General features: G+C 70.2%; 56 protein-coding genes and 1 tRNA gene (1 of these 57 only partly in view). 19 read left to right on the top strand and 38 right to left on the bottom strand.

Going from position 1 to position 54459, the window contains the following annotated elements; all coding sequences use genetic code 11:
• Window positions 1-681 carry the start of a dihydroxy-acid dehydratase gene (gene ilvD, locus D3P35_RS17950; RefSeq protein ID WP_118136333.1) on the bottom strand. Its footprint begins 1041 nt before the window's first position, so the window shows 681 of its 1722 coding nt (coding positions 1-681); the start codon lies at window positions 679-681; its stop codon lies off the left edge, out of view.
• A 32-nt stretch (window positions 682-713) separates the two neighbouring features.
• Window positions 714-1955, bottom strand: coding sequence for a kynureninase (gene kynU, locus D3P35_RS17945; protein WP_118136331.1), 1242 nt, complete (start codon window positions 1953-1955; stop codon window positions 714-716).
• A 141-nt stretch (window positions 1956-2096) separates the two neighbouring features.
• On the opposite strand from kynU, the gene D3P35_RS17940 reads away from it, so the two are divergent.
• Window positions 2097-2795 (top strand): aspartate/glutamate racemase family protein, encoded by a 699-nt coding sequence (locus D3P35_RS17940; protein ID WP_157982190.1) that lies wholly within the window; start codon window positions 2097-2099, stop codon window positions 2793-2795.
• Between the two features lie 88 nt (window positions 2796-2883).
• Here D3P35_RS17940 and kynA read toward each other — a convergent pair whose 3' ends face one another.
• The 8 genes from kynA to D3P35_RS17900 all read right to left on the bottom strand — a co-directional run bounded on the left by kynA (window position 2884) and on the right by D3P35_RS17900 (window position 11268).
• Complete coding sequence (gene kynA / locus D3P35_RS17935; protein WP_118136327.1) at window positions 2884-3720, bottom strand: tryptophan 2,3-dioxygenase; 837 nt, start codon at window positions 3718-3720, stop codon at window positions 2884-2886.
• A gap of 260 nt (window positions 3721-3980) precedes the next feature.
• A complete protein-coding gene (locus tag D3P35_RS17930; protein ID WP_118136325.1) occupies window positions 3981-4754 on the bottom strand; it encodes an aspartate/glutamate racemase family protein in 774 nt (257 codons plus the stop codon).
• Between the two features lie 7 nt (window positions 4755-4761).
• Entirely contained in the window at window positions 4762-6078 is a 1317-nt protein-coding gene (locus D3P35_RS17925; protein WP_118136433.1) for a TRAP transporter large permease, read from the bottom strand.
• Window positions 6079-6094: 16 nt separating this feature from the next.
• Window positions 6095-6592 (bottom strand): TRAP transporter small permease, encoded by a 498-nt coding sequence (locus D3P35_RS17920; protein ID WP_118136323.1) that lies wholly within the window; start codon window positions 6590-6592, stop codon window positions 6095-6097.
• 196 nt (window positions 6593-6788) lie between these two features.
• Window positions 6789-7784 carry a TRAP transporter substrate-binding protein DctP gene (gene dctP, locus D3P35_RS17915; RefSeq protein WP_118136321.1) on the bottom strand — a complete coding sequence of 332 codons (996 nt, stop codon included), beginning with the start codon at window positions 7782-7784 and terminating at the stop codon, window positions 6789-6791.
• 77 nt (window positions 7785-7861) lie between these two features.
• Window positions 7862-8842 carry a 3-hydroxybutyryl-CoA dehydrogenase gene (locus tag D3P35_RS17910; RefSeq protein ID WP_118136319.1) on the bottom strand — a complete coding sequence of 327 codons (981 nt, stop codon included), beginning with the start codon at window positions 8840-8842 and terminating at the stop codon, window positions 7862-7864.
• Entirely contained in the window at window positions 8839-9924 is a 1086-nt protein-coding gene (locus D3P35_RS17905; RefSeq protein WP_232830543.1) for an NAD/NADP-dependent octopine/nopaline dehydrogenase family protein, read from the bottom strand. The genes D3P35_RS17910 and D3P35_RS17905 overlap by 4 nt, the downstream gene beginning before the upstream one ends.
• A gap of 123 nt (window positions 9925-10047) precedes the next feature.
• Window positions 10048-11268 (bottom strand): MFS transporter, encoded by a 1221-nt coding sequence (locus D3P35_RS17900; protein WP_118136317.1) that lies wholly within the window; start codon window positions 11266-11268, stop codon window positions 10048-10050.
• 83 nt (window positions 11269-11351) lie between these two features.
• On the opposite strand from D3P35_RS17900, the gene D3P35_RS17895 reads away from it, so the two are divergent.
• The 3 genes from D3P35_RS17895 to D3P35_RS17885 are packed head-to-tail and all read left to right on the top strand — an operon-like array spanning window position 11352 to window position 13167.
• Complete coding sequence (locus D3P35_RS17895; RefSeq protein WP_118136314.1) at window positions 11352-11984, top strand: DNA-3-methyladenine glycosylase; 633 nt, start codon at window positions 11352-11354, stop codon at window positions 11982-11984.
• A complete protein-coding gene (locus tag D3P35_RS17890; RefSeq protein WP_118136312.1) occupies window positions 11981-12634 on the top strand; it encodes an alpha/beta hydrolase in 654 nt (217 codons plus the stop codon). The genes D3P35_RS17895 and D3P35_RS17890 overlap by 4 nt, the downstream gene beginning before the upstream one ends.
• Complete coding sequence (locus tag D3P35_RS17885; RefSeq protein ID WP_118136310.1) at window positions 12631-13167, top strand: MOSC domain-containing protein; 537 nt, start codon at window positions 12631-12633, stop codon at window positions 13165-13167. The genes D3P35_RS17890 and D3P35_RS17885 overlap by 4 nt, the downstream gene beginning before the upstream one ends.
• Before the next feature lie 168 nt (window positions 13168-13335).
• On the opposite strand, the gene D3P35_RS17880 is transcribed toward D3P35_RS17885, so the two are convergent.
• Entirely contained in the window at window positions 13336-13545 is a 210-nt protein-coding gene (locus D3P35_RS17880; RefSeq protein WP_118136308.1) for a DUF1127 domain-containing protein, read from the bottom strand.
• A 266-nt stretch (window positions 13546-13811) separates the two neighbouring features.
• Here D3P35_RS17880 and D3P35_RS17875 point away from each other — a divergent pair, with 266 nt between their 5' ends.
• Window positions 13812-15011, top strand: coding sequence for an MFS transporter (locus tag D3P35_RS17875; protein ID WP_157982189.1), 1200 nt, complete (start codon window positions 13812-13814; stop codon window positions 15009-15011).
• Window positions 15012-15014: 3 nt separating this feature from the next.
• Here the strand turns inward: D3P35_RS17875 and D3P35_RS17870 are convergent, their stop codons facing one another.
• The 5 genes from D3P35_RS17870 to D3P35_RS17850 all read right to left on the bottom strand — a co-directional run bounded on the left by D3P35_RS17870 (window position 15015) and on the right by D3P35_RS17850 (window position 21686).
• Window positions 15015-15467, bottom strand: coding sequence for a YaiI/YqxD family protein (locus D3P35_RS17870; RefSeq protein ID WP_118136304.1), 453 nt, complete (start codon window positions 15465-15467; stop codon window positions 15015-15017).
• A gap of 11 nt (window positions 15468-15478) precedes the next feature.
• Complete coding sequence (locus D3P35_RS17865; protein ID WP_118136302.1) at window positions 15479-16297, bottom strand: squalene/phytoene synthase family protein; 819 nt, start codon at window positions 16295-16297, stop codon at window positions 15479-15481.
• Between the two features lie 184 nt (window positions 16298-16481).
• Window positions 16482-18116, bottom strand: a complete 1635-nt coding sequence (gene cimA, locus D3P35_RS17860; protein WP_118136299.1) for a citramalate synthase — start codon at window positions 18114-18116, stop codon at window positions 16482-16484.
• Entirely contained in the window at window positions 18113-19486 is a 1374-nt protein-coding gene (gene cysS / locus D3P35_RS17855) for a cysteine--tRNA ligase (protein WP_118136297.1), read from the bottom strand. Before cysS ends, cimA begins: the two co-directional genes overlap by 4 nt.
• Window positions 19487-19655: 169 nt before the next feature.
• The gene (locus D3P35_RS17850; protein WP_198670685.1) at window positions 19656-21686 is read right to left on the bottom strand and encodes an NADH:flavin oxidoreductase; all 2031 of its coding nucleotides are present in this window, start codon (window positions 21684-21686) and stop codon (window positions 19656-19658) included.
• 173 nt (window positions 21687-21859) lie between these two features.
• On the opposite strand from D3P35_RS17850, the gene D3P35_RS17845 reads away from it, so the two are divergent.
• Together D3P35_RS17845 and D3P35_RS17840 are read left to right on the top strand one after the other, a co-directional pair.
• Window positions 21860-21933 (top strand) — tRNA-Gln (locus tag D3P35_RS17845).
• Between the two features lie 286 nt (window positions 21934-22219).
• Window positions 22220-23365 carry a hypothetical protein gene (locus D3P35_RS17840; protein ID WP_157982188.1) on the top strand — a complete coding sequence of 382 codons (1146 nt, stop codon included), beginning with the start codon at window positions 22220-22222 and terminating at the stop codon, window positions 23363-23365.
• Window positions 23366-23392: 27 nt separating this feature from the next.
• Here D3P35_RS17840 and D3P35_RS17835 read toward each other — a convergent pair whose 3' ends face one another.
• The 6 genes from D3P35_RS17835 to D3P35_RS17810 form a co-directional block, all read right to left on the bottom strand.
• Complete coding sequence (locus D3P35_RS17835; protein WP_118136293.1) at window positions 23393-24073, bottom strand: GntR family transcriptional regulator; 681 nt, start codon at window positions 24071-24073, stop codon at window positions 23393-23395.
• Between the two features lie 127 nt (window positions 24074-24200).
• Window positions 24201-24992 carry a transporter substrate-binding domain-containing protein gene (locus D3P35_RS17830; protein WP_118136291.1) on the bottom strand — a complete coding sequence of 264 codons (792 nt, stop codon included), beginning with the start codon at window positions 24990-24992 and terminating at the stop codon, window positions 24201-24203.
• A gap of 30 nt (window positions 24993-25022) precedes the next feature.
• Window positions 25023-25979, bottom strand: a complete 957-nt coding sequence (locus D3P35_RS17825; protein WP_118136289.1) for an agmatinase — start codon at window positions 25977-25979, stop codon at window positions 25023-25025.
• Window positions 25980-26002: 23 nt separating this feature from the next.
• On the bottom strand, window positions 26003-26659 hold the full coding sequence (locus D3P35_RS17820) for an amino acid ABC transporter permease (RefSeq protein WP_118136287.1): 657 nt from the start codon (window positions 26657-26659) through the stop codon (window positions 26003-26005).
• On the bottom strand, window positions 26656-27456 hold the full coding sequence (locus D3P35_RS17815) for an amino acid ABC transporter ATP-binding protein (protein WP_118136284.1): 801 nt from the start codon (window positions 27454-27456) through the stop codon (window positions 26656-26658). Before D3P35_RS17815 ends, D3P35_RS17820 begins: the two co-directional genes overlap by 4 nt.
• Window positions 27453-28064, bottom strand: a complete 612-nt coding sequence (locus D3P35_RS17810) for a DUF1989 domain-containing protein (protein WP_118136282.1) — start codon at window positions 28062-28064, stop codon at window positions 27453-27455. Before D3P35_RS17810 ends, D3P35_RS17815 begins: the two co-directional genes overlap by 4 nt.
• Before the next feature lie 307 nt (window positions 28065-28371).
• Here D3P35_RS17810 and D3P35_RS26230 point away from each other — a divergent pair, with 307 nt between their 5' ends.
• From D3P35_RS26230 to D3P35_RS17795, 3 genes are all read left to right on the top strand, one after another.
• Window positions 28372-28785, top strand: a complete 414-nt coding sequence (locus D3P35_RS26230; protein WP_157982187.1) for a phasin family protein — start codon at window positions 28372-28374, stop codon at window positions 28783-28785.
• 86 nt (window positions 28786-28871) lie between these two features.
• Entirely contained in the window at window positions 28872-30422 is a 1551-nt protein-coding gene (locus D3P35_RS17800; RefSeq protein ID WP_118136280.1) for an AAA family ATPase, read from the top strand.
• Window positions 30423-30536: 114 nt separating this feature from the next.
• Window positions 30537-30725: a hypothetical protein gene (locus D3P35_RS17795; protein ID WP_118136278.1), complete on the top strand. Its 189-nt coding sequence runs from the start codon at window positions 30537-30539 to the stop codon at window positions 30723-30725.
• A 27-nt stretch (window positions 30726-30752) separates the two neighbouring features.
• Here the strand turns inward: D3P35_RS17795 and D3P35_RS17790 are convergent, their stop codons facing one another.
• The 5 genes from D3P35_RS17790 to queA all read right to left on the bottom strand — a co-directional run bounded on the left by D3P35_RS17790 (window position 30753) and on the right by queA (window position 35742).
• The gene (locus D3P35_RS17790) at window positions 30753-31139 is read right to left on the bottom strand and encodes a VOC family protein (protein WP_118136276.1); all 387 of its coding nucleotides are present in this window, start codon (window positions 31137-31139) and stop codon (window positions 30753-30755) included.
• Between the two features lie 50 nt (window positions 31140-31189).
• Window positions 31190-32584 carry a dihydrolipoyl dehydrogenase gene (gene lpdA, locus D3P35_RS17785; protein WP_118136274.1) on the bottom strand — a complete coding sequence of 465 codons (1395 nt, stop codon included), beginning with the start codon at window positions 32582-32584 and terminating at the stop codon, window positions 31190-31192.
• A gap of 129 nt (window positions 32585-32713) precedes the next feature.
• Window positions 32714-33289, bottom strand: coding sequence for a DUF924 family protein (locus tag D3P35_RS17780; protein ID WP_118136272.1), 576 nt, complete (start codon window positions 33287-33289; stop codon window positions 32714-32716).
• Between the two features lie 77 nt (window positions 33290-33366).
• The gene (locus D3P35_RS17775; protein WP_118136270.1) at window positions 33367-34629 is read right to left on the bottom strand and encodes an MFS transporter; all 1263 of its coding nucleotides are present in this window, start codon (window positions 34627-34629) and stop codon (window positions 33367-33369) included.
• 60 nt (window positions 34630-34689) lie between these two features.
• Entirely contained in the window at window positions 34690-35742 is a 1053-nt protein-coding gene (queA, locus tag D3P35_RS17770) for a tRNA preQ1(34) S-adenosylmethionine ribosyltransferase-isomerase QueA (RefSeq protein WP_118136268.1), read from the bottom strand.
• Window positions 35743-35917: 175 nt separating this feature from the next.
• Between queA and D3P35_RS17765 the strand changes: the two genes are divergently transcribed.
• Window positions 35918-36415: a hypothetical protein gene (locus D3P35_RS17765; protein WP_232830542.1), complete on the top strand. Its 498-nt coding sequence runs from the start codon at window positions 35918-35920 to the stop codon at window positions 36413-36415.
• Window positions 36416-36482: 67 nt separating this feature from the next.
• Here D3P35_RS17765 and D3P35_RS17760 read toward each other — a convergent pair whose 3' ends face one another.
• The 3 genes from D3P35_RS17760 to D3P35_RS17750 form a co-directional block, all read right to left on the bottom strand.
• A complete protein-coding gene (locus D3P35_RS17760; RefSeq protein WP_232830541.1) occupies window positions 36483-36989 on the bottom strand; it encodes a peptidylprolyl isomerase in 507 nt (168 codons plus the stop codon).
• Between the two features lie 181 nt (window positions 36990-37170).
• Complete coding sequence (gene coaD / locus D3P35_RS17755) at window positions 37171-37668, bottom strand: pantetheine-phosphate adenylyltransferase (protein ID WP_118136266.1); 498 nt, start codon at window positions 37666-37668, stop codon at window positions 37171-37173.
• Between the two features lie 66 nt (window positions 37669-37734).
• Window positions 37735-38169, bottom strand: a complete 435-nt coding sequence (locus tag D3P35_RS17750; RefSeq protein ID WP_118136264.1) for a CBS domain-containing protein — start codon at window positions 38167-38169, stop codon at window positions 37735-37737.
• A gap of 348 nt (window positions 38170-38517) precedes the next feature.
• Here D3P35_RS17750 and D3P35_RS17745 point away from each other — a divergent pair, with 348 nt between their 5' ends.
• Complete coding sequence (locus tag D3P35_RS17745) at window positions 38518-38760, top strand: RcnB family protein (protein ID WP_232830540.1); 243 nt, start codon at window positions 38518-38520, stop codon at window positions 38758-38760.
• Between the two features lie 76 nt (window positions 38761-38836).
• Here the strand turns inward: D3P35_RS17745 and uvrA are convergent, their stop codons facing one another.
• Window positions 38837-41698, bottom strand: coding sequence for an excinuclease ABC subunit UvrA (gene uvrA, locus D3P35_RS17740; protein ID WP_118136421.1), 2862 nt, complete (start codon window positions 41696-41698; stop codon window positions 38837-38839).
• Between the two features lie 241 nt (window positions 41699-41939).
• On the opposite strand from uvrA, the gene ssb reads away from it, so the two are divergent.
• Window positions 41940-42440 (top strand): single-stranded DNA-binding protein, encoded by a 501-nt coding sequence (ssb, locus tag D3P35_RS17735; protein WP_118136260.1) that lies wholly within the window; start codon window positions 41940-41942, stop codon window positions 42438-42440.
• Window positions 42441-42447: 7 nt separating this feature from the next.
• On the opposite strand, the gene D3P35_RS17730 is transcribed toward ssb, so the two are convergent.
• Entirely contained in the window at window positions 42448-42996 is a 549-nt protein-coding gene (locus tag D3P35_RS17730) for a hypothetical protein (RefSeq protein ID WP_118136258.1), read from the bottom strand.
• Between the two features lie 233 nt (window positions 42997-43229).
• Here D3P35_RS17730 and gyrA point away from each other — a divergent pair, with 233 nt between their 5' ends.
• The 5 genes from gyrA (at window position 43230) to gluQRS (ending at window position 49550) form a co-directional block, all read left to right on the top strand.
• The gene (gene gyrA / locus D3P35_RS17725; protein ID WP_232830539.1) at window positions 43230-45959 is read left to right on the top strand and encodes a DNA gyrase subunit A; all 2730 of its coding nucleotides are present in this window, start codon (window positions 43230-43232) and stop codon (window positions 45957-45959) included.
• Window positions 45956-46348, top strand: a complete 393-nt coding sequence (locus D3P35_RS17720) for a VOC family protein (RefSeq protein ID WP_118136254.1) — start codon at window positions 45956-45958, stop codon at window positions 46346-46348. Before gyrA ends, D3P35_RS17720 begins: the two co-directional genes overlap by 4 nt.
• 272 nt (window positions 46349-46620) lie before the next feature.
• Window positions 46621-47970: a methylenetetrahydrofolate--tRNA-(uracil(54)-C(5))-methyltransferase (FADH(2)-oxidizing) TrmFO gene (gene trmFO, locus D3P35_RS17715; protein WP_118136251.1), complete on the top strand. Its 1350-nt coding sequence runs from the start codon at window positions 46621-46623 to the stop codon at window positions 47968-47970.
• A gap of 52 nt (window positions 47971-48022) precedes the next feature.
• Window positions 48023-48640 (top strand): class I SAM-dependent methyltransferase, encoded by a 618-nt coding sequence (locus D3P35_RS17710; protein WP_118136248.1) that lies wholly within the window; start codon window positions 48023-48025, stop codon window positions 48638-48640.
• Window positions 48621-49550: a tRNA glutamyl-Q(34) synthetase GluQRS gene (gene gluQRS / locus D3P35_RS17705; RefSeq protein WP_118136246.1), complete on the top strand. Its 930-nt coding sequence runs from the start codon at window positions 48621-48623 to the stop codon at window positions 49548-49550. The genes D3P35_RS17710 and gluQRS overlap by 20 nt, the downstream gene beginning before the upstream one ends.
• Here the strand turns inward: gluQRS and hisI are convergent.
• A complete protein-coding gene (hisI, locus tag D3P35_RS17700) occupies window positions 49528-49890 on the bottom strand; it encodes a phosphoribosyl-AMP cyclohydrolase (RefSeq protein WP_118136244.1) in 363 nt (120 codons plus the stop codon). The genes gluQRS and hisI overlap by 23 nt on opposite strands.
• An 82-nt stretch (window positions 49891-49972) precedes the next feature.
• Between hisI and D3P35_RS17695 the strand changes: the two genes are divergently transcribed.
• Window positions 49973-50443: an iron-sulfur cluster assembly scaffold protein gene (locus tag D3P35_RS17695; RefSeq protein ID WP_118136242.1), complete on the top strand. Its 471-nt coding sequence runs from the start codon at window positions 49973-49975 to the stop codon at window positions 50441-50443.
• 554 nt (window positions 50444-50997) lie between these two features.
• Here the strand turns inward: D3P35_RS17695 and D3P35_RS17690 are convergent.
• The 5 genes from D3P35_RS17690 to D3P35_RS17670 form a co-directional block, all read right to left on the bottom strand.
• A complete protein-coding gene (locus D3P35_RS17690; RefSeq protein WP_118136240.1) occupies window positions 50998-51654 on the bottom strand; it encodes a DUF1638 domain-containing protein in 657 nt (218 codons plus the stop codon).
• A gap of 1 nt (window position 51655) precedes the next feature.
• Window positions 51656-52357 (bottom strand): corrinoid protein, encoded by a 702-nt coding sequence (locus D3P35_RS17685; protein ID WP_118136238.1) that lies wholly within the window; start codon window positions 52355-52357, stop codon window positions 51656-51658.
• 117 nt (window positions 52358-52474) lie between these two features.
• Complete coding sequence (bmt, locus tag D3P35_RS17680; protein WP_118136236.1) at window positions 52475-53482, bottom strand: betaine--homocysteine S-methyltransferase; 1008 nt, start codon at window positions 53480-53482, stop codon at window positions 52475-52477.
• Window positions 53483-53574: 92 nt separating this feature from the next.
• A complete protein-coding gene (locus D3P35_RS17675) occupies window positions 53575-54003 on the bottom strand; it encodes a SufE family protein (RefSeq protein WP_118136234.1) in 429 nt (142 codons plus the stop codon).
• 32 nt (window positions 54004-54035) lie between these two features.
• Window positions 54036-54459 (bottom strand): precorrin-6A/cobalt-precorrin-6A reductase (locus D3P35_RS17670; protein WP_198670681.1); only part of this gene is annotated, 424 nt, incomplete at its 5' end.

Genomic DNA, 54459 nt, shown 5'->3' with positions numbered 1-54459 from the left:
CGCCGGCAGCATGGCCGAGCCCATGGGCGCGAGGCCCAGCACCTCGGAGACCATCGCCATCGTGTTCGCCGTGAACTGGCCCGGGCAGGAGCCGATGGTGGGCAGGGCCACGCGCTCGAGCTTCGCGAGGCTCTCCTCGGTCATCTCGCCGGTCATCACCTTGCCCGCGCCCTCGTAGGCGGTGAGGATGGAGACATCGCCCCCCTCCCACTCGCCCACCAGCGCAGCACCGCCGAAGACGAAGGCCGCCGGCGCGTTCATGCGCACGATGGCCATCATCATCGCCGGCAGGTTCTTGTCGCAGCCGCCGAAGGCCACCAGCCCGTCATAGGCGTGGCCGCGCATCACCAGTTCCACCGAATCGGCGATCAGCTCGCGCGACATCAGCGAGCATTTCATACCCTGGTGGTTCATCGAGATGCCGTCGGAGACCGAGATGGTGGTGAAGTTGCGCGGCGTGCCGCCGCCCTCGGAGATGCCCTGGCTCGCGTCGCGGGCCTGGATGTCGAGGTTGCCGTTGCAGGGCGTGATCTCGCCGAAAGTGGTCACCACGCCGATGATGGGCTTGGCCATCGCCTCGTCGTCGAGCCCCATGCCGCGCATGAAGGCGCGGTGCGGCGTGCGGTCGAGCCCCTCGACCGTGATGCGTGAGCGCAGCGGTGCGTTCTTCGTCTCTGTCATGTCCCTGTCCCCCTCCTGTCGCGCCGGCCCTTTCAGGTGACCTTGGCTTTCTTGCGGTAAATCTCGTTGTCCCACAGCCGCTTGTCCATGATCTCGCCGAGGATGTCGACAGCGCCGCGCACCTCTGCCTCGCCGATGTAGAGCGGGGTGAAGCCGAAGCGCATCACGTCGGGCGCGCGGAAATCGCCGATCACGCCGCGGGCGATGAGCGCCTGCATGGCAGCGTAGCCCTCGTGGAAGCGGAACGACACCTGGCTGCCGCGCCGCTCCGCCTCGCGCGGGGTCACCAGCTCCAGTTCCGGGCAGCGCGCCTCCACCAGTTCGATGAACAGCTCGCAGAGCGCGATGGATTTCGCCCGCACCTCGTGGATCGACACGCCCTCCCAGGCCTCCAGCGCCGCCTCGAGCGCCGAGAGCGCCAGGATCGGCGGCGTGCCGACGCGCATACGCCCCACGCCGGCCGAGGGCCGGTAGTCATGCTCGAAGGCGAAGGGGGCGGCATGGCCCATCCAGCCCGAGAGCGCCGGCGCCACGCTCTCCTGGAGGCGGGGCGCGATATAGACGAAGGCCGGCGCGCCGGGGCCGCCGTTGAGATACTTGTAGCCGCAGCCGATGGCGAAATCGGCGTTGCAGGCGTCGAGTTCCACCGGCAGCGCGCCGGCGGAATGCGCGAGGTCCCAGACGGTGAGCGCGCCGAGGCCCTGGGCCCGGGCGGTCATCGCCGCCATGTCGTAGAGCTCGCCGGTGCGGTAGTCGGTGTGGGTGAGCATGAGCACGGCGAGGTCCTGGCCCGCCGCGTCCACCGCCGCTTCCATCTCCGCGTGGGAGACGGTGCGCAGCTCATGCCCCTGCCCCAGCGCGCCGATGAGCCCCTGGGCGATGTAGAGATCGGTGGGGAAATTGCCGGAATCCGACAGGATCACCTTCCGCCCCGGCCGGGCCGCGAGCGCGGCGGAGAGCACCTTGAACAGGTTCACCGAGGTCGTGTCACCCACCATCACCGAGGCGGGGTCTGCCCCGATCAGCGGTGCGATACGGGCGGCCACGCGCTCCGGCAGGCCGATCCAGTCCGCATCGTTCCAGCCGCGGATGAGCATCCCGGCCCACTCGTCCTTCGCCGCGCGCTGCAGCGCGTCGGTGGCCGCGAGCGGCATGGGCCCCAGCGAGTTGCCGTCGAGGTAGATCACCCCCTCGGGCATGTGGAACAGCTTGCGGGTGCGGTCGAAGACCGTCTCCGCCTGCGGAGCCTGGGAATGTGAGAGGTCGCTCGCCATCGCGGTATCTCCTGCCTTGGTCCACGGAACTCTGCGACAGGCCGGTGTTTAGTTCAATCATGAATTTTCATGTTTGAACTAAATCGCGGGCCGGGAGAGTGTGAGTTGCCAAAACACGTGCAACTGCGGAAACTGCTGCCCATGACACAAGCACCGATGATCGGGATGATCGTCCCGCCCGCCGCCGACACCGTGCCTCCCGAGGGGCCGGCCATGTATCCCGGCCTGCGCTTCGCCGCCCGCGGGCTGGGGCTCGAAGCCCTCACGCCCGAGGGCTATGACGGGGTGATCGGGCGCATTGGCGGCCTCGCGGCCGGGCTTGCCGCCGAGGGCGCCGAGGTGCTGGCGGTGATGGGCACCTCCCTCACCTTCTACCGCGGCCGGGCCTTCAACGAGGCGCTGACGCGCGACGTGGCCGCCGCCTGCGGCCGCCCGGTGGTGACGATGAGCACCGGCATCGTGGAGGCGATCGCGGCCACCGGGGCGCGGCGCATCGCCCTTGCCACCGCCTATGGCGACACGGTGAACGAACGGCTGGTCGCCTTCCTCGCCGAGCACGGGGTCGAGACCGGGGCGCTCGCCGCCCTCGGCATCGAGGATGTGAAGAAGGTCTTCGACGTGACGCAGGACGATCTGCTGGAGCTCGGCCGCCGCGCCGTGCGCGAGGCGGCGGCGGCCGGGCCCGCGCCCGAGGCGCTGTTCATCTCCTGCGGTGGCCTGCGCACCCTGCCCGTCTGCGAAGCACTGCAGGAGGAGCTGGGCCTGCCCGTTGTCTCCTCGGCCACCGCAGGGGTCGACGCCGCCGTGCGCCGCCTGTCGCAGCCGGCCGTCACGGGGTGACACGGGCGGCCCCGGGCGGGCGGTCGCCGGGGGCCGTGGACCGTTTCATCTGCCGGGCCGCTCCGCCTCCGCGGCGTCGGCCCGGCGCTCAGAGCGCGGTGCGCACCTGCCAGAGCTCGGGGAAGAGCTCCACCTCGAGCATCCGGCGCAGGTAGGTCACCCCCGCCGTGCCGCCGGTGCCGCGCTTGAAGCCGATCACCCGCTCCACGGTGGTCACGTGGTTGAAGCGCCAGCGGCGGAAGTAGTCCTCGAAATCCACCAGCTTCTCGGCCAGCTCGTAGAGCTCCCAGTGTTTCGCCGGGTCGGCGTAGACCGTGCGCCAGGCGTCCACCACGCCGGGATGCGCGGCGTGCAGCTCCGTCACGTCGCGCTCCAGCACCTCCTCGGGCACCGGGATGCCGGAGCGCGCGAGCAGGCGCAGCGCCTCGTCGTAGAGGCTGGGCTCGTGCAGCTCCGCCTCGAGACGGGCGTGGTCCTCCGCGTGGTGCTCGTGCGGGCGCAGCATCGCCTTGTTGCGATTGCCGACCAGGTATTCGATCTCGCGGTACTGCGCCGACTGGAAGCCCGAGGACTGGCCCAGCGTGTCGCGGAAATTGGTGTATTCGCTGGGCGTCATGGTGCGCAGCACGTCCCAGGCCGAGTTGAGCTGCTCGAAGATGCGCGCCACCCGGGTGAGCATCTTGAAGGCCGGCTGCACGTCGCCCGCTCGCACCGCGGCCCGCGCCGCCCGGATCTCGTGGATCGCGAGCCGCATCCACAGCTCCGAGGTCTGGTGCTGGATGATGAACAGCAGCTCGTCATGCGCGGCCGAGAGCGGCGCCTGCGCGCCGAGGATACGGTCGAGCTGCAGGTAGTCGCCGTAGGACATCCTGTCCCGGAACGACATCTGGGCGCCCTCGGTCTCCGGGTTGTAGGCTTCGCTCATCGTTGCTCTCCCGTCTCGTGCAGGGCTCCAGAATGCGCCATTCCGGCCAAGTTTCAAGCCTGAAGCTTCAAGCCTGAACGAAATCCCGCCGCGGCGTCTCGCCGGCGCGGCACGCCTGCCCCTCGTGCCTGCCGCGCGACACGCCCGCCCCTCGTATCCGCCGCGCGGCACGCGCGGCCCGGCCCAAACCGCAGGAGACGCGCGCCCGGCCACGGGCGCGGGTCGACGCAGGGCGGGAGGGCTCCCGCCCCGGCGCGTGTTCAGAGCCCCTTCGGGTGGGTCATGAATTCCTCGATCACCTCGGCGGGCGGCTTCACGAAGTCGGAGGTTCGGCTCACCCCGAGCCCGGTGAGCGCCTTGAGCTTCACCTGCATCTCCGCCTGCTTGAGCACGATGGGGATGCCGTTGATCACCGGCGCCCCGTCCACCCTGTGGTCGTGGAGCTGGGAGAACAGCAGCATCGGGATGCCGCCGCCGGGGATCAGCAGGTCGACCCCGTCGCGCACCAGCGGCTTTGCCTGCGCCTCGAACAGGCCGGCCACCTCGCCCAGCCGCTCGTCCGAGCCGAAGGCGGCGAGGATCTGGCCGGGCTGGAAGTCCATCGCGTGCACGCCGGTCACCCGCTCGCGCAGCCCGTACTTGCCGATCTGGTGGTGGAACCAGGGGATGTAGCGGCGGTTGATGGTCACGATGCCGGAGCGCTGGCCGAGCTGGCAGGCCTGCAGCATCGAGGCCTCGCCCATGCCCAGCACCGGGATGTCGACCACCGAGCGCGCCTCGTAGAGGCCGGCATCCTGGAAATGGCCGATGATGAAGGCGTCGTAGCCCTCGCGCTCGGCGCGCACCGCGTTGCAGATCACCTCGCGCGCGCAGCGGAATTCCACGATCGGGTGGGCGTAGCTGTCATGCGGGGTGATGCCGTGGATCACCACCTCGGTGCCGGGGTCCTTCACCGCGTCGAGATGGGCCTGCAGCGCGTCCCAGTAGCCGCCGGCGTTCTCCGCGTCCACGTAGGACTGGTACCAGATCTTCATGTCGTCCTCATCCTCCGATCATGCCGGGCAGCCAGAGGGCGAGCCCGGGGAATATCGTCAGCAGCACGATCAGCAGCAGCGTGCAGCCGATGAACGGCAGCGCCGCCCGCGCCACCTGCGAGATGGTCGTGCCCGGCGGGCTCACCCCCAGCATCACGAAGAGCAGCATGCCGAAGGGCGGCGTGGCGAGGCTCAGCTCCAGCGCCAGCAGCATCACCACGCCGAACCAGATCGGGTCGAACCCCATGGTGCCGATCAGCGGCATGAAGATCGGCAGGGTGAGCATCATGATCGAGAGCTGGTCCATGAACATGCCCAGCAGGATCAGCACCAGCACCATGGCGAGCAGCATCACGTAGGGCGAGACGGTGAAGCCCGTGGCCCAGCCGATCAGCCCCGAGGAGGCGCCGGAGAAGGCGAGCAGCTGCGAGAAGGTGGTCGAGCCCAGGATGATCATGAACATCATCCCCGACACCACCACCGCCCCGCGCAGCGACAGCACCACCGCCCGCAGGCTCAGCCTCCCGTAGCAGGCCGCGAGCACCATCACCGAGAGCGCGCCGAAGGCGGCGCTCTCCGTGGGCGTCGCCCAGCCGAGCAGGATGAGCCCGATCACGCAGAAGATCACCAGCCCCATGGGCGCCACTTCCACCAGCAGGGCGCGGAACATCTCGCCCCGGGTGGATTTCTCCGGCACGTAGTTCGGCGTCGCCTCCGGGTCGAGCGCGATCTGGGTGCGGATGAGCGCCACGTACATCGCCGCCAGGATCACGCCGGGCACCAGGCCCGCGATCAGCAGCGCGCCCACGTCGATGCGCGCCAGCGAGCCGAGCAGCACCGCCAGCGTGGAGGGCGGGATGATCATCGCGAGCCCGCCGGTGGCCAGGATCGGCCCCATGATCATGTGGGGCTTGTAGCCGCGCTTGGTCATCTCGGGCGCGAGCGAGGTGCCCAGCATGGCGGTGTTGGCCATCGAGGAGCCCGAGAGCGTGGCAAACAGCGTGCCGCCCGCCACCGTGAGGTAGGAGAGCCGGCCGCGCACGTTGCCCAGGCACTTGTCGAGCGCGTCGAACACCCGGATCGCGAGGCCGGTGTGGAAGAACAGCTCGCCCATGATCACAAAGAGCGGGATCGGCACCAGCGCGAAGCTCGTCACCGAGGCGGTGGCGTTGGAGATGAACTGGTCGATGCCGATCATCCCCCCCATGAACAGGTAGCACCCCGCGATGTTCACCGCGAAGAAGGCCACCGCCACCGGCATGCCGATCGCCATCATCACCAGGATGGCGCCGATCATCAGCCCGAAGGCGTAATACCATTCCATCATAGCCCCGCCCCCCTCAATGCGCGCCGTCGCCGCCGGCTTCCGTCTCGCCGCGCAGCAACTTCACCAGGAATTCCAGCGCCATGAAGGCAAAGCCCGCGCAGAGCAGCGCGTAGGCCAGCCAGCCCGGAATGGCGATGGAGCGGATGTCGACCGAGCCGAAGGCCCATTCCTGCGCCGTGAGCGCGCCGGCCCGCCAGGCGAGCAGCGCCAGCACGGCCACGCAGGCCGCGATCACCAGCCGCCCGAGCACGCTGCGCAGCCCGCCCGGCAGCCGCGACACCAGCGCGTTGATCGCCACATGCGCGCCGATATGCGCGAGCCAGGGCGCGGCGGCCACGGTGACGAAGAGCATGATGTATTCCACCACCGCCGAGGTGAACTGGAAGGGCCGGAAGCCGGTGTTGCGCAGGGTCACGTCCACCACGATGGCGAGCGTGGCGAAGGCGAGGCTCGCCCCCGCCGCCACCGCCAGGGCGAGGATGACCCGGTCATAGATCTGCAGTGCTTTCATGGCCCGTTCCGTCGGAATGTCCCGGAAGATCGCGCGCGGCAGCAGCCCGCCGCGCGGCGGGGGGATGCGCGCATCCCCCCGGGAAGGCCGCGCCCGGCCGGCCCGCGGGGGTCATCCCCCGCCCGGGCCGGGCATGGCGCGGGTGCGCCCCGCGGCAGCGGCGCCGAGGCGCCCCGGCCGCCGCGCGGCGCCCGCCTCAGCGCGTGTAGTAGCTCTTGCGCAGCTCTTCGTAGTAGGGCGTGCCGGAGGCCTTCATCCGCGCCCAGGCGCTGTCATAGGCGGCGTCGAGGAACTTGGTGCGCGCCTCGCCCTCGAGCGTGATCACCTCCATGCCCTCCTCGCGCACCTGCGCGTCGGTGGCCTCGATCGTGCTCTCGACGGCGGCGGTGGAGGAGGCCTCGTACTCGGCCGCGGCCTCGTTGAGGATCTGCTTCGCCTCGTCAGAGAGGCCCTCCCACTTGGCCGGGTTCATCACCACGGCGAGGTCGGAGTTGAAGAAGCCCGGGTCGATGCGGGTGCGCAGGAACTTGTCCCAGGAGAGGTCCTTGATGCCCAGGATCGGCCAGCCGGAGCCGTCGAAGGTGCCGCGCTCGAGGCCGGTGTAGACATCGGGCACCGGCACGGAGACCGGGATGATGCCCATGCCCTCGAAGAATTCCTTGTAGATCGGCTGCGAGCGGATCTTGAACCCGTCGAGGTCGAGGCTGCCGTCGGCCGCCTGCTCGGGCGCGCGGAGCGTGTAGATGTGGAAGTTGAAGCCGGTGTCGGCATGGGCGAGCAGCTGCACGTTCAGCTTCTCGGAGAAGGCCTTCTGCATCACCGCGAAGCCGCCGTTCTCGCGCGCCTCGGAGGCGGTCACGGTCATGCCCACCCAGGCGTCGGCCTCGGGCATCTTGCCGAGGTAATAGGTGGCGGGCCCGTACTGCATGTCGACCACGCCGCGGCGCACGGCATCGACCTGCTGCATGGGCGGGAACATCTCCGGGCCGCCGATGAAGTCGATCTGCACCACGCCCTCGCCCTTCTCGTTCACCAGGTCGACGAACTTCTGGAAGCTCTGCGAGAAGTAGAGCGGCTTGGGAAAGGCGGAAATGGCGCGCAGGGTGACTTCCTGTGCGGCAGCGCCGAAGGCGAGGCCGGAGAGCACGCCGGCAATGGCGGCACTGCGCAGGAACCGGTTCAGTCTGGTCATCGTAACACTCCTTGCTGAACACCCGCGAACGGGCCTGTTGCTTGGGTCGCCCCGGTGTGCCCGGGGTTCTCTGGTCGTCAGTCGAGCACGGGGGGCCGGACCATGCCCGCCCCTTCGAGCATCTTCAGGAAATCTGCCATCCGGGCCTGCCGGTAGGCGTCGAGATCCCTGCCCTCGTAGTCGAGAAAGCCCGATCCGGTCTTCATGCCGATGCGGCCTTCCTCCATGTTGCGCTTCACGATAGCGGGTGCCTCGAAGCGCGGGTCCTCCATCGCCTGCGACATGTAGCGCGAGGCATAGTAGAGGATGTCGCCGCCGCCCCAGTCGATGAACTCGAGCAGGCCGAGCACCGCGAAGCGGAAGCCGAAGCCGTATTTCACCGCCCGGTCCACGTCCTCGGCCGAGGCCACGCCCTCCTCGACCAGCCGCGCCGCCTCGTTCATCGCCAGCGCCTGGATGCGCGGCACGATGTAGCCCGGCGAGGCCTTGCACACGACCGGCACCTTGCCGATCGCCTCGAGGAAGCCCTTCAGCGCCGCCAGCGCCTCGGCCGACGTGCGCTCGGACGGCGAGACCTCCACCAGCGGCACCAGGAAGGCGGGGTTGAGGAAATGCGCGTTGAGGAAGGCTTCCGGCCGCGCCGTGAGCGCGGCGAGCTCGGTGGAGAGCATGGTCGAGGTGGTCGAGGCCAGCACCGCGCCCGCGTCGGCATGGGCGTCGAAGAGCGCGAAGGCCTCCGCCTTCGGCTCCTTCACCTCCGGCACGCCCTCGAAGACGAAGGCAGCGCCTGCCAGCGCCTCGGCCGCCCGCTCCAGCGGCAGCACGGAGACGCGCGCGAGGATCACCGGCACCGCCTCGGCCCCGAAGGCACCGATCGCGACCATGCCCATGAGCGCGCCGCGGATATCCTCCAGCGCGCCCTCGGCGAAGGCGGCGAAGGCCGCCCCGTCACGCGACTTCGCGTCGAGCAGCGTCACCTCGTGGCCGGCATGGGCGACGCATTGCGCGATGCCCCGCCCCATGCGCCCCGCGCCGATGCAGGCGATCTTCGCCCTCATGCGATGCCGTCCCGCAGCTGCGCCTGCAGGTCCGCCACCGGGACGCCGGCGAGGCCGAGCGCCGTCATGGTGCGCGGGCCGGCGCGGAAATCATCGCCCGAGGCGGCGGAGGCGATGGCAAGCAGCCCCGCCGCCACCGGGCACGGCACGCCGGCCCATTCGCCCACCGAGACGAGGAAGGCGAGGCCGAGGCCCACATCCTCGCTCATGTAGCGATGGTCGTGCAGGTTGAGCTTCTCGTGCCAGTCGCCCGAGTCGACCAGCTTGTCATGCGCGAGGTTGCCGTACATCCAGTTCGACGTGTTGTAATGATCGTCGAGCGGGAAATGCGGGCCCTTGTAGCCGAGCGCCTCGCGGATCGCCATGCGCTCGCCGTCGAGCGCCGCGTGCACGGCGCGGATGGCGGGCTGGGTGCCCTCGTTGTGGATGTCCCAGCTGTCGAAATGCTCGATGGGCCCGGCGTTCATCAGGATGAGCGGCGGGTGGATGATCGGCCCCGCGTTCATCAGCGCGCCGGAGAGCGCGTCGTCGAGCGCGCCGATCTCGGCCGGGAAGGCGGCGGAGATGAGGCCGATCGCGTGCTCGGTGTTCTTCGCCGGCATCACGCCGGTGGGCAGGCTGGAGGCGCGGGTGGTGATGCGCACCGCCGCCTCGCCCTGCTTGCGGCACAGCCAGGGCAGCGTGCCGGTCTCGGCCACCGAGACATCGGCGGTGCAGCCCGCATCGCGCATGATCTTCATCATCAGCCAGGAGCCGAAGGTGCCGGGCGGCAGGTAGATCACCTGCCCGTCGGTGACCAGCGGCGCGAGGCGGCGGGCGAGGTCTTCCTGGGCAAAGGCCGGGGTGGGCGCCACGATGAGCTCGGCGCCCTTCAGGGCCGCGGCGAGATCGTCGGTGGTGTTCACCGGCACGGTGCGGGTGCCGGCATGGTCGATCAGGTCGATCCCGTCATTGTCACGCACCGCCTGGAAATCGGCGCCATTGCGGCGCCACCAGCGCACGTCATGGCCGGCTTCGGCGAAATCGGCTGCAGCGGCATAGGACCCGTTGCCACCCCCAAGGACCGCGATCTTCAGGCTCATTCGGAACTCCCCGTTGTCCGGTTCCCCGCCTCGTCTTTCGGCGGGCTCGGGATGAAGCCTGCCTCCGGCCCGAAGAAACTTCAAGCCTGAATAAATTCTTTTGCATGTTTTTTCGCACGCGCCTCACGCGGTGCGCAATCTCAGGGCAAACCAGACGAGCGCGCCGCCTGCGAGGGTCAGGAACGGGATCATCGCGTAGCTCACCGCGTGCCAGCCGGCCACGGCCGAGGCGCCGGCGCAGTTCATCAGGAAGCCCGAGGCGAGCGAGGCGACGGTGACCATGCCGAAGACGGCGAAGTCGTTCATGCCCTGCACCCGGGCCCGCTCGGCCGGGGAATGCGAGGCGGTGAGCAGCGCGGTGGCGCCGATGTAGCCGAAGTTCCAGCCGAGCCCGAGCAGGATGAGCGCGCCGAAGAAATGCGTGAGCTCGACGCCCGAGAGCGCCACCACCCCGGCGGCGAAGAGAATGGCGAGCCCGGCGGCGATGATGCGCGGCGCGCCGAAGCGGTTGATCAGCCGGCCGGTGAAGAACGACGGCGCGAACATCGCCAGCACATGCGCCGAGACCACGTGCGAGGCGTCCTCGGTGGCAAAGCCGCAGCCGACCACGGCAAGCGGCGTCGAGGTCATCACCAGGTTCATCAGCGCGTAGCTCACCATGGCGCAGATCATCGCGACCAGGATGCGCGGGTCGGCCAGCAGCTCGGCGCGGGTGCGGCCGCGCGCGTCGCCGGGCTTCGGCGCCGGCGGCTTCGGGATGTCGAGCCCGAGGAACAGCGTCATGCCCGCGAGGTTGAGCACGATCACCGCGAGATAGGCGCCGAGGAAGGGAATGTCGGCCGCATCGGTGAAGAGGTTGACGATCTGCGGCCCGATGATGGCCGAGAGCAGCCCGCCCGCCATCACCCAGGACACGGCGCGCGGGCGGTAGCTGTCGGAGGCGGTGTCGGTGGCGGCGAAGCGGTAGAAGCCCTGCGCCGACATGTAGATGCCGGTGAGGGCCGAGCCCGCCAGCATCAGCGCGAAGGAGCGCTCGAAGATCGCCAGCACCACCAGCACCGCGCCCGCGGCCCCGCCGAGGGCGCCGAGCATGAAGCCCGCCTTGCGTCCATGCACCTGCATGAAATTCGCCAGCAGCGGCGCCGAGATCATCGAGCCCAGCACGATGACCGATATCGGCAGCGTGGCGAGGCAGGCGGAGGGTGCGAGCACCTTGCCCAGCAACCCTCCGAGCACGAAGTTCACCGGCATCTGGGCGCCGAGAATGGCCTGGGCGGCCACCAGGACACGGACATTGCGCCGGGCCTGCGAGTCGGATTCGGGGGAGAGGGTCGTGGAGGTCATGCGCATTTCTACCGCGCGCCGGCGTCAAATCAATCAGCATGCATGCGCTTGACGGGTGACGCCCGCCCGGGCACTCATCCCCCATGACAGGCAGGATCATCGAGACGGATGCGGATGTGGCCGAGGGCGCGGCGTGGCTGGCGCGGCACGACCCGCGCTTCGTCCCGATTCTCGCCGCCACCGGCGCCCTGCCCCTGCGCCGCCGGGCCGACGGGTTCGAGGCGCTGCTCAACGCCATCGTGGGCCAGCAGATCTCCACCGCCGCCGCCGCCGGCATCTGGGCACGCATGGAGGCGGCGGGCGCCCACACGCTCGAAGGGGTGGCGGCGCTCGACGACGCGGCCCTGCTGGGCTGCGGCCTCTCCCGCCCCAAGCTGCGCTACATCCGGGCACTGGCGGAGAGCGGCTTCTCCTTCGACACCCTGCGCGGGATGACCGACGAGGAGGTGGTCGCCGCCCTCGTCTCGCTCAAGGGCATCGGGCGCTGGACGGCGGAGGTCTACGCGATGTTCAGCCTCGGGCGGGCGGATGTCTTCGCCGCCGGCGACCTCGCGCTGCAGGAGGCCGCGCGCCTCGCCTTCGCCCTGCCCGACCGCCCCTCCGAGCGCGCCCTGCGCGAGATGGCCGCCCCCTGGAGCCCGTGGCGCGCTGTTGCGGCACGCGCGCTCTGGGCCTATTACCGGGTGGCAAAGCAACGCGAGGGAGTGCGCACATGACGCTCACCGGCCCGGAGAGACAGGCCCATTCCGGGGAGGCGCGCAGCCTTCTCATCCTGCTGCACGGCTACGGCGCGGACGGCAACGACCTCATCGGCCTCGCCGATGTGCTGGCCCCCCACCTGCCCAACACCCGGTTCCTCGCGCCCAACGCGCCGGAGCGCTGCGTGAACAACCCCATGGGCTACCAGTGGTTTCCCATCCCGCGCATGGACGGCTCCTCCGAGCAGGCGAGCCTGGAGAGCTTCGCCGCCTCCACCCGCCTGCTCGACGCCTGGCTCGACGAGGCGGAGGCCGAGACCGGCATTTCCGCCGCCAACACCGTGCTGCTGGGCTTCAGCCAGGGCACGATGATGAGCCTGCACGTGGGCCTGCGCCGGCGCGCCGCGCTGGCCGGCATCTGCGGCTTCTCCGGCCGGCTGCTGGCGCCCGAGCGGCTCGGCGCCGAGATCGTCACCCGCCCGCCGGTGCTGCTCATCCACGGCGAGCAGGACCCCGTGGTGCCCTTCGCCTCGATGGCCGAGGCGGAAGCGGGGCTGACCGCGGCCGGCGTGAGCGTGGAGACCCATGTCTCTCCCGGCACCGGCCACGGCATCGCGCCGGACGGGCTGACGAAGGCACTCGGCTTCCTGCAGGGCCGCCTCGCGTGAGCGCCCGCGTGAGGGCGCTGTCGCGCGACGGCAGGCACCGGTTTTCCAAGGAGGGCACGGGCGAGATCCGCGTGCTCGCCGGGCTCGGCGTGGAGGGGGATGCGCATTGCGGCGCCACGGTGAAGCACCGCTCCCGCGTGCGCCAGGACCCCAGCCAGCCAAACCTGCGCCAGGTGCACCTGCTGCCCGGAGAGATCCTCGACGGGCTGAACGCGGAGGGGTTCGACCTCGGCCCCGGCCTGCTCGGCGAGAACGTGCTCACCGAGGGGGTCGACCTGCACGCCCTGCCCTGCGGCACGCTGCTGCGCGTGGGCGAGGTGCTGCTGGCCCTCACCGGGCTGCGCAACCCCTGCTCGCAGATCGAGAAGTTCCGGCCCGGCCTGCTGGCGCGGGTGCTCGAGCGCCGGCCCGAGGGGCTGGTGCGCCGCGCGGGCGTGATGTCCGTGGTGCTGGAGGGAGGGGCGATCCGCACCGGAGACGCCATCGTCTCCGTCCTGCCGCCCTTGCCGCATCACCCGCTGGAGCGGGTCTGAGGCCGGGTCTTCGTCTCGGGCGCCCCACCGCCTGGGCCGGGCCCTGAGCGCGTGCCTCGGCCGCTTCGGCCGGGGGTATCCGGGCCCGCCAGCGGCTGGCGGGCCATCGGGGAAGGCCGGTTCGGGCCGGGGCGCAATGCTCCCGGGGCCGTCCGGTACTCCTCCGGCTCAGGCGCCGTAGACGGCCGAGTAGGCGGCGGCGCGGATGCCGGCGCGGCTCAGGCCGAGGTCGGCCAGGAGGCCGTCGGGCAGGCTGGCAAGCTCCGAGAGGGTCTTGCGGAACAGGCGCCATTTCGCGAAGGCGGCGCGGCGCTCGGCGACCCAACCGGCGAAGCCGGCGTCGCCATGGGTGGCGGTATCGAAGGCTACGTGTGCCATGGTCTTTCTCCTCGGTTCGGGCCCCGGTGGGCCCCTTTCTTTCGAGGAGTGAATTAAGCCCGGAGCCCTCATGGTGCAATGCACCAAAGCGCCGTGTCGCCATGCAGGACCTGCATGTCAGGCTCCCCGATATCCATCTACCGCGCGGATACCCTCCTGCTATAGTAGGGGCCCTGATACCAAGCCACCTCCCGTGATTCCGCATGTCCCGGGCGCGCCGGCGGGCAAGCCCGCTGCCGCGAGAGAGGAGCACCCCGCGCCCGCCGATGTTTGTTGCACTGCGCCATACGCAATACCGCCACTACATGATGGCGACGATCTTCTCGCTGCACGGATCGTGGATCCAGCGCATCATCCTCGGCTGGCTGGCCTGGGACCTCTCGGGCAGCTCGGCCTTCGTGGGGCTGGTGGCCTTCCTGCTCTTCGGGCCGGCGATGGTGACGGGGCCGTTCTTCGGCGTCTGGGCCGACAGGGTGGACCTGCGGCGCGCCGCCCTCGCCATCCAGCTCGCCATCGCCACGCTCACCGGGGCGATCCTGCTGGTCTACCAGGCCGGCATGCTGAGCGCGGCGCTGCTGGTGGTGTTCTCGCTCGCACTCGGCATCGTGCTCTCGGCCTACAACCCGGTGCGCATGGCGCTGAGCCCCACGCTGGTGGCGCGCGAGCACATCCCCAACACGGTCGCCCTCGGCTCGCTCGCCTTCAACATGGCGCGCATCCTCGGCCCCGCCATCGGCGGCTGGCTGATCGAGACCGGCGGGCCGCTGCTCGCGCTCACGGTGGATTTCCTGTGCTACCTGCCGCTCATCGCCACGCTCTGCGTGTTGCGCCCCGAGCCGCGCGCCCCCCTGCCCGGGGCGGAGCCCAAGGTGCTCGCCGCGCTGGCCGGCGGCGCGCGCCACGCCTTCTCCAGCCGCACCATCCGCCTCGCCATCCTGCTCACGCTGATCTACTCGCTGATCGGCCGCGGGGTGCTGGAGATCCTGCCGGCCATCGCCGACGGCGTGTTCGGCCGCGGGGCCGCGGGGCTGGGGCAGATCACCGCCGCCTCGGGCCTCGGCGCGCTCGGCGCCGCGGTGTTCCAGATGTGGAGCTCCACCCGGGCGCGCAGCCCGGAGGTGCCGCGCTCGGGCATCCTCGCCTGTGGCGCGGGGCTGGTGCTGGTGCTGCTGCTCGGCCAGGGCGAGAGCTGGGAGACCGCGCTTGCCATCGCCGCCCTGCTCGGCGCCACCGGCACGATGGTGGGCATCAGCATGCAGGTGTCGATCCAGATGGGCCTGCCGGACCGCTACCGCGGCCGGGTGATGAGCCTGTGGTCGCTGGTGGGCATCGGCGGCTCGGCGCTCGGCGCGCTGCTGCTGGGCTGGCTGGTCGACCTCGCGGGCTTCGAGACCGCGCTCTCGCTCACCGCAGGCCTGTCGCTGCTCGCGATGGCGCTGGTGATGAGCGCCGACCGCAGGCGCTGAGCCTCAGCCGCGCTTCGCCGCCTGAACCTGCCGCTCCAGCGCATCGAGAAAGCGCGAACGATCCTGCTTCGAGAACGGCCGCCCGCCGCCCTGGCGGAAGGGGTCGGCCGAGCGCAGGTCGCTCATCAGGTCGCGCATCGCGAGCGCCTCGCCCACGTTGCGGGCGGTCAGCGGCGAGCCGTCGGGCTTGAGCACCGTGCCCCCCGCCTCCACGCAGCGCGCGGCGAGCGGGATGTCGCTGGTGATGCAGATGTCGCGCGGCGCGATGGCCTCTGCGATCCACTTGTCGGCCTCGTCGGGCCCGGCGGAGACCACGACCAGGTGCACCAGCGGGTTCGGGTCCGGGCGGATGCCGCCGTTGGAGACGAGATACACCTCCAGCCCGTGCCGGGTGGCGACGCGCTTGGCCTCCTCCTTCACCGGGCAGGCATCGGCGTCGACATAGATGCGGACCATGGGCCCCTCCTTCAGGCGCGGCCGAGCACGGTGCGCCACAGGAGCGCGCCGCGGCGGCGGAATTCGCTTTCGGGCCCGAGGTCGCGCAGCACGTCGAGCCCGGGGCGCGAGGCGGCGGAGAGCAGCGGGCCGGCCCGCCAGCCCGCGCGCAGCGCCGGCAGGGCCGAGCGCGGCAGGCGGCGCGCGGCGTGGCGGCCGCGGCGCAGGGTTTCGCGCGCCTCGGCGGCGATGTCGCGCACCGCTTCGGCCAGCGCCGGCGTGGTGCGTCCCTCCGAGAGCGCCACGCGGTCGCCCAGCGTGAGGCCGGGCAGCGGCATGTGCCCGCGCACCGCAAGCTCGGGCAGCGCGCGCAGCAGGTTCGCCACGCCGGTGGCGCGGCCGATGTCGGCGGCCACCGCGTCGGCCTCCGTGCCCAGGCTGCGGCAGGCGAGCTGCATCAGCCCGGCGGAGGTGGCATCGACATAGGCGTGGAAGGCCTCGCGGCTCGCCGGCGGCTCCGGCTGCAGGTCCGCCATCCGGGCGGCGATCAGCGCATCGAAGGGCGCGCGCGGCAGGGCACGGTGCCGGGTGAGCAGCGCCAGTTCCTCCGCCACCGGGTGACGGCGCGGCGGCTTGCCCTCGTGGATCTCGGCGATGGTATCCACCCAGAACTGCAGGCGCATCTGCCCGATCAGCGGCTCGGAGGCCACCCAGGGCGCGCGGGCCACCTCGAGGTTGAAGGCATAGAGCACCATCAGCGCGTCCTGCCCCTCCGGCGGGGCGCTCATCGCGGAGAGGAAGCGGTCCGGGTCGCCGTCATGCACCATGGCGCGGCAATGCTCGATGCTCATGTCAGTCCCCTGCCCGTGGCGTGCCGGCCGGGCCGGAGCCGACCCGTGGCGTGATGTTCATCGGCTGACCCGCCTCCGGCGTGATGCTCATGTCCGTCCTCCCGCCTCCAGCGTGCCGGCCGGGCCGGAGCCGACCCGTGGCGTGATGTTCATCGGCTGACCCGCCTCCGGCGTGATGCCCATGTCACTCCCCCGCCTTCGGCGCGCCGTCGCGGATCAGCTTCCAGAGCACCGCGTCGGTGACGGCCTGGAAGGAGGCGTCGACGATGTTGGCCGAGACGCCCACGGTCGACCAGCGCTGGCCGCGGCCGTCCTCGCTGTCGAGCAGCACGCGGGTGATGGCCTCGGTGCCCGAGTTGATGATGCGCACCTTGAAGTCGACGAGATGCATGTCGGCGAGATAGGCCTGGTAGCGGCCGAGGTCCTTGGTGAGCGCGGCGGAGAGCGCGTTCACCGGGCCCTGGTCCTCCGCCGTCACGGGGTCGAGCGAATCGGAGACCGACATCACCTTCTCCCCCTCCACATGCACCACCACCACGGCCTCCGACAGGGTGACCATCTCGCCCTGCGCGTTGCGCCGGCGCTCGATCACCACGCGGTAGCGCTCCACGTCGAAGAAGCGCGGCAGGCGGCCGAGCGTGGCGCGCGCCAGCAGCTCGAAGGAGGCGCGGGCGCTGTCATAGGCAAAGCCCGCCTCCTCGCGCGCCTTCACGGTCTCGAGGATGCGGGCGAGCGCCGGGTCGCCCTTCTCCACCGCGATGCCGGCCTCGGCGAGGCGGCGGCGCAGGTTCGACTGCCCGGCCTGGTTCGACATCGGGATGATGCGCTCGTTGCCCACCACCTCGGGCGCCACGTGCTCGTAGGTCGTGGGGTCCTTGAGGATGGCGGAGGCATGCAGCCCCGCCTTGTGCGCGAAGGCCGAGGCGCCGACGTAGGGCGCATGCCGGTTCGGCACCCGGTTCAGGATCTCGTCGAGCAGGCGCGAGGCGGCGCGCAGCCGGCCCAGCCCCTCGCGGGTCACACCGGTGTCAAAGCGGCTGGCGTAGGGCTCCTTGAGCAAGAGCGTGGGGATGAGGCTGGTGAGGTTGGCGTTGCCGCAGCGCTCGCCCAGCCCGTTGAGCGTGCCCTGCACCTGCCGCGCCCCGGCGTCGACCGCCGCAAGCGCCCCCGCCACGGCGTTTTCCGTGTCGTTATGGGTGTGGATGCCGAGCCGATCCCCCGGTATGCCGGCGGCGATGACCGCGCGGGTGATGGCGCCGATCTCCGCCGGCAGGGTGCCGCCGTTCGTGTCGCACAGCACCACCCAGCGCGCGCCCGCGTCGCGCGCGGCGGCGAGGCATTCGAGCGCGTAGCCGGGGTTTGCCTTGTAGCCGTCGAAGAAATGCTCGGCGTCGAACATTGCCTCGCGCCCCAGCGCCACGAGATGGGCGACACTCTCGCGGATGTTGGCGAGGTTCTCCTCCAGGCTCACCCCCAGCGCGGTGGTGACATGGAAGTCATGCGTCTTGCCCACGAGGCAGACCGCCGGGGTGCCGGCATTGGTGACGGCGGCGAGCACGTCGTCGTTCTCCGCCGAGCGCCCGGCGCGCTTGGTCATCCCGAAGGCGGTGAGCGTGGCATGGCCGAGCGCGGGGGCCTGGGCGAAGAACTCGCTGTCGGTCGGGTTCGCCCCCGGCCAGCCGCCCTCCACGTAGTCGATCCCCAGCCCGTCGAGCGCTGCGGCGAGGCGCTGCTTGTCGGCGGTGCGGAAATCGACCCCGTGCGTCTGCTGCCCGTCACGCAGGGTGGTGTCAAAGAGGTAGAGGCGCTCGCGGGTCATCCCAATTGCTCCAGCCTGCTCGCGTCGAACCCCGGGGCGAGCTCCCATTCCGCGCCCTGCGCGGTGTCCTTCACGATAACGCCGGCGGCGGCGAAAGCGTCGCGGATGGCATCGGCGCGGGCGAAATCCTTCGCCTTGCGGGCAGCGAGGCGTTCGGCCAGCAGGGCCTCGATGCGCGCGGAGACATCGGCCGCGGCCGCGGGAGCTGCTGCCCAATCCCCCATGCCCTCCCCAAGGAAGCCCAGCAGGGCGGCGGAGGCGGCGAGTGCGGCGGCGTCACCCTTGCCGGCGAGCGCATGCAGGGCGGCGATGGCACGCGGGGTGTTGAGATCGTCCGCGAGGGCGGCGACCACGTCCCCATCCGCTTCGCCCGGCGCCACGCCATCGGTGAGCGCGCGCCACTTGCGCAGGGTCTTCTCCGCCTCTTCGGCGGCCTTTGCGGTCCAGTCCATCGGCTTGCGGTAATGGGTGGAGAGCAGCACGAAGCGGATCACCTCGCCCGGATACCCCTGGTCGAGCAGATCACGCACGGTGAAGAAATTGCCGAGCGATTTCGACATCTTCTCGCCTTCCACCATCAGGAAGCCGTTGTGCATCCAGACCTGCGCCATGCGCTCGGTGCCATGGGCGCAGCAGGACTGGGCGCGCTCGTTCTCGTGGTGGGGGAAGGAGAGGTCGATGCCGCCGCCGTGGATGTCGAAGGTCTCGCCCAGCAGCGCTTCGGCCATGGCCGAGCACTCGATGTGCCAGCCCGGGCGGCCGCGGCCCCAGGGGCTGTCCCAGCCGGGCTCGTCCTCCGACGAGGGCTTCCAGAGCACGAAATCCATCGCGCCGCGCTTGTAGGGCGCCACCTCCACCCGGGCGCCCTCCATCATCTCGTCGAGCGAGCGGTGCGAGAGGCTGCCGTAATTCGGGTCGGACGAGACGTCGAACAGCACATGGCCCTCGGCGGCATAGGCGAAGCCCTTGTCGATCAGCCGCTCCGACATCGCCACCATCTCGCCGATGTAATCGGTGCAGCGGGGCATGTGCGTGGGCTCCAGCGCCCCCAGCGCCCCCATGTCGTCGAGATACCACTGAATGGTCTCGTCGGTGATGTCGCGGATCGGGCGGCCGGTGGCGGCGGACTTCGCGTTGATCTTGTCATCCACGTCGGTGAAGTTGCGCACGTAGGTGACCTTGGCGAACTCGGGCATGTGGCGCAGCAGCCGGAACAGCGTGTCGAACACCACCACCGGCCGGGCGTTGCCGATATGCGCGCGGTCGTAGACCGTGGGGCCGCAGACATACATCCGCACGTTGTCCGGATCGATCGGCGCGAAGGCTTCCTTGCGGCGGCTGGCGGTGTTGTAGAGCTGGATCTCGGTCATGGCCTCGGGCTCGCGTAGGGGGCGCGGCGGGCCTGCATGTCGAGGTTTCGATGGGAAACAGCGAGCGCGCGCCGCAGACATATGTCAGCGGGTAATACAGATACCAATGGTGATCTGGTGCGGTCTCATGGCGCCCCCAATGCCACAGCGGGGGCGCCAAGGCAAGATCTCAGGCGAGCCGGCAGAGGCGGAAGGCGTCGAGCACGGCGGCGTGGATGTTGCGCGCGGCCACCGCGTCGCCGATGCGCCAGAGGGTGAAGGCGCCCTGCTCGTTGCGCGCCACGTCCTGGGGGCGGTGGGCGAGCAGCGCCTTCACGTCCACCGCGCCGAGGTTGCGGCTGAGCGGGCGCAGGGCGTGGTAGAGCTCGTCGAGCGGCAGGGTGCCGTGCTCCACGATCACCTGGTCGACCTCGCGGGTCTCCACCCTGTCGGAGAAGTCGGAGCCCAGGGTGGCGATGAGGCGGTTGCCCTGCCGCTCCACGCCGCGCAGGCGCTTCGAGATGGTGATGCGGGCCCCTGCCCGGTCGAGCGCGCGGGCGTAGGCGGCGTGGTTCAGCCCGCCCACGTCGACCGCGAAGAAGCGCTCGGGGCTCACGATCTCCAGCGCCGAGCCCGCGGCGCAGACCGCCTCCGCCGCGGTGAGGCCGGGGTGGCCGGCATGGTCGTCGAAAAGCAGCACCTCGGCGGCGGGCTTCACCGCGCCGGAGAGGATGTCCCAGCCCGAGACCACGTGCTGCGCGCCGGGCAGCGCCACGCCCTCGATGACCTCGGTGTTCGGCATGCCGCCGGTGGCCACCACCACGATGTCGGGGGAGAGGGCCGTCACGTCCTCCGCCTCGGCATAGGTGTTGAAGCGGAACGTGACGCCGAGCGCCTCGCACTCGGCCATGCGCCAGTCGATGATGCCGATCATCTCGCGCCGGCGGGCAAGGCGCGCGAGCAGCGCCACCTGGCCGCCGGGGCCGTCCGCCGCCTCGAGCACGGTCACCGCGTGGCCGCGCAGGGCGAGCACGCGCGCCGCCTCCAGCCCGCCCGGGCCCGCGCCCACCACCACGGCGGTGCGCGGGGCCCCGGCCGGGGCCACCTCGTGGGGCAGGCTCTCCTCGCGGCCGGTGGAAGCGTTGTGGATGCACAGCGCCTCGCCGCCCTCGTAGATGCGGTCGAGGCAGTAGGTGGCGCCCACGCAGGGGCGGATACGGTGCTCCTGCCCGGCGAGCACCTTCGCGGTGATGTGCGGCTCGGCGATATGGGCGCGGGTCATGCCGACCATGTCGAGCTTGCCCTCCGCCACCGCGTGGCGGGCGGTGGCGACATCGGCGATGCGCGCGGCATGGAACACCGGGAAGCGCGTGGCCGCCCGGATCTCGCCGCAGAAGTCGAGATGCGGGTTCGCGCGCGAGCCATGCACCGGGATCACGCCCTCCAGCGCCACGTCTGTGTCGATATGGCCGCGGATGAGGTTGAGGAAATCGATGTCGCCGGTGGCGATCATCGAGCGTGCGATGGCCTCGCCGGTGGGGCGGTCGAAGCCGCGCTCCCAGTCTTCATCCGCCGCAAGCCGCATGCCGAGGATGAACTCCGGCCCCACGCGCCTGCGCACCGCCCCCACCACGGCCTTGCCGAAGGCGAGCCGGTTTTCCAGCGCTCCGCCCCACTCATCCTCGCGCATGTTGGTGGCGGGAGACCAGAACTGGTCGATGAGATGGCCGTAGGCCTCGAACTCCAGCCCGTCGAGCCCGGCAGCCTGCAGGCGCTCCGCCGCGTCGGCATAGTCGGCGATCACCCGCTCGATGTCCCAGTCCTCCATCTCCTTGGGGAAGGCGCGGTGGGCGGGCTCTCGCACCGGCGAGGGCGCGAGCACCGGCAGCCAGCCGCCCTTGTTCCAGCCGGTGCGCCGGCCCAGGTGGGTGATCTGCATCATGATCGCCGCACCATGCTCATGCACCGCGTCGGCCATCTCGGCCACCCAGGGGGTGATCTCGTCCTTCCAGGCGTGCAGGTTTCCGAAGGCCTCGGGGCTGTCTTCCGACACCACGGCCGAGCCGCAGGCCACGGTGAGCGCGATGCCGCCCTTCGCCTTCTCGGCGTGATAGGCCCGGTAGCGGGCCTTGGGCATGCCGTCTTCCGAGTAGGCGGGCTCATGCGCGGTCGACATCAGCCGGTTGCGCAGGGTGAGATGCTTCAGGCGGTATGGCTGCATCAGGGGGTCGGTCACTCGGATCTCCGCGCCGGGGGGGAAAGGGCAGTGGCCCGAGGCTCCTGCGCCGCCCCCCGCCCTGTCAATCTTCGTGTCACTTTTTTCGCTCTCGCCTCTTGACCCTCCCGGCCCGCTGCCGTAGATCACCCCCGTCGCCGCAAGCAGCGTCACAGCGCTGGGGAATAGGTTAACGGTAGACCCACGGACTCTGACTCCGTTAGTCCTGGTTCGAATCCAGGTTCCCCAGCCAAATCTCTCCCATTCGAGCTCCATGCTTCGCGGTCACGACACATTCGCGACATCCCTGCCCGCCCGGGCGGGCCGCGCGGGGGGCTTTCCCGGGCGCCGGGGCCGTGTTTCCTGCCTTTCCGATGCGCAGCCTCCGATGCAGTTGCATGACAATTCCGCACGCATCCCAGAGTGGAAAAATTTACCGCTCCTCTCTTACAAATCGTCGCGCGATGGCGGTACCTTCGTGGAAGAATCGCAGGTGCTGCTTACTCCGGGGGGAGCCTTCGCAGCTGGGAGGTAGTAAGGTGAAGAAGATCGTTGTGGCGGGTGGAACGAATTCCCTGGTGAAGGGGGGATACGTGTCCAGATTGTCCGAAATGGCGCGCATGCCGGTGCACAACCTGTCCACCGATGCGACCACGTCGCTCACGGCCCTTTACAAGCTGCAGACCGACCCCGAGGTGGCGCCGGGCGATGTCGTGCTGTGGGAATACGCCCTGCACGAGATCAATCACGTGGCGCGCGGCCATGACCCCGAGGCGCTGCTGCGCGGGGTGGAGCATTTCATCCGCCACTGCATCCGGCGCCGCCTGGTGCTGATAGCGCTCATCCTCGTGCCCCAGCCGGTGGGCATCAGGATCGAGGAAGACCCCTACGTCGAGCGCCTGCACGAGCTGTTCGACTACTATGGCGTGGCCACGGCCTCGCTCAAGCGTGCCTACACCGAGAAATTCGATCACAAGCGCCTGCCGAAAGTGTTCTTCACCGGCCCGTTCATGCTCGACGCCGCGAACAAGAACCTGATGTATTTCACCGCCAATCTCTGCGTGAAGCTGCTGGAGCGCGCGGGTGTGCCCGAGCGTCCGCTTGCCGATTCGCAGCTCACCGGCGAGACACGCCTGAGCTTCGAGACCGGCTTTGCCGACACGCGCCTCTCCGACGGGCAGATCGAGCTTCCCGTCGCGGCGCCCCCTCTCGCCCTCACCGTGAAGGAGGACGGCCTGCTCGATGCGCTGGTCTACTTCGCCACGCCGGAGGGCGGCGGCGTCACGCTGCGCATCGGCGAGCGCGAGCTTCGCCTGTCGCTGCATCACCGCAACCCCGGGGTGCCGGGGCCGATGCTGCTGGTGCTGCGCATGCAGACCGTCTTCGGCGCGCCCTGCGAGGTGAAGAAGGGCGACGTGATCGACATCCGCTGGGAGGACGAGGTCGGCGACTTCCGCTATCCCTCCGGCGAGATGCTGCGCATGCCCCCCAAGGCCCTCGAAGGCCGCACGGGGCGCATCGCCGCGCTCGGTTTCGAATGGGCGGAGGATTACGCCCTGGTGCTGCCCGAGATCGCGGCGGCGCCCGAGCCGGAGTCCGCGCCGTCGCAGGCCGCTCCGGCGGCACGGCCCGGCCGCCGGCTGGGCGGAGTGCTCGGCCGCGCCCTGCGCGCCCGCCAGGCCTGAGCCGCGCGCCGGGGCCCTGCCCCGGCCTCAGCCCCCGATGTCGGAAAGTTTCGCGATGATCGAGCGGCGCACCGCCTCGATATGCTCCTGCGCGCGGGCCCGGGCGGCCTGCGCATCGCGCGCGCGCAGCGCACCGATGATCGCCAGATGCTCCTCGTGGCCCACGGCGAAACGCTCGGGCATCCGGCTCTTGTTGAACACGTAGGTGCGGGTGCGCAGCGCCTGGATGGTCTCGGCCAGCACCGCGTTGCCGGTGGCGAGCGCGATCATGGCGTGGAAACGGTTGTCGACCTCCCAGTCCTGCTCCGAGCTCGGCGCCTCGGCGGCGAGCAGCGCGCGGATCTCGGCCTCGGCGCGGTCGAGCTCGGCCGGCGAGATGCGCTCGGCGGCGATGCGCGCGGCCTCCGCCTCCAGCACCGAGCGCACGTGCAGCGCCTCCAGCAGCTCGCGCACCGAGAAGCTGCGCACCGCAAAGCCGCGGCCCGGGCTGCGGGTGAGCAGCCCCTCGCTCTCCAGCCGCAGCAGCGCGTCCTTCACCGGGGTGCGCGACATCTCGAGGAACTCCGCCAGCCGGCGCTCGTGCAGGATGGTCTCCGCGGTCAGCTCATGGCGCAGCAGCATGTCGAGCAGCCGCTCGTAGGCCTCGTCGGCGCGCGAGGGCGCGGCCAGGCCGAGGAGGCCCGTGGCGGGCTCCCGGATCGGGGTCATCGCGGATCTCTCCCTGTGGTGCCGTCCCCCTGCGGGGCGGCGCATGCTGTCCGGATGCCGGCCGGGCGGGCCGGCCGGCATCGGTCTTCGCGTCGGGCGCGGGCCGGCGCAGGGCCGGCCGGCAGCCTCAGTCCTTGATGGTGCGGATCGGCTCGGCCGGGGCCGGCGCGTAGCCCACGAGGCCGGTGGTCAGCTCGGCATAGGTGCCGTCGGCGATCATGTCCGCCAGCGCGCCGTTGATGGCCTCGGCCAGGGCGATCTTGCCCTTCTGCATCGCGAAGCCCTTCTGCACCGTGCTCACGTAATCCTCGGTCATGGTAAGCGGCATGCCGCCTTCCTTGATCGCGAAGGCGGCGGCGATGGAATCGGTGATCACCGCGTCGAGGTTGCCGTTCACCAGGTCCTGCATGGCGTCGGACTCGGCCTTGTAGGTCTTCACCTCGGCGCCGGCTTCCTCGCCGATCGTGGTCCAGTTCGAGGCCACCAGCGCGCCCACGGTGCGGCCCTTCAGGTCGGCCAGGCCGGTGATGTCCGAGCCCTCGGCGGTGACGATGCGCCCGCCGGACTCGAGCCAGCCGTCGGAGAAGGTCACCCGCTCCTGCCGCTCGGCGGTGATGTCCATCGCCGCCGAGATCACGTCGAACTGGTCGGACATCAGCCCCACCAGCAGCGAATCCCACTTGGTGACCACGGGGGTGTATTCGAGGCCCAGCCGCTTCGCGACCTCCTTCATCACCCGCACCTCGAGCCCGTCGAGATCGCCGTTCGCCTCACGCATGGAGAACGGCGGATAGGTGCCCTCGGTCGCCACCATCAGCTTGCCCGGCTCGAGCAGGCCGAGATCGTCCGCGCCCTGGGCGGAGACGGTGGCCAGCGTGGCGAAAGCGGCGGCTGCCGCGAGAATGGAACGGAATTTCATTGTCTTGTGCCTCTCTGTTGAAGTGGTTTCTCAGCGTCCGGCGCTGCGGCCTTCGGCCATCAGGGCGAGCAGCTCGGCCATCACGGTGGCGCCGAGCAGCGCGGTGATCTGGCCGGGGCCGTCATACATCGGCGAGATCTCGACCACGTCGCAGCCCACCAGGTTCACACCGTGGATGGCGCGCAGCAGGCGCAGGGTCTCGCGGGCGTTCGGGCCGCCGGCCTCGGGCGTCTCCACCGCCGGCGCCGCGGCGGGGTCGACGAAATCCATGTCGAAGGTGAGGAAGCTCGAGCCGCCCGCGGTTCGGGTGCGGATGCGCTCGGCCACCGCCTCGAAGCCGAGGTCGAACACGTCGTCGGTGGTGAGCACCTCGTAGCCGAGGTCGAGCGACTGGCTCACGTCGGTCTCGCGGAACAGCGAGCCGCGCATGCCGATCTGGATCGAGCGGGAGGGGTCGATGATGCCCTCCTCCACGCCGCGCAGGAAGGGGGTGCCGGCGGAATAGCGCTTGCCGGCGAAGTACTTGTCCCAGGTGTCGGTGTGGCTGTCGAACTGCACAAGGCCCAGCGGCCCGTGCTTCGAGGCCACGGCGCGCAGCTCGGCGAGCGTCACCGAATGGTCGCCGCCGATGCCGCAGGGGGCAGCCCCCGCGTCGACCACCTTGCGCACCGCCTGCTCCATCCACTCCAGGCTGTCGATCTCGTAGCCCGGCACCACCGGGGCATCGCCCAGGTCGGCCACGCGCATGGCCTCGAACACGTTGATGTTGCCGCGGTAGGGGTTGATCGGGCGCAGCATGATCGACATGGCGCGCACCGCGTTCGGGCCGAAGCGCGCGCCGGTGCGGAAGGGGGCGCCGGAGTCCGACGGCAGGCCGATGATCGCGGCGTCGAGCCCCTCCGCCGTGGCGGGCATGGGCAGGCGCATGAAGCTCGGCACACCGCAGAAGCGCGGGCTTTCGAGGGAATCCTTGGGAAGCGTGGTCATGGCTGGTGTCCTCGGGCAGGCTCTCAGCTCATCGCCGCGTAGCGCTTCTCCACCCGGGTCGCGAGATGCGACAGCACGGTGGTGAGCACCAGGTAGACGATGGCGGCCGAGATGTAGAATTCGAAGGGGCGGTAGGTGCGCGCGATGATGGTCTGCGCGTAGAGGGTGAGCTCGACCACGGTGATGGTGGAGAGCAGCGAGGTGTTCTTGAGCGTGGTGATCGCCTCGTTGGTGATCGGCGGCACGATGATGCGGCAGACCTGCGGCAAGATGATGCGCTGCATGGTCTCGCGCCGGGAGAAGCCGAGGGCGAGGGCCGATTCCGTCTGCCCCTTGGGGATGGCGGAGAGGCCGGAGCGGATGATCTCGGCCACGTAGGCGCCCGAGTTCAGCCCCAGGGCGATGAAGCCGGCGGTGAAGGGCGAGATGCGCAGGCCGAACTGCGGCAGGCCGAAGTAGATCAGGAAGATCTGGATCAGCGTGGGCGTGCCGCGGATGAACCACACGTAGAAGGCGGCGAGGCCGCGCACCGCGCGCAGCTCCGAGCGGTTGCCGAGCGCCACGGCGAGGCCGGTGGCCCAGCTCACCAGGATGGCGCAGATGGTGATGCCGAAGACGATGCCGGCGGCGTTGAGGAAGCCCGGGCCGTAGTTGGCGAGATCGCTCCAGGTGAAGGTCATGCGGGCGTCTCCCCGTGGGCGGTGTCGATGGCGTCGCGGTGCAGCATGCGGGCGAGGAAGCCGCGCAGGCGCTCGGAACGGGGCGTGCGCAGCACGGCGTCGGGCGGGCCGTCCTCCGCGATCACGCCATTGTCGAAGAACAGCACCCGGGAGGAGACCTCGCGGGCGAAGTCGATCTCGTGGGTGACGAGCAGCATGGTCATGCCCTCGCGGGCGAGCTGGGCCATGAGGGTGAGCACCTCGCCCACCAGCTCGGGGTCGAGCGCGGAGGTCACCTCGTCGAAGAGCATCACCTCGGGCTTCATGGCGAGCGCGCGCACGATGGCGACGCGCTGCTGCTGCCCGCCCGAGAGTTTCGAGGGATAGGCGTCCTGCTTCTCCAGCAACCCGATGCGCGCGAGCAGCGCGCGCGCCTCCTCCTCGGCCTCGCGGCGGGGCACGCCGCGCAGGCGCACCGGCGCCTCGGTGATGTTCTGCAGCACGGTCATGTGGGGCCAGAGGTTGTAGCTCTGGAACACCATGCCGATACGGGCGCGCAGGGCGCGCAGCTGCGCGTCGGTCGGCCGGGCGCGGGCGCCCTCGCGGTAGTCGAAATGCACGTCCGCGAAGTCGAGGAACCCCTCGTCGGGCATCTCCATCACGTTGATGCAGCGCAGGAAGGTGCTCTTGCCCGAGCCGCTGGCCCCGATGATCGACACCACCTCGCCCTGCCCCACCTCGAGATCGATGCCCTTGAGCACCTCGGTCTCGCCGAAGGACTTGCGCAGGCCGCGGATCTTCAGCAGCGGGGCGCTCACGCCGCGGCCTCCCCGAGGATGATCTCCACGTCGCGCGGGGTGCAGCCCTCGCCGTTGATCGGCGTCACGTCCTGCGGGCAGGCGGAGAGCACGAGGATCACGTCCATCTCGGCGCGCAGGGTCACGCTGTCGCCGGGTTTCGAGACCGGGGGCTCGCGGCGCACGGCGCCATCCGCCTCCACGCCCACCTGCATGAACAGGTTGAGCGAGGCGGGGGTGAAGGGCAGCGACAGGCCGAGGGCGCCGATCGCCTCGTGGAAATTGCCGGTGCAGGAGCGGTGGCCGGCCGGCTGGCCGAGCTCGGCGTAGATCTCCGCAGAGCAGGGGCAGAGCAGCGTGTCGTGCCGGCCCGGCGTGGTGTCGGCGACGAGGGTCACCATGGGGCGGCGCTTCGAGCTCATCACCGCGAGGCCCTCCTCGAGGTAGACATGGCTGTTCTTCGAGCGGGTGTGCTCCATCGCCGAATGCTCGGAGAGGTCATCGGCATTGAGCGCCCAGGTGTCGATCACCTGGCTGCCGTGGGTGTTGACGATGGTGAGCGTCTCGCCGAGGCGCAGCCGCCAGGCCGCGCCCTGCGAGGCCGGGAGGGTGGTTGCTGTACGGGTCATGGCGGGGCCTCCTCGCAGCTGTCGGTGGCACGGCGGTGCCGTGTGCTGCGTGCATTCTGTCGGTATACCACGGGAATTCAAGGCGCATTCCGTCCACATTCCGCCTGTATTTTCAGCAAATTCCGTTTCGATCCGGGATTCTGCGCAAACTGCAGGCAGGCGCCTGCGCCGTGCGGGCGGCACCCGGGGAATCATCACGACGGCGGCGCTGACAGCCCGCCGGTTTGACCTAGGTCAATTCCCGGGGGCGCCGCGCGTGAGACACTGCCGCCTGCAAGTTCCCGATTTGCCCACGGAGGAACACCCGATGCCCACGACGAAACCGACCCCCGCAGACGCCTATTCGATGGAACAGCATTTCTCCGTCGCCCCTTTCATCGAGGCGCAGCAGCGCGCGCTGAAGGCCACGCTGGACATCCAGTCCCAGGCCATGGCCCGGGCGGCACGCTTCGGCACCGAATACGCCGATTTCCTGCGCCAGCGGCTGGAGGAAGACCGCAAGGCGGCGGTGGAGGCCGCGAGCTGCCGCACGCCGCAGGAGATGCTCACCCTGTCCACCGCCTTCATGGAGACGGCGGTGAAGCAGTATGGCGAGGAGTTCTCCTCTCTCGCGCAGATCTGCCTCGAGACCCTGCAGGACACCGCCAGGGCGGTGCCCGAGATCACCCCGCTGCCCGCGGCTCCGGTGGCCGCGCCCGCCCGGGCGTCCGAGGCCGCCTGAACCGGCATGCCCGAGGGGAGCGCGCCCCGGCGCCCTCCCCGCCTGCCTTGCCCGACCGACTGCACACTGCCCGAGGAAGACCCCACATGCCCCCGGCCGAGCCCGAGGCGAGAGACCGCGCCGCACAGGACCGCGTGATCGCCTTCCTCTCCTCCCCGGACGCGCATGGCGGCGCGCAGGCGGAGCATATCGAGACCCATCTCTCGCACATCTTCCTCGCCGGCGACTCGGCATGGAAGATGAAGAAGGCGGTGCGCGTGGGATTTGCCGATTTCTCGACCGCCGGAAAGCGGCGGGAGAGCTGTGCGGCGGAACTGGAGCTCAACCGGCGCACCGCGCCCGAGCTTTACCTCGATCTCGTGCCGGTGACCGAGGGGCCCGAGGGGCTGCGCATCGGCGGCGAGGGCGTGCCGGTGGAGCACCTGGTGCACATGCGCCGCTTTCCCCAGGACGACCTGCTCGACCGGGTCGCGGCGCGCGGCGCCCTCACCGAGGCACATGTGCGCGCGCTCGCCGACGAGATATCGGCGCTGCACCTCTCGGCCCGCCGCATCCCCTTCGCCGAAATGCCGGAGCGCTTCGCCACCACGCTCTCGGACCTCACCGCGCGGCTGGAAGCCGCCTCCGAAGGCCGGCCCGCGGCCGCGGCCGTGGCGCGCTGGAAGGACCTGATCGCGCCGCGCGGCCCGGCGCTCTGCGCCCGGCTCGATGCCCGCGCCCGCCGCGGCTGCGTGCGGGCCTGCCACGGCGACCTCCACCTGGGCAACATCTGCCTCTTCGAGGGCCGCATCCGGCTGTTCGACGGTATCGAGTTCCACCCCGGCTTCAGCGACATCGACATCCTCTACGACATCGCCTTCACGGTGATGGACCTGCTGCACCGGGGCGAGGCCGCCTTCGTGCCGCTGCTGATGTCGCGCTACCTTGCCGCCACGCGCGACTATGCCGCGCTCGACCTGATGGCGCCGCTGGTCTCTGTGCGGGCGGCGGTGCGCGCCCTGGTGGCGCTGATGTCGCCGCCCTCCGACGAGACCGAGGCGCGGGCCGGCGAATATCTCGGCCTCGCAATCGCCGCCTGCGCGCCGACGCCGCGCGCGGAGGTGATCGCGGTGGGCGGGCGCTCGGGCACCGGCAAGTCCACCCTCGCAGCCGGGCTCGCGCGGGGCATGCACGGCGCGGTCATCCTGCGCTCCGACGAGATCCGCAAGCGGCTGACCGGCCGCGCGCCGGAGGACCGGCTGGGCCCGGAGGGCTACACGCCCGAGGCCGGCGCCGCCACCTACCGCAGGCTCTTCGCCGATGCGGACCGGGCCCTGCGCGCGGGTGCGAGCGTGCTGCTCGACGCGGCCTTCCTCGACCCCGCCCTGCGCGCCCGGGCCGAGGCACTCGCCCGCGCACGGGCCCTGCCCTTCACCGGCTTCTGGCTCTACGCCGACACGGACACGCTGAGCCGGCGCCTCGAGGCCCGCACCGCGGATGCCTCGGACGCCGATACGCAGGTGATGCGCCGCCAGCCCGCAGACGAGAACGTGCCCGGCTGGCGGAGGCTCGACGCGGACGGCGGCGCCGCCGCGGTTCTCTCGGAAGCCCGCGCCCTGCGGGCGGAAGCGGCACGGGAGATGCATCACGGAAAGTGATGCGCGGCGCATCAAACATTCATTTCAACAATGGCACGCGCGATGCCATATCGCTGGTATCCCGATCGGGCCCGGCCGAAGGCGGCCGGGCGATCGCCACCAGGAGAAAGAGCCATGCATCTCACGATGTCGAGCCCCGCGCACACCGCGCGCCCCGGCCTGCGCCTCTCCGCCACTGCAATCGCCGTGGCGGTCCTCGTCGCCCTGATTGCCCTGCCCGCGGCCTTCGGGATCGCGGCACATCACGACGGAAAGACCCAGGACTGGCGCGGCAACAGCGCCGCCCTCGAGACCCTGCGCTGAAGACCCTTCGCAGCCCTGCCGGGCCCCTCACCCGGCAGGGTTCGCGATCTCGATGAGATTGCCGTCCGGATCCCGGATGTAGAGCGAGAGAATGGGCCCGCGCGCCCCGGTGCGCGCCACCGGCCCCTCCTCCACCACCACGCCATGCCGCGCAAGCCCGGCCGCCACCTCGCCCAGCGGGACGGAGGTGAGGAAACACAGGTCCGCCGTGCCGGGCCCCGGCCGCGCCGCCTTGGGCTCGAACTCGCGCCCGGCCTCGTGCAGGTTGATCTTCTGCGCGCCGAAGAGCAGCGCCTTGCGCCCCGCGCCGAAGCTCTCCTCGCGCATGCCGAGCACGTCGCGGTAGAAGGCGATGCTGCGCGGGATGTCCGCCACGGTGAGCACCAGATGGTCGAGCGCGTCGAGCCGGATCATGTCCCCCCCCCGGAAAGGAAAACGCCCCGCGGGTGGCGGGGCGTGTCACTTCAGAAGTGGATGCGCTTGCCGTAGGCGTCGAGCACCGCTTCGTGCATCATCTCCGACAGGGTGGGATGCGGGAAGACGGTCTCCATCAGCTCGGCCTCGGTGGTCTCGAGCGTCTTGCCCACCACGTAGCCCTGGATGAGCTCGGTCACCTCGGCGCCGACCATGTGGGCGCCCAGCAGTTCGCCGGTCTTCGCGTCGAACACGGTCTTCACCAGCCCCTCCGGCTCACCCAGCGCGATGGCCTTGCCGTTGCCGATGAAGGGCATGCGGCCCACCTTCACCTCGTAGCCCGCCGCCTTGGCCTTCTCCTCGGTGAGGCCGACGGAGGCCACCTGCGGCTGGCAATAGGTGCAGCCGGCGATGCTCTCGGGCTTCACCGGGTGGGCATGCAGCCCCTTGATCAGCTCGGCCACCATCACGCCCTCGTGGCTGGCCTTGTGGGCCAGCCAGGGGGCGCCTGCGATGTCGCCGATGGCCCAGAGCCCGTCGACCCCGGTGCGGCAATGCGCGTCGGTCACCACATGGGTGCGGTCGATCTTCACGCCGAGCGCCTCGAGCCCGAGATCCTCGGTGTTGCCCACGATGCCGACGGCGGAGATCACGGTGTCGAACTCCTCCGTCTCGGTCTTGCCGTCCTTCTCCATGTGGGCGGTGACCTTGCCCTTGGCGCGGTCGAGCTTCTTCACCGTGGTCTTCTCACGGATCTTCATGCCCTGCTTCTCGAACTGCTTCTTGGCGAGGCCGGCGATCTCGGCATCCTCCACCGGCAGGATGCGGTCGAGCACCTCGACCACGGTCGTCTCGGCGCCGAGCGCGTTGTAGAAGCTGGCGAACTCGATGCCGATCGCACCCGAGCCGATCACCAGCAGCTTCTTGGGCATGCGCGGCGGCACCAGGGCGTGGCGGTAGGTCCAGACCAGGTCGCCGTCGGCCTCGAGCCCGGGCAGCTCGCGGGCGCGCGCGCCGGTGGCGAGGATGATGTTCGGGGCGGAGAGCTCCTCCTCGCCCTTCTGGGTCCTGACCAGCACCTTGCCCTTGGCGGGAATGGTGGCGGTGCCCATCACCACGGTCACCTTGTTCTTCTTCAGAAGATGGGTGACGCCGGAGTTGAGCTGCTTGGCCACGCCGCGCGAGCGCTTGATCACGGCGTCGAAGTCGAAGCCGATGCCATCGGCCTTGAGCCCGTAATCCTTCGCGCGCTGCATGGTGTGGAACACCTCGGCCGAGCGCAGCAGCGCCTTGGTGGGGATGCAGCCCCAGTTGAGGCAGATGCCGCCCAGCAGCTCGCGCTCCACCACGGCGGTCTTGAGACCGAGCTGTGCCGCCCGGATCGCAGCCACGTATCCACCGGGACCGGAGCCGATCACGACGACGTCAAAACTCTGCTTGCCCATGCGATGCTTCCTCTCGCCTGATTATGGTTTAGCGTTAAACCATATTTCTGCCGCCAGTGCAAAACCCCGGCCGCATGGCAGCCATGCCTCGGGCGGAGGGCTGCCAACCCTCTGCCCGGGCAGGGTATTTCACTCCGCCAGGTCTTCGAGAACCCGGTGGTAGCCGCCCGTTTCCAGCCATTTCGCCTCGGCGCCGGACAGCGGCCGCCCCAGGCTTTCGCTGCGGGTGGGGAAGCGGCCGAACTTCCGGATGATCTCCCGGTGCACCCTTGCGTGGAGCAGGTTGTCCTCGCCCGTGCGGCTCATGCGCAGGTGAAACAGCCGGCAGCAGCGCTCCTGGTCGGTGAGGCACTCGGAATGCATGAGGGGGAGGTAGAAGAACTGGCGCTCCGGCTCCGGCGTGCGCAGGTCGTGGCCGAGCACGAGGGCGCGTTTCGCCAGCTTCAGCGCCTTGGCATCGGAGGCGAAGGCCTCCGCCTGGCCGCGGAACATGTTGCGCGGGAACTGGTCGAGCAGCAGCAGCAGCGCCAGCGCCGGCCCGGGCGCGAGGATCCAGTCGTCATAGGCTCCGGCGCGCGCCATGCGCCAGTCCTGTCCGAAGCGGTGTCGCATTTCTAGGTCGAGATCCTGGCTGGCGTTGTACCAGCGCTCCGGCCCCACTTCCGTGAGCCAGAAATCGATGATCTCTGCCGGGTCGGCGGTCATTGTTTCCCCCTTTGCGTGTTTGTGACGGCGCCTTTCGCGGCGCCTTGGGCAACGGTTGCGCGCCGGGAGCGGGGCTGTCAAGCCGCCTGCCCGCTCTCCTCCTCCTCGTGCGCGGCCTGGGCCACCTCGCTCGCCACCTCATGCGCGACCGGCGAGGCGGTGGGCAGGACCGGCGCGTAGGGCACGGTCTCCTCCACCGGGGTCGCGGCGCGCTGGGTCATGCGGTAGAGGGCGTAGAGCGAGATGAGCGCCATCAGCACGCCGTTGAAGGCAAAGAACATCCAGGCGCCGAAGGTCTCCATCAGCCAGCCCAGCACCGGGGCGCCGCCCACCGCGCCGACACCGTTCACGAACAGGAGCCCGCCGGAGGCCGAGGCCATGTCCTGATGGTCGAGATAATCGTTGGTGTGGGCCACCACGAGGCTCCACAGCGGGCTGCCGAGCCCGCCCATCACCGCGCCCGCGACGAGGATGAGGATGTAGGAGGAGCCGGCCCAGATGCCGAAGAGCCCCCCGAGGGCGGAGATGCCGCAGGCGTACATGATGAGCTGGCGGCGGTCCATCCGGTCCGACAGCCATCCCAGCGGGTATTGCACCACGAGCGAGCCCGCGTAGATCGCGCCCACGAAGATGGTGATCTGCTGCACGCTCAGCCCCTGGGCCGAGCCGTAGACCGCGCCCATGCCGAAGATCGAGGAGAAGAACGAGCCCAGCAGGAAGGCCGCCACGATGCCCAGCGGCGAGGCGCGGTAGAGCTGCAGCAGCGACATCGGCCGCGCGGTGTGGAACACCGGCGCCGGGCTCACCGTGAGCAGGATGGGCAGGAAGCTCACCGACACCAGCACCGAGATGACGACGAAGAGGATATACCCCTCAGCCTCGCCGAAGTTCATGATCACCTGCGCGGCGATGATGCCGATGATCTGCACGATGATGTAGGCCGAGAGCGCCTGGCCGCGGGTTTCGTTCGAGGTGCTGTCGTTGAGCCAGCTCTCCACCACCACGTAGACGCCGCAGTAGCAGAAGCCCACCGCGACGCGCATCACGAACCAGGCGATGGGGTCCGGTATCGCGGCGTAGAGCACGAAACAGGCCGAGATCAGCGAGGCATAGGCGGCGAACACCCGCACGTGCCCCACCTTCGCGATCACCCGCGGCGTGAGCCGGGCCGAGAAGAGATAGCCCAGGAAATAGGCCGACATGATGAAGGAGAGCTCGAGCGCGCCGAAGCCCTCGAGCGCGCCGCGCACGCCCAGCAGCGTGCCCTGCATGCCGTTGCCCAGCATCAGCAGCATGAGACCGCCCAAGAGCGGCCAGAGATCTCGCAGGACCTTCAGCACGTCCGTTCTCCTTCGGTGCGATGGCCCCGCGGGGCCGGCATCAGCGTGTCGGGGGGCACTTCAGCCGCGCGGCAGCAGCAGCGAGGAATCCCCGTAAGAGTAGAATCTGTAACCCGTCGCGATCGCATGTCCATAGATGCGACGGATTTCATCCATGCCCATCAGGGCCGAGACCAGCATCATCAGCGTGGAGCGCGGCAGGTGGAAGTTGGTCATCAGCCCGTCGGCCACGCGGAAGCGATAGCCCGGAGTGATGAAGATATCGGTATCGCCGCTCCACGCGCCGATCTCGCCGGGGGCGGCGGCGGTCTCGATCAGCCGCATCGCGGTGGTGCCCACGGGGATGATGCGCCCGCCCGCGGCCTTCGCGGCGCGGATGTCGTCGGCGGCGGCCTCCGAGACCTCGCCCCATTCGGAATGCATCTTGTGGCCGGCCACGTCCTCCGCCGTCACCGGCAGGAAGGTGCCCGCACCCACATGCAGCGTGACCCGGGTGTTGAGCACGCCGCGCGCCGCCAGCCGCCCGAGCAGCGCCTCGTCGAAATGCAGCGAGGCGGTGGGGGCGGCCACGGCGCCCTCGCGCTCGGCGAAGACAGTCTGGTAATCGGTGCGGTCCTGCGCATCGGCCGGGCGGCGGGCGGCGATGTAGGGCGGCAGCGGCATCTGCCCCGCCTCGGCGATGGCCGCATCGAGCGCCGGGCCCGTGAGGTCGAAACGCAGCGTGACCGAGCCGGCCTCGCCCCGGCTCTCCAGCGTGGCGGTGAGGGCGCCGAAGCTCAGCCGGTCGCCTTCGCGCAGCCGCTTGGCCGGCCGGGCAAGCGCCTCCCAGCGGGCGCCGTCGATGCGGCGGATCAGCGTGGCCTCCACCCGGGCGAGGCCGGGGCCGTCCGGGCTCTCGCGGTGGCGCTCGCCGAAGAGCCGCGCCGGGATCACCCGGGTGTCGTTGAACACCAGCATGTCGCCGGGTCGCAGCCAGTCCGGCAGGTCGGCCACGGTCGAATCGGTGATGCCCTGCCCGCGCCCGACGAGCAGCCGCGCGGAGCTGCGCGGCCGCGCCGGCCTGAGGGCGATACGCTCCTCGGGGAGCTCGAAGTCGAAATCGGCGAGTTTCATGGCGCGCCTCTGCCGGGATTCGCCTGCCCCGTCAAGCCGCCATCGGCCAATTGTTCCAGCCGTTCACGCGCGACCGCGCAGAGACACACAAGCGGGTGCGTTTCGTTACAGGTGGCTGTTCACGCCCGCGCAAAGACCACAGGTTCATTCCACCAACATCTCGCGGGAGGAAACAATGTACAACGACACCATGCCCCCGGGCGCCGAGGCGGTCGAGCCGCCGCTGCGCACCCTCACCACCATGCTCGTGGCCGGCGCGATCTCCACCGTCGCCTTCGACCTCTACGGCCAGGCGATCAGCCCGATGCTGGGCGGGGCCAACCTCGCGCCGGTGCCGCTGGCCAACAGCGTGATCGAGCGGCTGTTCGGCGCGCCCTACGACCCCGGGGCCAACCTGCTGCACTACGTCGCCGGGCTGGTGGCCTACCCGCTGGGCTGGATGCTCATCGTGCGGCCGCTCTGGCAGCGGCTGGCGCCGGGGCTGCACTGGCTCGTGCCGGCCTTCGCCTACGGCGTGGCGCTCTGGGTGTTCGCGCTGTTCATCATGGCGCATCTCATCGCCGGGCTGCCGGCCTTCCTGGGATTCTCCGGCATCACCTGGGTGGCGCTGGCCGGGCACGTGCTCTTCGCGCTGGTCACCGCGGCGACGGAGCGCGCCCGCGCCCTGCCCTGAAATGCAAGAAGGGGCGCGCCCGGCCGGGCACGCCCCTCTCGTCACTCCCCTGCGGGGGCGGCCTGCCTCACTCGGCGTCGGCGGCCACCTTCACGGAGATCATCTCGTCCGGGTCTGCGGGCGGCTCGCCGCGCACGATCTGGTCGACGAATTCCATGCCGTCCACCACCTTGCCCCAGACGGTGTAGTTGCCGTTCAGGAAATGGCCGTCGGCGAACATGATGAAGAACTGCGAGTTGCCGGAGTTCGGGTTCTGCGAGCGGGCCATGCCCACGGTGCCGCGGTCGAAGGGCACGTTGGAGAACTCGGCCGGCAGGTCCGGCAGGTCCGAGCCGCCGGTGCCGGCGCGGCGCGGGTTGTAGCCGTCGGTCTTGTCGCCGAACTCCACGTCGCCGGTCTGGGCCATGAAGCCGTCGATCACACGGTGGAAGACCACGCCGTCGTACTGGCCGGACCGGGCGAGCGCCTTGATCTGCGACACGTGCTTGGGTGCCACATCGGGCAGCATCTCGATGACCACCTTGCCGGTCTTGAGCTCGATGATCAGGGTATTCTCGGCGTCGCGTTCGCTCACTTGTGGAGCCTCCGTTGTCTGTGCCGTGGAAGGCAGTGATGAAGTCAGCAGCACGAAGGCGGAGGCCGCCGCCACCAGGGCATGGAAGGTATTGCGCACGGAAGCCGCCTTTCGTTTGCGTAAAGCTTTTCGGGCTCACATAGCGCCAGCAGGCGTCGGGGTCAATGCAACCACAGGTTGCTCAACGCTTTTTCAGCCGTTCCACCAGCTCCGACGCCACGTCCGGAGAGACGAAGGCCGAGATATCTCCGCCCAGACGGGCGATTTCCTTCACCAGCCGCGAGGCGATGGCCTGGTGATGGGCGTCCGCCATGAGGAACACCGTTTCCACATCGTCGCTCATGGCGCGGTTCATGCCCACCATCTGGAACTCGTACTCGAAATCGGAAACAGCCCGCAGCCCGCGCACGATGAGCGTGGCATTCACGTCACGCGCGCAGTGAATCAGCAGGTTCTCGAACGGATGGACGACGATTTCCGTGCCGCTCTCCTCGGCGAGCGGCGCGCATTCGCGCTCGACCATGCGCACCCGCTCCTCCAGCGTGAAGAGCGGCCCCTTGTCCCGGTTGATCGCCACGCCGATCACCAGCCTGTCCACCAGCGACATCGCCCGACGGATGATGTCCTGGTGGCCCAGCGTCATGGGATCGAACGTCCCCGGATACAGACCAATGCGCATCTTTCGCTCCCTCGCCGAATGCTCGGGCGAACGCAACAATATTGCGCGAGCGAAATCAAGTGCCGATCAGTAGCCCTTGATCATGTCTTCCAGGGCGCTCTTTTCCATGTGGATCTCGGAGAGCCGCGCCTTCACCACGTCGCCGATGGAGATCACGCCCACCATCGCGCCCTCCTCCATCACCGGCATGTGGCGGAAGCGCCCGGCGGTCATCGCCTCCAGCACCTCTTCGGCCGTGTCGGAGAGCGCGCAGCCGCGGACCTGGCGGGTCATCATCTCCTCCACGCGCTTCTCGAGCACCCCGGCACCGGAGGAGCCGAGCTCGCGCACGATGTCGCGCTCGGAGAGGATGCCGTCGACCTTCCTGCCGTCGCGGGAGACCACCACAGCACCTATGCGCCGCGCCGAGAGCAGCTTGACCGCCTCGCCCACTCCCGATTCCGGGGAGACATAGGCGATGCCGTCGACGGGCTTCTGGCCGAGAATCTGCTGAACGATCATGTTCGTAACCTCCTGCGTGTTGTTTTGCAGACAGAATGACGCAGGTTTTTCGCGACGGTCAACCGGCCATTGGTCGTGTAACACTGCGGGCAGGTCGGTGGCGCCATCCTGTGGCAGGCCTGCCGCTGTGCCGCGCGGGCGGCCCGATTGCATGCAACCCACGCCGCCGCTGCTGCGTTCAACGGTCGGGATGTGTCCCGGCCCATGTCCGGAAAGTGTAAAGGAGACCCCATGAAACGCGTAGCCGCACTCCTCGTCAGTGCCGCCGTCCTCGGCGGAGCCAGCGCGCCCATGGCCCTCGCGGGCCCTCCGGGCGGATGCCCCCCGGGCCTTGCAGACAAGGGCTGCATGCCTCCCGGCCAGGCCAAGAAATACTACCGCAACGACGACCGTCGCCACGAGCCGCGCTACCGCGTCGGCTACCCGATCCCCGACGGCGTCGATTACGTGATCATCCGCGACTATGACCGCTACGGCCTGCGCCCGCCGGCGCGCGGCGAGCGCTACGTGCGGGTGGACAACGAGATCCTGCGCGTGGCCGATGCCACGTTCAAGGTGCTCGCCGCCGTGCAGGCCGTGGGCGGGCTCTGAGCCTCCCTTCCCCGCGAAACGAAAGGACCCCCGCCGGGCTGCCGGCGGGGGTCCTTTTCATGTCCGGGCGCCTGCGTCACTCGGCGGCGACGCGCCTGCCCTTGAGCATCGGCACGAGGTAGCGGCCGGTGTGGCTCTCCGCCACGCGGGCCACGTCCTCCGGCGTGCCGGCCGCCACGATGGTGCCGCCGCCGTCGCCGCCCTCCGGGCCGATGTCCACGATCCAGTCCGCGGTCTTGATCACGTCGAGATTGTGCTCGATCACCAGCACGGAGTTGCCCTGGTCCACCAGCTCGTGCAGCACCTCGAGCAGCTTCTTCACATCCTCGAAATGCAGGCCGGTGGTCGGCTCGTCGAGGATGTAGAGCGTGCGGCCGGTGGCGCGTTTCGACAGCTCCTTCGACAGCTTCACCCGCTGCGCCTCGCCGCCCGAGAGCGTGGTCGCCTGCTGGCCGATCTTGATATAGCCCAGGCCCACGCGCACCAGCGTCTCCATCTTCTCGCGGATGGAGGGGATGGAGGCGAAGAAATCCACGCCGTCTTCCACAGTCATGTCAAGGACTTCAGAGATGCTCTTGCCCTTGTACTTCACCTCCAGCGTCTCGCGGTTGTAGCGCGCGCCCTTGCAGGTTTCGCAGGTCACGTAGACGTCGGGCAGGAAGTGCATCTCGATCTTGATGACACCGTCGCCCTGGCAGGCCTCGCAGCGCCCGCCCTTCACGTTGAACGAGAAGCGGCCCGACTTGTAGCCCCGCGCCTTCGCCTCCGGCAGGCCGGCGAACCAGTCGCGGATCGGGGTGAAGGCGCCGGTGTAGGTGGCGGGGTTGGAGCGCGGCGTGCGCCCGATGGGCGACTGGTCGATGTCGATCACCTTGTCGAGATGCTCGAGCCCGCGGATCTCCTCGCAGGGCGCCGGTGTCTGGCGCGCGCCGTTGAGCCGCATGGAGGCGGTCTTGTAGAGCGTCTCGATGGTCAGGGTCGACTTGCCGCCGCCCGAGACGCCGGTGATGCAGCAGAACGTGCCGAGCGGGATCTCCGCCGTCACGTTCTTGAGGTTGTTGCCGGTGGCGCCGATCACCTTGAGCTTCTTGCCGTTTCCGCGCCGCCGGTCGCCCGGCACGGGGATGGAGCGCGTGCCGGTGAGGTATTGGCCGGTGACCGACTCGGGGTTCGCCGCGATCTCCTGCGGGGTGCCGCGCGCGATGATCTGCCCGCCGTGCACGCCGGCGCCGGGGCCGATGTCGAGCACGTAATCGGCCTCGCGGATCGCCTCCTCGTCATGCTCGACCACGATCACCGAATTGCCTTGGTCGCGCAGGTTCTTGAGCGTGGTGAGCAGCCGGTCATTGTCGCGCTGGTGCAGGCCGATGGAGGGCTCGTCGAGCACGTAGAGCACGCCGGTGAGGCCCGAGCCGATCTGGCTCGCGAGGCGGATGCGCTGGCTTTCGCCGCCCGAAAGCGTGCCCGAATTGCGCGCCATGGTGAGATAGTCGAGCCCGACATTCACAAGGAAACCAAGGCGTTCGCGGATTTCCTTGAGAATGGCGCGGGCGATCTCGTTCTTCTGCTTGCTCAGGTGCTCGGGCGCGCCCTCGGCCCAGGCCAGCGCCTCGCGGATCGAGAGCTGCACCACCTCGCCCACGTGCTGGCCGGCGATCTTCACCGCCAGCGCCTCGGGGCGCAGGCGGTAGCCGTGGCAGACGCCGCAGGGGCGGTTGTTCTGGTAGCGCTCGAATTCCTCGCGCACCCAGGCGCTGTCGGTCTCGCGGTAGCGCCGCTCCATGTTGGGGATCACGCCCTCGAACGGCCGGGTGACGGTGTAGACCCGCCCGCCCTCGTCATAGCGGAACGGGATCTCCTCCTTGCCCGAGCCGTAGAGGAAGAGCTGCTTCACGTTGTCCGGCAGGTCGCGCCAGGGGGTCGTTTTCTTGAACCCCATGTGCTTGGCGATCGCGTCGATGGTCTGGGTGATGTAGGGGCTCTTGGACTTCGACCAGGGTGCGAGCGCGCCCTTCGCCAGGCTCAGCCCCTCGTCGGGCACCACGAGGCGGGCGTCGAAGAACAGCTCCACCCCCAGCCCGTCGCAGGCGGGGCAGGCCCCGAAGGGCGCGTTGAACGAGAACAGCCGCGGCTCGATCTCCGGAATGGTGAAGCCCGACACCGGGCAGGCGAAGTTTTCCGAGAAGATCGTGCGCTCCGGCTCCTGGCCCTCGGGCACGGCGGTCTCGAGCACGGCGATGCCGTCGGCGAGGTCGAGCGCGGTGCGCAGGCTGTCGGCGAGCCGCGTCTCCAGCCCCTCGCGCACCACGATGCGGTCGACCACCACGTCGATGTTGTGGCGGAACTTCTTGTCGAGCACGGGCGGGGCGTCGAGCTCGTGGAAGGCGCCGTTCACCTTCACGCGCTGGTAGCCCTGCTTGCGCAACTCCGCGAATTCCTTGCGGTATTCGCCCTTGCGATCACGCACGATGGGCGCGAGCAGGTAGGCCCGGGTGCCCTCCTCCATCGCCATGATGCGGTCGACCATCTCCGAGACCTCCTGCGCCTCGATGGGCAGGCCGGTGGCGGGCGAATAGGGCGTGCCGGCGCGCGCGAAGAGCACGCGCATGTAATCGTAGATGTCGGTCACCGTGCCGACGGTGGAGCGCGGGTTCTTCGAGGTGGTCTTCTGCTCGATGGAGATCGCGGGCGAGAGGCCGGACATATGGTCCACGTCCGGCTTCTGCATCATGTCGAGGAACTGGCGGACATAGGAGGAGAGGCTCTCCACGTAGCGCCTCTCCGCCTCGGCGTAGATGGTGTCGAAGGCGAGCGAGGACTTGCCGGAGCCCGAGAGCCCGGTGATCACCACCAGCTGGTCGCGCGGGATGTCCACGTCGACGGATTTCAGATTGTGCTCGCGCGCGCCGCGAATGGAAATCTGCTTCAGCTCCGCCATGTCGTCCGGTCCCCCGATATAGCCCAAGCGCCCTATCTAGTTCCTGCGGGCGCGAATGCGAGTCTCGCATCTTGTAAACAAAACATGAACAGGGCGCAATACGCCTCGGTTCTGCTTCCTCCGTACGCCCCGGGCGCGGTATCGGATTTATCCGCGCCGAAATCCGCCGCGGGTGTGGCCCCCTTCCCGCGGATGTGGTCTAAGCTCGGCGTGACAGGAATCGGATACGCCGGAGGAGATCATGGCAGGCAGCGTCAACAAGGTCATCATCGTCGGCAACCTCGGCCGCGACCCGGAAGTGCGCAGCTTCCAGAACGGCGGCAAGGTGGTCAACCTGCGCATCGCCACGTCCGAGACATGGCGCGACAAATCCTCGGGCGAGCGGCGCGAGCGCACGGAGTGGCACTCGGTGGCCATCTTCTCCGAGCCGCTGGCGCGCATTGCCGAGCAGTACCTGCGCAAGGGTTCGAAAGTGTACATCGAGGGCCAGCTCGAGACGCGGAAATGGCAGGACCAGTCCGGCGCCGACCGCTATTCCACCGAGGTGGTGCTGCGCCCCTACCGGGGTGAGCTCACCCTGCTCGACGGCCGTGGCGAAGGCGGCAGCGGTGGCGGCGGCGGTGGTGGCGGCTACGGCGGTGGCCAGGGCGGCGGCGGCTACGACCGCGGCGGCGATTACGGCGGAGGCTACGATTCCGGCCCCTCCGGCGGCGGCAACCTCGACGACGAGATCCCGTTCTGAGGCGGGATCAGGAGAGCGGCCTGCGGGCCGCTCTTTCATTGCGGCCGGCGGCTTCGGCAAGGTAGGCGTCGGCGACCTGGCTCAGGTCGAGCATCAGCACCGTGCCCATTCCCTGCAGGAGGAGGCGCCCGCCGGGCGCGCCCTCCTCCCCGGCCGCCACGAGACGCGAGAGATCGTCCCGCAGCATGCAGACGGCGGCGAAGACATCGGCAAGCTCCACCCCCGTCGCCAGCAGCAGCCGCGACAGTTCCTGCGCCGAGGCGCCCCGGGCGGGCCCGAAGTCGAGCCGCAGCACCAGTTCCTGGTGGCGGCTGAGCGCAGCACTCATCGCGGCGAGCCCGGCGATGTCCTCCTCCGAGGGGCGCGGGCCGGGCACGTGCATCAGGTGGCCGAGCAGCCGGCCGGGGTAGAAATCCGGGTGGCGCTGCAGGAAGCCGCTGATCAGCTCGCCCGCCTCGCCGACGCTCTCGAGGTCGAAACGGCGCCAGACCGGGGCGCGCAGCTCGGCCCCGGGCACGAGGGGCGCGGCCCCGCCCCGGATCAGCCTCAGCCTCATGCGCGCGCCCTGCCCGCGGCGGCCGCCCGGCCCGCGATGTCTGCCACTGTCCGGATGCCCGGTGCCATGCCGCTGTCCCCTGTTCCGCCTGCTGCCGCCGTCGCTGCCGTACCTGTCCCGAATCTGGGCGAATTCCGTTACGAAAGCGTGGAGATCGCCGCCCCCCGTCATTGCGGTTCATGCGGCGGGTCCGCTATACTCCGTCCACAAGATATAGAGAGAAGAGCAGACCCTTGGCTGACGACATCGACACCCCGGAAGACGACCTGCCCCCGCGCCCGGACCATTCCGGCCCGGTGATCTCCGTCGAGCAGGAGATGAAGCGCAGCTATCTCGACTACGCGATGAGCGTGATCGTGAGCCGCGCCATCCCCGATGTGCGCGACGGGCTGAAGCCCGTGCACCGGCGCATCCTCTACGCGATGCACGAAACCGGCAACACGCACGAGAAGGGCTACCGCAAGTCGGCCCGCCCGGTGGGCGACGTGATGGGTAAGTACCACCCCCACGGCGACAGCGCGATCTACGACGCCCTCGTGCGCATGGCGCAGGACTTCTCGATGCGCCTGCCGCTGCTCGACGGCCAGGGCAACTTCGGCTCGATGGACGGCGACGCCCCGGCGGCGATGCGCTACACCGAGGTGCGGATGGACAAGCCCGCCGCCTTCCTGCTCGCCGATATCGAGAAGGAAACGGTCGACTTCCAGCCCAACTACGACAACCAGGACCGCGAGCCCTCCGTCCTGCCCGCGCGCTTCCCCAACCTACTGGTGAACGGCGCCGGCGGCATCGCGGTGGGCATGGCGACCAACATCCCGCCCCACAACCTCGGCGAGGTGATCGACGCCACGCTCGCGCTGATGGAGCGCCCCGACCTCACCTCGCTCGAGCTGATGGACTACGTGCCCGCGCCCGACTTTCCCACCGGCGCGCTCATCCTCGGCCGCACCGGGGCGAAGAAGGCCTACACCGAGGGCCGCGGCTCGGTCATCATGCGCGCGAAGACCAAGATCGAGGAGATCCGCAAGGACCGCTACGCCATCGTGGTCGAGGAGATCCCCTACCAGGTGAACAAGGCGGTGATGATCGAGAAGATCGCCGAGCTCGCCCGCGACAAGCGCATCGAGGGCATCGCCCATGTGCAGGACGAGAGCGACCGTTTCGGCGTGCGCGTGGTGATCGAGCTCAAGCGCGACGCGACGCCCGACGTCGTGCTCAACCAGCTCTACCGCTTCACCCCGCTGCAGACCTCCTTCGGCTGCAACATGCTGGCGCTGAACGGCGGCCGGCCCGAGCAGCTCGAGCTCAGGCGCTTCCTCTCCTCCTTCATCCAGTTCCGCGAGGAAGTGGTCGCCCGCCGCACCGCCTTCGACCTGCGCAAGGCGCGTGAGCGCGCGCATGTGCTCTGCGGCCTCGCCGTGGCGGTGGAGAATGTCGACGAGGTGGTGCAGACCATCCGCTCCTCGCCCGACCCCGCGACCGCGCGCTCCCGCCTGATGGAGCGGCGCTGGCCGGCCGAGCAGATCGCCGGCTACATCGCGCTGATCGACGACCCCACCCACAAGATGAACGAGGACGGCACCTACTTCCTGTCCGACACCCAGGCGCGGGCCATCCTCGACCTGCGCCTGCAGCGCCTCACCGCCCTCGGCGTGAAGGAAGTGACCGACGAGCTGCAGGAGCTCGCGGCCAAGATCACCGATTACCTCGACATCCTGCGCTCGCGCGAGCGCATCATGGAGATCATCTCCAACGAGCTCATCGAGGTGAAGGAGAAGTTCGCCACCCCCCGCCGCTCCCAGATCGTGGAGTTCGACGGCGAGATGGAGGACGAGGACCTCATCGAGCGCGAGGACATGGTGGTGACCGTGACCCATGGCGGCTACATCCGCCGCACCCCGCTCGACGAGTACCGGGCCCAGAAGCGCGGCGGCAAGGGCACGCAGGGCATGAGCATGAAGGACGAGGATTTCGTCACCACGCTCTTCGTGGCCAACACCCACACGCCGCTCCTGTTCTTCACCACCGACGGCATGGTCTACAAGCTCAAGACCTGGCGCCTGCCCCGCGGCAGCCGGGCCTCGCGCGGCAAGGCGATCGTGAACATCCTGCCCATCCAGCCCGGCACCGGCATCGCCGCGATCATGCCGGTCGACCGTGACGAGGCGGACTGGGCCGACCTGCAGATCGTCTTCGCCACCTCCGAGGGCGACGTGCGGCGCAACCAGCTCTCCGACTTCACCAACGTGATGCGCAACGGCAAGATCGCCATGCGCCTCCCCGAGGGCGTGAGCCTGGTGAACGCGCGCATCTGCTCGGAGGAGGACGACATCATGCTGATGACCGCCTTCGGCAAGGCGATCCGCTTCCAGACCACCGAGGTGCGCGTGTTCAAGGGCCGCGATTCCACCGGCGTGCGCGGCGTGAAGCTGGCGAAGGGCGACCGCGTGGTCTCCGCCGCCGTCATCCGCCATTTCGACGCCTCCTCCGAGGAGCGGCAGGCCTACCTGAAGATGCGCCGCGCCGTGGCCGGCATTTCCGAGGAAGACGCCGAGACCGACAACGAGGATGGTGTCGCGGGCAGCATCACGCCCGAGCGCTACGCCGAGATGTCGGCGGCCGAGGAGCTGCTGCTCACCCTCACCGAGAAGGGCTCGGGCAAGCTCTCGTCGAGCCATGACTACCCGGTGCGCGGCCGCGGCGGCCAGGGGGTCACCGCCATGGACAAGGCCATGCGCGGCGGCCCGCTGATCGCCTCCTTCCCGGTGTCGATGGATGACCAGATCATGCTGGTCACCAACACCGGCCAGCTGATCCGCTGCCCGGTGGACAACATCTCCTTCCGCTCGCGCTCGGCGGGCGGGGTGCGGGTGTTCAACACCGCGCCGGGGGAGCAGGTCGTCTCCGTCGCCTGGATCGCCGAGGCCGGCGACGAGGGCGAGGACGGCGAGCCGGTGGTGTGAGCGCCGCCCTCCTCACCGTGACCCTGGTGGTGGCCGAGTACGACCCGGCCATCGCCTGGTTTCGCCGCGCGCTCGGCTTCACGGTGCTGGAGGACACGGACATGGGCGGGGGCAAGCGCTGGGTGCGCCTTGCCCCTCCCGGCGGCGGCAGCGCCCTGCTGATCGCCCGCGCCGCCACCTCGCGCGAGGCCGCGGCCATCGGCACCCAGGCCGGCGGCCGTGTCGCCTTCTTCCTGCAGACCGAGGATTTCCCCGCCACCCATGCCCGCATGTGCGCCGAGGGCGTGGAGTTCGAAGGCAGCCCGCGCGCCGAGCCCTACGGCATGGTCGCCGTCTTCCGCGACCTCTGCGGCAACCGCTGGGACCTGATCGGCCCCGCCTCCGCCTGAGCGCCCCGGCAGGTCCCCGCTGCCCCGGAAGGCTCCTGCGTGCCGGCCGCGCACGACCCGCCGCTTTCCCGCCTCCGACGCAGATCCGCGCACGCGCGCCGCGCAGCAGACACCACCAGCCCCCCCGCACCCACCGCGAGCCGGGCCCCCGCAAGGGGGCGTGGCGCGCTCGAGGAGAACCGGCGCGGCACGCGCCGTCCGCATCGCTGCGGTCGCGCCGGTGAAAATCCGGCTCTGGTCAGCCGCCCCGCGCGGCGCTAAAAGCTGCGGCCATGACAGATCCCATTCACATCATCGGCGGCGGCATGGCCGGGTCCGAGGCCGCCTGGCAGGCCGTCTCGCTCGGCGTGCCCGTGGTTCTCCACGAGATGCGCCCGCATGTCGCCACCTTCGCGCACCAGACCGAAGGCCTCGCCGAGCTGGTCTGTTCCAACTCCTTCCGCTCCGACGATGACGAGAGCAATGCCGTGGGCCTCCTGCACTGGGAGATGCGCCAGGCCGGCGGGCTGATCATGGAGATGGGCGACGCCCATTCCCTGCCCGCCGGCGGCGCGCTGGCAGTCGACCGCCACGCCTTCTCCGACGCGGTCACGCGCAGGCTCTCCGAGCACCCGCTCGTCACCATCGAGCGCGGCGAGATCGCCGGCCTGCCGCCCGAGGACTGGTCGAGCGTGATCGTGGCCACCGGCCCGCTCACCTCGCCCGCACTGGCCGAGGCCGTGCTCGCCCTCACCGGCGAGGACAGCCTCGCCTTCTTCGACGCCATCGCCCCCATCGTCTACGCCGACAGCGTCGACCTCTCCAAGGCCTGGTTCCAGTCGCGCTATGACAAGGGCGAGACCGAGGAAGACCGCACCGCCTATCTCAACTGCCCGATGGACCGCGCGCAATACGACGCCTTCATCGACGCGCTGCTCGCCGCCGAGAAGACCGAGTTCCACGACTGGGAGCGCGACACGCCCTATTTCGAGGGCTGCCTGCCCATCGAGGTCATGGCCGAGCGCGGCCGCGACACCCTGCGCTGGGGCCCGCTGAAGCCCGTTGGCCTCACCAACCCGCATGACCCGAGCGTGAAGCCCCACGCCATCGTGCAGCTGCGCCGCGACAACGCGCTCGGCACGCTCTACAACATCGTCGGCTTCCAGACGAAGATGAAGTATGGCGCGCAAACCTCTGTTTTCTCGATGATCCCGGGGCTGGAGAACGCGAAGTTCGCCCGGCTCGGCGGCATCCACCGCAACACGTTCCTGAACTCGCCCCGGCTGCTCGACGGGCGCATGCGCCTCAAGGCCCGGCCGTCGCTGCGCTTCGCGGGCCAGGTGACCGGCGTGGAGGGCTACGTCGAGAGCGCCGCCATGGGCCTGCTCGCCGGCCGGCTCGCGGCCGCCGAGCAGCTTGGCCGTGAGCCGGAGCTGCCCCCCGCCACCACCGCCATCGGCGCGCTGCTCAACCACATCACCGGCGGCGCCGAGGCCGCGACCTTCCAGCCGATGAACGTGAACTTCGGCCTGTTCCCGCCGCTCGGCGAAGGGCCGAAAGGCCGCCGTGGCAAGAAGGATCGCGCCCGCGCCTATACGGAACGCGCCAAAAGCGATTGGAATCACTGGATTTCCGCATTCTGACTAGGCCCCGCCGTCTCCCTCGGCTAGACTGACCCCGAGGGAGACCAAAGACATGACCGAGCAGACATTCTGGCAACTCGCCCGCGAGACCGAGGGCCCCGCCGCCACAGAAGACCTCTGGACCCGCTGGGCCGAGGTCTATGACGCGGAGATGCAAGGCTTCGGCTATTGCGGCCCCGAGCGCTGCGCGGCCGCGCTGGCGCAGTTCGCCGAGGACAAGTCCGCCCCGCTGATCGACATCGGTTGCGGCACCGGCCTCTCGGCCGCGGCACTGAAGGCCGAGGGCTTCACCACCATCGACGGCATCGACATCTCGCAGGCGATGCTCGACCGCGCCGCCGCCACCGGCCTCTACCGAAACCTGATGCTCGGCGACATCGGCGAGCCGCTGCCCTGGGAGCCGGGCACCTATGCCAATGCCGCGGCCATCGGCACCTTCTTCCCCGGCCACATGCCCGGCACCGCCATCGACGCGATCATGGCCGGCCTGCCGGCGGGGGGCTGCTTCGTGTTCACCCTGTCCGACTACGCCATCGCCCATGGCGGCTTCGAGGGGCGGCTGCGCGAGCAGATCGACACCGGCTACGCCGATTTCCTGTTCAAGGAGCAGGGCGACCAGCTGCCCGGCATCGGGATGAAATCCACCGTCTATGTGCTGCGCCGCCGCTGAGACCACCGTCGAGCGCTTCGCGCCCTCGCCCACCGGCCCGCTGCATCTCGGCCACGCCTTCTCGGCGCTCACCGGCCATGATGCCGCCCGCGCCGCCGGCGGCCGCTTCCTGCTGCGCATCGAGGACATCGACCGCGCCCGCGCGCGCCCCGAATGGGAAGCGGCAATCTTTGAGGATCTCGCCTGGCTGGGCCTTGCCTGGGAAGAGCCCGTTCTGCGCCAGTCCGACCGGCTGCCGGCCTACCGCGACGCACTGCTCGGCCTGTGGCGCCGCGGGCTGCTCTTCGCCTGTTCCTGCACCCGGCGCGACATCGAGGCCGCCGCCAGCGCGCCGCAGGAGGGCGCAGAGCCGCCGCGCGGGCCCGACGGGCTCGTCTACCCCGGCACCTGCCGCGGCCGCTGGCCCGGCCCGGCCGAGCGCACCGAGCCGCCCGGGGACATGGCCCTGCGGCTCGACATGGAGGCCGCCCTGCGCGCCCTCGGCCCCCGGGCCGACACGCTGGGCTTCACCGAACTCGGCGCCGGCCCGGAGGGCGAGAGCGGCCACATCCCTGTCACGCCCGACGCACTGCGCGCCACCTGCGGCGACATCGTGCTGGCGCGCCGCGGCATGGGCACGTCCTACCATCTCTCGGTGGTGCTCGACGACGCGGCCCAGGGCGTGACCCATGTCACCCGCGGGCGCGATCTCTTCGAGGCGACGCGGATCCACGTATTGCTGCAGGCCCTGCTCGGCCTCACCGTGCCGCGCTACCGCCACCACCGGCTGATCCGCGACGCAGAGGGAAAGCGCCTCGCCAAGCGCGACGACGCCCGCGCCATCCGCCTTTACCGCGCCGAGGGCGCCACTCCGGAAGACATCCGCCGCATGGTGGGGCTCGCCCCGCTCACTCCGCCATCGGCGCCATGATCTCCACTTCCTCGCCCGCCCGCACGGCGGTGTAGAAGCAGGAGCGGCGGTTGGTGTGGCAAGCCGGCCCGGTCTGGTCGACGACGAGCAGCAGGCAGTCGCGGTCGCAGTCCACGCGCAGCTCCACCAGCCGCTGGCGGTGGCCCGAGGTCTCGCCCTTGCGCCACAGCGCGCCCCGCGAGCGCGACCAATAGGTGACTTGCCCGGTCTCCAGCGTCTCGGCGATGCTGGCCGCGTTCATCCAGGCCATCATCAGCACCTCCCCGGCCTCGGACTGGGCGATGGCGGGGATAAGACCGTCGGACGTGTACTTCAGGCTGGCGGGATCGAAGACGGTCATCGGCACGGGGCTCCACGGGCTTTTCGTTTCGGTCGGCCGCGCCTATGTATGGCAGCACGGGCCCGAAGGAAAGGTGAAGCCAATGAGCGGTGAAGAAGACCTCATCAAGCTGTACTCCCAGCGTATCCTGGGCCTTGCGGCGGATATCCCGCACCGCAGCCGCCTGGCGGAGCCGCAGGCCAGCGTGATGAAGCGCTCGCCGCTCTGCGGATCCACGGTCACCGTCGACGTGTCGCTGGAAGACGGGCGGATCTCCGCCTTCGGGCAGGACGTGAAGGCCTGCGCCCTCGGCCAGGCCTCCGCCGCGGTGCTGGGCGAGGTGGTGATCGGCCGCACGCGCGAGGAGATCGAGACCGCGCGCGACGAGCTGCGCGCCATGCTCAAGCAGAACGGCCCGGTGCCCGCGGCCCCCTTCGACGGCTACGAGGTGCTGCTGCCGGCACGCGACTACAAGAACCGCCACGCCTCGATCATGCTCGCCCTCGAAGCCACCCTCGCGGCAATGGACGAGATCGGCGCCCGCACCGTCTCCGACGGCTGCGCCGGCGCCTGAAGTCACTGCGGTCACTGCGTGACGGCCGGACTGGTGTCGCGCCTGTGCGGGCGCGCGGATCGGTATCCGAAGGGCTTTTCAAGGTCCATCCGCTGGGGCTCCCCCGTGCGAGGGGGAGCCGCCGGAAGGCCCCTCACAGCCGAACAGCGCTCGCATGGCGCGGGACCGCGCGATGTGCATCGGTCAGCTGCCGCCTGCCCCCGGCACATGAATGGCCTCCGGCGGGCGGCTCGACGCACGAGGCTCCCGATCGAGACTTCGCACGGTGACCTCTGGCGTGCCTGGCACCGGTGCCGTCGCGGCCAGAATCGCGACAGTTTCATGGTCCATGCCCTGATCAGCCCTGACCAGCATCTACGGCGCGGCCCACCCGACGGCCGGCCAATCGCGGAAACTGCTGCGAGCGCTGTGAGCCCCCATCGAGGTCCCGGGTCAAGCCCGGGACGGCGGTCGTGGGGTGACCGGGCGACGGAGACGGGGCCTGCGCGTTCGGGGGCCGGGCTGTTCGGACGGAGGACCGGTGCAGCGGGCGGGCGGGCCGGGCAGCGGCCGCGTTACCCCTTGGCCACCGCGTCGAGCGTGTCGGCCAGCTCGCCGTAGCCGGTGAAGCGGCGCTCGAAGGCGAGGCCGAGGCGGGCGGCGCCGGCGCGGGCGCGGGCGGTGAGGGCCGCGTCCTCGGTCTGGGCGAGGTAGATCACCCGGTCGTAATTTCCGAAATAGAGGTCGCGCAGCTCGGGGTGGCGGTCGAGGCCGAGGCCGCGCCACACCAGCGCGTCGAACTGCCGGGCGAGGAAATCGGTGAGGTAGAAGGCGCCGAGCTCGGCCTCGGCGCGGGCGGCGAAGGCGGCGGTGCCGTCGTAGAAGGCGTAGCAATGCGGGCCGGCGATGCGCTCCACCCCCTCCTCGGCGCAGACGCGGTCGAGCAGCCCGCCGGTGCCGCAATCGGCGTAGACCACGAAGATGCCGGAATAGCCCGCGCCCCGGGCGCTGCGGATGCGGGCCCGCACCGCTTCGGGGATGCGCTGGGGGCGGTTGTGCAGCGACGCCGGCAGGCAGTGCAGGTCGAGATGCCCGCGCCCGGGCACGGCGGTGAGCGCGAGGATCTCGCGCGCCAGCGCCCCGCAGGCGATGAGCAGCACCCGGCCGGGCCCGGCCGCGGCCTCGGGGCCGGCCAGCCCCTCCTCCGTCAGCCGGGTGTCGTCGGGCTCCATCTCAGCCGGCGGCGAGCCGGTTGTGCTTGCGGGCCATGAACTCCTTCGCCGTCTCCACCGCCACGGCGGCGTCGCGGCAATAGGCATCGGCACCGATGGCGCGGCCGAACTCCTCGTTGAGCGGTGCGCCGCCCACCAGAACGATGTAATCGTCGCGCCGGCCCTGCTCCTTCAGCGCGTCGATCACCACCTTCATGTAGGGCATGGTGGTGGTGAGCAGCGCAGACATGCCCAGGATGTCGGCCTCCTCGCGGGTGAGCGCGTCGAGGTAGCTGTCAGCCGCGTTGTTGATGCCGAGGTCGACCACCTCGAAGCCCGCGCCCTCCATCATCATCGAGACGAGGTTCTTGCCGATGTCGTGGATGTCGCCCTTCACGGTGCCGATCACCATCTTGCCGAGGCGCGGCGCGCCGGTCTCGATCAGCAGCGGCTTGAGGATGGCCATGCCGCCCTTCATCGCGTTGGCCGCCAGCAGCACCTCGGGCACGAAGAGGATGCCGTCGCGGAAGTCGATGCCGACGATGCGCATCCCCTCCACCAGCGCCTTGGTGAGAATGTCGTAGGGCGCCCAGCCGCGGTCGAGCAGGATGTGCACGGCCTCCTCGATCTCGTCCTTCATCCCGTCGTAGAGATCGTCGTGCATCTGCGGCACGAGCTCGTCGTCGGGGAGGTCGCTGAGGATGAGATCGTCGTCGTCGGCCATGTCGCGCGCTCCGGCTCGGGGGAGGATCTGCCCGCAAGCGTGACACGCGGCCTGCGTGCCCGACATGTCAAAGGCGACGCCGCCCGGCCCCGGAGCGACGCGCGGCCGCCCCCCGGCTCAGGCCCGGCGGCGCCGGCGCTCGCGCGCGGGTGCGGCCTCCGAAGCGCCGTCGGTGGCCGAGGAGAAGCCGCCGAGCCGCTCCGAGATCGTCTCCAGCGTGGGGCGCGGGCCCGGAGGCGTGCTCTCCAGCGCCGCGCGCATCGCGGCGAGATGCGCCGGCGTGGTGCCGCAGCACCCGCCGATGATGCGCGCGCCGCAGTCCCGCGCCAGCACGGCGTAATCGGCCATCAGCTCCGGCGTGCCGTCGTAGTGGATGTGGCCGTCGACGTAGCGCGGGATGCCGGCATTGCCCTTGGCGACCACGACGGCCCCCGGCGCGGCGGCCGTGATCCCGAGCACGGTGCGCAGCAGGTCGGAGGCGCCCACGCCGCAATTCGCCCCGAAGGCCAGCGGCAGCGCCGGCAGCCCGGCTGCGAGCCCGGCGAGCGCGGGCGGGGTGATGCCCATCATCGTGCGGCCTGCGGTGTCGAAGCTCATCGTGCCGCAGAAGGGCGCGCCGAGGTTCGCGGCCGCCTGTGCGGCGGCGCGCATCTCCTCCTCCGAGGACATGGTCTCGGCCCAGAGCACGTCGACCCCGCCAGCGAGCAGCCCGCGCGCCTGCGCCTCGAAGGCAGCCACGGCAGCCTCGAAGCTGAGCGGCCCGAGCGGCTCCAGCAGCTCGCCCGTGGGGCCCATCGAGCCCGCGACCACCACCGGCCGCCCGGCCCCGTCCACCACCTCGCGTGCGAGCTCCGCCGCGCGGGCGTTCACCTCCTGCACCCGCGCCTCGAGCCCGTGCAGCTTCAGCCGGTTCGCCGTGCCGCCGAAGGAGTTGGTGAGGATGATGTCGGAGCCCGCCTCCACCGAGCCGCGGTAAAGATCGCGGATCCGGTCGGGCGCGTCGAAGTTCCACAGCTCCGGCGCCTCGCCGGTGGGCAGCCCGGCGTTGAACAGGTTGGTGCCCGTGGCGCCATCGGCCATCAGCCAGTCGCGGGTGGCGAGCAGCTCGCCCAGCAGGTTCGACATCTCGATGTCCCTCGTCCTGTCCGGCCCGCCTGCGGGCCCGGGTGACCTCCGCCTCCCCGCGTGCCGGGGCTTCGCGCGCGGCGCCCGCGCGCTTACCCTCTCGCGGTACTCTCGGCGATTTCGCGCACCCGGGCAACCATGGCCCGCAGCCCGTTCGAGCGCTGCGCGGAGAGGTGCTTGTCGAGCCCCAGCCGCGCGAGCTCGCCGGTGATGTCGAGCGTGCTCAGCGTGTCCGCCGTCTCGCCGTTCACCCGGGTGCGCAGCACGGCAATGAGCCCGCGCACGATCAGCGCGTCCGAATCGCCGTCGAAGGAAATCACCGCCTCCGGGCCCTCGCCCTGCACGCGCGGGATCATCCAGACCTGGCTCGCGCAGCCGTGCACCTTCGCGCCCTCGGTGTGCAGCTCCTCGGGCAACGGGTCCATCTCGCGGCCGAGGTCGATCACGTGGCGGTACCGGTCTTCCCAGTCCTCCAGAAACTCGAACGTCTCGACGATCTCTTCGAATTCAGCGGCAGCCACGGGCCGTCTCCCCCTTCAGTGAAGCGCCCGATCTATGCCAGACGCGGCGAAATTTCCAGCCCGAGCCGCCCCGAAATCCACCCCAGCGCGGCCTCCGCCGTCTCGACGACGCTCACCCCCTCGGGTGGCGCGGGCCGCGCGAGCAGGAGCGCGGGCAGCCCGAGCGCCCGGGCCGCGGCCAGTTTCGGCCAGCCCCCGGCGCCGCCCGCGTTGCGCGCCACCACGAGGTCGATGCGCAGCCGGGCGAAGAGCGCCGCCTCCCCCGCCTCGGTGAAGGGGCCCGGCGCCTCGAGCACGGCACCGGACTGCAGCACCGGGCGCGGCCCCTCGCCCAGCACGCGGGGAAACAGCGCCGCCCGGGGCAGCGCGGCGCGGAAGGGGGCGAGCTGGTCGCGCCCCACGGCGAGGAACAGCCGGCCCGCGCCACGCCCCGCGGCCACGCGCGCGGCGCTGGCT

This window comes from Oceanicella sp. SM1341, from assembly GCF_003448965.1.
In the GTDB taxonomy this organism is placed as follows: Bacteria; Pseudomonadota; Alphaproteobacteria; order Rhodobacterales; family Rhodobacteraceae; genus Paroceanicella.
Note: the sequence above shows the minus strand (reverse complement) of the source record. Positions and strands in the feature narration are given on the sequence as shown.

What these genes read in the sequence shown, in the direction of transcription:
- D3P35_RS17895 (WP_118136314.1), top strand. Translation starts at nt 11,352, where the DNA reads ATGACAGGCAGGATCATCGAGACGGATGCGGATGTGGCCGAGGGCGCG.
- D3P35_RS17790 (WP_118136276.1), bottom strand. Translation starts at nt 31,139, where the DNA reads ATGATCCGGCTCGACGCGCTCGACCATCTGGTGCTCACCGTGGCGGAC.
- D3P35_RS17695 (WP_118136242.1), top strand. Translation starts at nt 49,973, where the DNA reads ATGAGCGGTGAAGAAGACCTCATCAAGCTGTACTCCCAGCGTATCCTG.
- D3P35_RS17865 (WP_118136302.1), bottom strand. Translation starts at nt 16,297, where the DNA reads ATGAGCATCGAGCATTGCCGCGCCATGGTGCATGACGGCGACCCGGAC.
- D3P35_RS17930 (WP_118136325.1), bottom strand. Translation starts at nt 4,754, where the DNA reads ATGAAGATCTGGTACCAGTCCTACGTGGACGCGGAGAACGCCGGCGGC.
- D3P35_RS17690 (WP_118136240.1), bottom strand. Translation starts at nt 51,654, where the DNA reads ATGGAGCCCGACGACACCCGGCTGACGGAGGAGGGGCTGGCCGGCCCC.
- D3P35_RS17835 (WP_118136293.1), bottom strand. Translation starts at nt 24,073, where the DNA reads ATGACCCCGATCCGGGAGCCCGCCACGGGCCTCCTCGGCCTGGCCGCG.
- kynU (WP_118136331.1), bottom strand. Translation starts at nt 1,955, where the DNA reads ATGGCGAGCGACCTCTCACATTCCCAGGCTCCGCAGGCGGAGACGGTC.
- trmFO (WP_118136251.1), top strand. Translation starts at nt 46,621, where the DNA reads ATGACAGATCCCATTCACATCATCGGCGGCGGCATGGCCGGGTCCGAG.
- cysS (WP_118136297.1), bottom strand. Translation starts at nt 19,486, where the DNA reads ATGACCGAGATCCAGCTCTACAACACCGCCAGCCGCCGCAAGGAAGCC.
- D3P35_RS17890 (WP_118136312.1), top strand. Translation starts at nt 11,981, where the DNA reads ATGACGCTCACCGGCCCGGAGAGACAGGCCCATTCCGGGGAGGCGCGC.
- hisI (WP_118136244.1), bottom strand. Translation starts at nt 49,890, where the DNA reads ATGACCGTCTTCGATCCCGCCAGCCTGAAGTACACGTCCGACGGTCTT.
- D3P35_RS17810 (WP_118136282.1), bottom strand. Translation starts at nt 28,064, where the DNA reads ATGACCCGTACAGCAACCACCCTCCCGGCCTCGCAGGGCGCGGCCTGG.
- coaD (WP_118136266.1), bottom strand. Translation starts at nt 37,668, where the DNA reads ATGCGCATTGGTCTGTATCCGGGGACGTTCGATCCCATGACGCTGGGC.
- bmt (WP_118136236.1), bottom strand. Translation starts at nt 53,482, where the DNA reads ATGTCGAACCTGCTGGGCGAGCTGCTCGCCACCCGCGACTGGCTGATG.
- D3P35_RS17825 (WP_118136289.1), bottom strand. Translation starts at nt 25,979, where the DNA reads ATGACCACGCTTCCCAAGGATTCCCTCGAAAGCCCGCGCTTCTGCGGT.
- D3P35_RS17750 (WP_118136264.1), bottom strand. Translation starts at nt 38,169, where the DNA reads ATGATCGTTCAGCAGATTCTCGGCCAGAAGCCCGTCGACGGCATCGCC.
- dctP (WP_118136321.1), bottom strand. Translation starts at nt 7,784, where the DNA reads ATGACCAGACTGAACCGGTTCCTGCGCAGTGCCGCCATTGCCGGCGTG.
- D3P35_RS17880 (WP_118136308.1), bottom strand. Translation starts at nt 13,545, where the DNA reads ATGGCACACGTAGCCTTCGATACCGCCACCCATGGCGACGCCGGCTTC.
- D3P35_RS17730 (WP_118136258.1), bottom strand. Translation starts at nt 42,996, where the DNA reads ATGAGGCTGAGGCTGATCCGGGGCGGGGCCGCGCCCCTCGTGCCCGGG.
- D3P35_RS17710 (WP_118136248.1), top strand. Translation starts at nt 48,023, where the DNA reads ATGACCGAGCAGACATTCTGGCAACTCGCCCGCGAGACCGAGGGCCCC.
- D3P35_RS17940 (WP_157982190.1), top strand. Translation starts at nt 2,097, where the DNA reads ATGACACAAGCACCGATGATCGGGATGATCGTCCCGCCCGCCGCCGAC.
- D3P35_RS17905 (WP_232830543.1), bottom strand. Translation starts at nt 9,924, where the DNA reads ATGAGCCTGAAGATCGCGGTCCTTGGGGGTGGCAACGGGTCCTATGCC.
- kynA (WP_118136327.1), bottom strand. Translation starts at nt 3,720, where the DNA reads ATGAGCGAAGCCTACAACCCGGAGACCGAGGGCGCCCAGATGTCGTTC.
- D3P35_RS17900 (WP_118136317.1), bottom strand. Translation starts at nt 11,268, where the DNA reads ATGACCTCCACGACCCTCTCCCCCGAATCCGACTCGCAGGCCCGGCGC.
- D3P35_RS17830 (WP_118136291.1), bottom strand. Translation starts at nt 24,992, where the DNA reads ATGAAATTCCGTTCCATTCTCGCGGCAGCCGCCGCTTTCGCCACGCTG.
- D3P35_RS17780 (WP_118136272.1), bottom strand. Translation starts at nt 33,289, where the DNA reads ATGACCGCCGACCCGGCAGAGATCATCGATTTCTGGCTCACGGAAGTG.
- cimA (WP_118136299.1), bottom strand. Translation starts at nt 18,116, where the DNA reads ATGACCCGCGAGCGCCTCTACCTCTTTGACACCACCCTGCGTGACGGG.
- uvrA (WP_118136421.1), bottom strand. Translation starts at nt 41,698, where the DNA reads ATGGCGGAGCTGAAGCAGATTTCCATTCGCGGCGCGCGCGAGCACAAT.
- lpdA (WP_118136274.1), bottom strand. Translation starts at nt 32,584, where the DNA reads ATGGGCAAGCAGAGTTTTGACGTCGTCGTGATCGGCTCCGGTCCCGGT.
- ssb (WP_118136260.1), top strand. Translation starts at nt 41,940, where the DNA reads ATGGCAGGCAGCGTCAACAAGGTCATCATCGTCGGCAACCTCGGCCGC.
- D3P35_RS17910 (WP_118136319.1), bottom strand. Translation starts at nt 8,842, where the DNA reads ATGAGGGCGAAGATCGCCTGCATCGGCGCGGGGCGCATGGGGCGGGGC.
- queA (WP_118136268.1), bottom strand. Translation starts at nt 35,742, where the DNA reads ATGAAACTCGCCGATTTCGACTTCGAGCTCCCCGAGGAGCGTATCGCC.
- D3P35_RS17765 (WP_232830542.1), top strand. Translation starts at nt 35,918, where the DNA reads ATGTACAACGACACCATGCCCCCGGGCGCCGAGGCGGTCGAGCCGCCG.
- D3P35_RS17875 (WP_157982189.1), top strand. Translation starts at nt 13,812, where the DNA reads ATGTTTGTTGCACTGCGCCATACGCAATACCGCCACTACATGATGGCG.
- D3P35_RS17850 (WP_198670685.1), bottom strand. Translation starts at nt 21,686, where the DNA reads ATGCAGCCATACCGCCTGAAGCATCTCACCCTGCGCAACCGGCTGATG.
- D3P35_RS17920 (WP_118136323.1), bottom strand. Translation starts at nt 6,592, where the DNA reads ATGAAAGCACTGCAGATCTATGACCGGGTCATCCTCGCCCTGGCGGTG.
- D3P35_RS17820 (WP_118136287.1), bottom strand. Translation starts at nt 26,659, where the DNA reads ATGACCTTCACCTGGAGCGATCTCGCCAACTACGGCCCGGGCTTCCTC.
- D3P35_RS26230 (WP_157982187.1), top strand. Translation starts at nt 28,372, where the DNA reads ATGCCCACGACGAAACCGACCCCCGCAGACGCCTATTCGATGGAACAG.
- D3P35_RS17925 (WP_118136433.1), bottom strand. Translation starts at nt 6,078, where the DNA reads ATGGAATGGTATTACGCCTTCGGGCTGATGATCGGCGCCATCCTGGTG.
- D3P35_RS17800 (WP_118136280.1), top strand. Translation starts at nt 28,872, where the DNA reads ATGCCCCCGGCCGAGCCCGAGGCGAGAGACCGCGCCGCACAGGACCGC.
- D3P35_RS17745 (WP_232830540.1), top strand. Translation starts at nt 38,518, where the DNA reads ATGCCTCCCGGCCAGGCCAAGAAATACTACCGCAACGACGACCGTCGC.
- gluQRS (WP_118136246.1), top strand. Translation starts at nt 48,621, where the DNA reads ATGTGCTGCGCCGCCGCTGAGACCACCGTCGAGCGCTTCGCGCCCTCG.
- D3P35_RS17795 (WP_118136278.1), top strand. Translation starts at nt 30,537, where the DNA reads ATGCATCTCACGATGTCGAGCCCCGCGCACACCGCGCGCCCCGGCCTG.
- D3P35_RS17685 (WP_118136238.1), bottom strand. Translation starts at nt 52,357, where the DNA reads ATGGCCGACGACGACGATCTCATCCTCAGCGACCTCCCCGACGACGAG.
- D3P35_RS17870 (WP_118136304.1), bottom strand. Translation starts at nt 15,467, where the DNA reads ATGGTCCGCATCTATGTCGACGCCGATGCCTGCCCGGTGAAGGAGGAG.